This is a genomic window from Microcoleus sp. CAWBG27 (genome assembly GCF_020883145.1).
Lineage (GTDB): Bacteria > Cyanobacteriota > Cyanobacteriia > Cyanobacteriales > Microcoleaceae > Microcoleus.
Map to the genome: position 1 here is coordinate 49,109 of NZ_JAHREU010000012.1, position 57,671 is coordinate 106,779.

Below are 57,671 nucleotides of genomic sequence, written 5' to 3' on the forward strand. Positions count from 1 at the left end.
CTTCAGTCCTCTCCATCTGTGGTTCGTAGTAAGGACTTCAGTCCTCTCCATCTGTGGTTCGTAGTAAGGACTTCAGTCCTCTCCATCTGTGGTTCGTAGTAAGGACTTCAGTCCTCTCCATCTGTGGTTCGTAGTAAGGACTTCAGTCCTCTCCATCTGTGGAGAATTTAATTCAAGAAGGACTAAAGTCCTCACTACAAACCTGATTTATAATGAGTCATTAACCGGGAATTAATATCAGCCATTAAACAAACCAAATATCTCGCGGCAAAAGTGTTTGAGCTTTTCGGCTGATTCCGCAGCGGGCTCAGTTTCACCCACAAAACCCCAATTTTCCACGGTAGAAAAGCGCCACTGTTGACCAGTATGATCGTAACCTGCCGCCTCAACCCCGATCGCCCGCCGAGATCCTTCGACCGGATCTTGGTAAAATCGGATTTGGATCAAGATACTGCGGCTTTGCAACAAGCGACTTCTACCGGGAAAATGGAAGCCAATATCGATCGACTCAGGATCGACAAGTTCTCTGGTATCATGGTCATTCATCCAAGGTTTCAAATCGACTTTCACATCCGGAAATTCCGACTTAAATAAATTAACAACCGCAGCAATTTTGCTAGCTAATTCTATATTTCTGGCTTGTTCGGCAGCGTTCACTCGAAATACTCCTATCAAATACAGTTATTACACATTTAGTTAACAATGTAACTGCATATTACCTGCTTTAAACGGTAAACTGTGGACTATTTGATAGATTACAGTTCGCGATTGCACGGCTGGCCAGAAACCGGGTTTTTTTACGAAAAGACGTATTACAGCCGACAATTCAGGTAAAAACCCGGTTTCTTTGGTATTCATGCGTCCAATCTGCTAAATTTTCCCAGGTTGAATGAATTTTAGTCGATCGGCACTGCGATCGCAAATTCCGTACCTGCGGCCAACACAGATATGCCCTATGTAGTGGCGATGCGTCACAATCCTTTGTTGAAAGCGACTCACTGTGCGATTATTGGGTCGTGGCTGGCGTGAAAATGCAGGTGATTGGTGCGAGTCATGCGGAAATTGGTACATTTGCCTTTTGGGATTTTAAAATCCCAAAAACCTTTCGATCCAACTTATTTGCTCGCTACCCCTTGACTTTTCAAGACAGGAACTACAGTATTTTGGGATGTTTATTGAACACCAATAAACTTGTGAGTTTGCAAAGACAACCTGTAACTCGGATGCTGTTTCAATAACTCCAAAATCATCGGAATTGCCCGCTCGCGCTTTTCCCACTCCGGCTGCAAATATACAGGAATATTCACATTATCAGCCAAATATTTTGTGTAAAAATCAACTTCTTCGCCAGTGCTAACCACCAACTTAATTTCATTAGCTCTCGTCCAGAAACGCTCTTGCACCGGATAGTGAGGATTGACGTGTTCTTTAGGAGAAAGAGTAATCCAAGCCAGTGGCGAAATATCCTGCCAGTAAGCGCCCGAAGTTTCAATATTCACCTGTTTGTCAGTTGCTAACAAAGCTCGCACTAACTCCGGCAAATTCTGGTGAATAAAAGGTTCGCCACCACTAATGACAACCCTCGGAGACTGCAATTGATCTAGCAATTGTGCGATCGACTGTGGCACCGATGGCAAACCTTTGCCACCATTTCCGTAGCCTGTATCGCACCAAGGACACCGCACAGGACAACCAGCTAATCTGATAAAATCAACTAAAGTCCCCGTCCAGTAACCTTCACCTTGAACCGTACACTGAAAAGTTTCATGAATCGGTAATTTTATTTGTAAATTCGATCCCTGCATTTTACCTCAAACTAATTAATAATACTTGTTATAGCCTTTCTTAGATAGGTGAGGTACGTTGTTGGGCTTCAGCCCTCTTATCTTTATTATGTATTAAGCAACGTCGCATCAAAAAATCCATTTACAGTCATACCTCATCTTTCTGGTAAATCCTATACTACTTTTAGTAAGTGTAATTTGTCATCAGTAATTGATATAGTCCTGGATGCACGGTAGGCAGAAACCGGGTTTTTTATGCAAATACTGTATCGCAGCCTTTAATACAGATAACCACCCGGTTTCGAGGAGTCTTAATGCAGTTCCCAGCCGCTTGAACTATTTAATTCTGTTCTTCAGGTGCCATCATCGTAGCCCAGCGGCGTTTCAGGGCCAAACTCAACCCGTCACCAATGGGAACAACACTGAGTGTTATTCTCGGATCGTTACGCAACTTGTCGTTGAAAGTACGAAGGGCGAGGGTACTTGTGTCTTGTACTTCAGGATCCGCAACTCGTCCAGACCACAGAACGTTGTCAATTACAATTAAACCGCCATTCCGCACCAGTTGGAGCGATCGCTCAAAATAAGCCTCATAATTTTCTTTATCGGCGTCGATGAAGGCAAAATCAAAGGTTCCGGCTTGTCCCTCGGCTATGAGTTTGTCGAGAGTATTTAGTGCTGGGCCCAAATGCAAAGAAATTTTGTTAGCCACACCCGCAGCTTCCCAATACCGTCGCGCGATCGAAGTATATTCCTCGCTGACATCGCAAGCAATAATTTTACCATTAGAAGGCAATGCTAAAGCTACACATAGCGAGCTATAACCAGTAAAAACTCCAATTTCTAAGGTTTTTGTCGCTCCCATAAGCTGCACGAGCATCTCCATAAACTGCCCTTGTTCGGGAGCTATTTGCATCATACCCATAGGATGCTTAGCAGTTTCTTTCCGCAATGAAGCAAGAATATCTGGTTCCCGCAAAGAAATAGATAACAGATAATCGTAAAGTTGATTTTCTAGGCCAAGAGTTGAGTTCGCCATCGGTTTGTCCTTGCTGCTGACTTTTGATTTTACGTGGTATACGTGCAGTTATTGGAAATTGCAGACGGTAGAGTGAATTTTGGCACCTATTTTGCTGTCATTTCTCTCAGGGTAAGAGTATCGCCGTCTCGCTTGCAAGAATCTGGTAACTTGCTCTCACGGGCGATCGACCTCCCAATCAGTTTATCTCAGCTATAGGTGATTTAGTCGCCCAGGAAAAGAAAAGAGAACAAAAGGATGGTTTTGAGATTGCTGCATTCCTTGCGCTGCGTAACACTGTGAGTAATGCCAGCTTAACAAAATAATCTAACAGTCGGCAAGTTGCCAACCGATATACAATTAGTCATTCCTCATCTTAACTCTCCAACTTGTAGGAGCGGGACTTGTTCTGAGCGTAGCCTTTCATGAAGTCGAATAATCTCCAATGTCAAATGGTACAATCTGGGGAGGACATGACTTCATCTTGACAACTAATAGCCAATCAATAATCATTTATAATTTGCGCGAGACTCACACAAATAAAGTTTAATTTAACTCTTGTTGATGGCTTCTTGTCTGTCTATTTTTCAAAAATTAAACAAGCGCGTGGCAATCCTTCTGTCCGGGAGTATTACTAATAGCTAATAATCCGAATAGACAGGGACATTTTTCTAAGTGTCACAGTATATTTATCCACACCTCAACGGCAGCATCTCATTTTTGTAAAAAGCCTTTTTTCTTTGAGTGCTGTCCCCGCTCGCGTGCTTTGTATAGCACGCGAGCGGGGACAGCACTACTACAAAGGCAAAACAGAGATACACCCCACCTCAACCACCTACCCACAATCAAAACAACATTCTCCTCTTGAAGCAGAGCAAGTATTTTGGTGACCAAACCAGGTTTTTGGCAGCCTTTGCCCTGGAATGTTACTAATCACTAACGAACCAGGAGCGCTCTGACAATTTCTTAACTGTCACAGTTGATTGCTCGACACCTAAACAAGTTATCCACAATCAAAATAACATTTCACAAAGGCAATTGGTATGTATTATAATTTTGCAGGTTTCGGTACTGGTACTGGCCTGTTGTTACTGTTAATTTTTGCTATTTTACAATGGCTGCACGTCCCCGCCGGCAGTTTTATAGATTGGGTAATTGCCATTGCTATTTTTGAATGGCTGTTGTTGATAGTTACAGTTCCTTGGAATATCCATTTTGAAGCTAAGGAAGTTTTAGCACAAGGCGCAGAATCTACTAAAAAAAATATTGCTGTCGATTCCGAACAACTAAAATACGTTACTGTATTAGCTAGCCGATCGCTCTGGGTGGCGATCGCCCTTCACCTGGTTAGCGCGATCGCACTTTATGCCCTATCCGCCACCGGCATTAGTGCTGTTGGCTATCTCAGTTCCGGTGCAGCACTGCTTTTAACTATACTGCGTCCGGCTATCCGAGGTTATCAGTATTTAGCCCAGCGGCTGACAACCATCCGCAGCGAATTTTTCCACCCCCGCGAAGATATTCTCGAACTCCGCAACCGCTTTGCAGAATTAGAATCTACAGTCAAAAATTTGACCGATCAATTAAATTCAGACGATGAAACTTCTTGGGCTGCTATCCAAGAGCGGCAGCAACGGGCTACCAGGATAGAATTAACTAATTTAGCCGCATCTCTAGAAAATTTGCGATCGACAAATCAGGCAGAACACACTAAACTGGCAAGAGATGCCGAAAGTGCGATCGCCCAACTCACCGATGACGGACAATTTCTCAACCACGTCCGCGAAATCATCCGCTTCTTCAAAGAATCGTAAGACAGTTGACAGTTGACAGTTGACAGTTGACAGTTGTCAGTTGTCAGTTGTCAGTTGACAGTTGACAGTTGACAGTTGACAGTTGACAGTTGACAGTTGACAGTTGACAGTTGACAGTTGTCATTAGTTATTGGTTATTGGTTATTGGTTATTGGTTATTGGTTATTGGTTATTGGTTATTGGTTATTGGTTATTGGTTATTGGTTATTGGTTATTGGTTATTGGTTATTGGTTAACAGTTAACAGTTAACAGTTAACAGTTAACAGTCAACAGCTAACAATGCCCAATGCCCAATTCCCAATTCCCAATGCCCAATGCCCAATGCCCAATGACCAATTCCCTACCTTTAGATAGATGTCAGAGGCTCGCAAACTGTGAAAGTTTTAATTAAAAGAGAAGTTTATCAGTCTTGAGGAAGACTCAATAAATGTATTTTACATTACAGCAAGTTTCAGGAAACTATAACCAAAGATAGTTAGTGAATGAGTTAGCTTAGGCTTAATATTTAAACATAAGCCAAAGACATTTTTGAAAAAATAACTCAGGAATAAATCATGACTACTAGCAAATCAACACCGACCGACGAACAAATCGAAGCTAATATGGAAGCCCCCCATTATGACAGGGGCATTACTCCTGCTGAGACAGCAGCGCGGCAAGAACGCGAAGGCTCTAACTTCATGCACACAACCACTGAAGCGAAGCAGCAAAGCGCCAAAACCGACGACCAAACCGATGACGAAAGCATTCACACTACTGATGGTTATACAGTAGACAAGGAAGGTCTCGTTAACAATTACGCGATCGAACCCGAAATGTACATCAACGAACCGGGCGATTTGAGAGCAAAAGAGGAAGCCGAAGCCGCAGAACGCGCTCAAATTCTCGCAGAAATCAAAGATAAAAAAGGTGAGGAAGGAAAACTGACCATGGATGAAGACACCCGCGGCAAAGGCCCAGGAATGATCTAGGTTGTCTGGTTGGTAGTTGCGCTTCTGCGGGCGAGGTTTTCAACAGTTGACAGTTGTAGGGGCGGTGCCCCGTGCCCGCCCTCTTCATTTTGATAGTAACCTCTACCTAGAAGGAAAAGGATTGGAATAATGAATAGTCTGATTTTAATTTCTCCCTCAAACGGAGAGGCTTTCAAGCAATTCTTTCTGGTAACTGCAAAGCCAAGAGGCAGGTTTTTCTAGATACGGGAATTGTCGAGCTTTCCGGTAAAACCCGCCTCTATTTTGTTTTCGACTTCTGTTGAGACGATCGCTAATAACTTATGTACGGTCATGCTTCGCCGTCTTCAAAAGTGATATGCACCCAATTAATCAAGCCCTCACATTCTCCCTCAACCAATTAAACTTTGCTTGAGCTAGCGCCAAATTTTCCAGGACGTTCGGATTAATATCCTCCCGATCCAATTCCTCCTGCTCCAATTCTATATTGCGACCGTATTCTATATGTCGGATCGTACCGCGCATCCTGTCTGCCAGACACAGCGAAATTCCATAATAAAATCGGGAAGCAAAACCCATATCGTGTTGAAGTTTTACGACTAGCTGCCTTCGGGGAATTACCAACAAGTGAGTTTCTTCTATTGCCATCACCGTGGCCAAAGGAGGGCGTGCGTCAATGAAAGAAACTTCTCCCACAAGTTCTCCGCTACCTATTTTAGCGAGTTCTTTGCTCTGCTCAGCCTCGATCCAAACGCTCATACTCCCCTTCAAAACAATGTAGAGAGCATCGTGCTGTCTCCCTTCATGGATCAAAATCTCGCCCGGTTCGAGAATTTCTTTTTTCCCTTTTTGAACTATCCAGTCGATATCGTCATTATTTAACTGGCTCAAAATAAAAAGTGCTTTTTTTCTACTGCTGTCGGCCATAACTTTAGCTCCCGATCGCTTATTTATATTAAATTTAGAGGGCGCGCGGTCGCAACTTCTTCCTAAGCAGTCACTCCTCGCTGAATACAGTTTTTTTATCCTGCCTAACTGCTTGGCAAAATCCTATTAGGGCAGACATTCCCAATAACAGATGAACGAGACTGAATGATAATCTCTCAATACTAGCATTCGTTGAACAATCTTTTTTAAATCGAATCGATCGGCATTCCCAAAAATCCTGCTTCATCTCCGTCTTAAAACCAACCCGGTTCTCCCCCACAGCATGGTTGCGGCAGGGGGCGCGGGAGACTAACGCTCCGCGCCCTATCTGGTATATCGCTAAATCGATCGCAAATCAGGATAACCAGCCAACATATCATCAGCAGTCAGAGTGTCCCCGTTAGCTTGAGGAGTCCACAGCACCTCAACCGCCAGCAACTGCTCGCTCGAAACTCCCCCAATTTGGCGCAAAGCTTGGCGCAAATCTTCAGAGTTTTTCACTGTCGGCAATTGCAATTTGCCCTGAGTACCGACAATCACCGTCACTACAATAAACTCACCCGGTTCAGAATTCAAATCAGAACCAACTAGGGCGCCGTTTTCCTGCAAAGCTGGCAGGTTATTGCTGCTCCCTGCTTGCCGGAGCTGGTTGTTATAATTCGAGAGCGTTTCTTCAGTAAACTTACTGCGTTCTGCCAAAGAAAACTGGTTAAATTTAGCTTCGGCTGCTTCCAAGCGAGTTTGCACAGAGTCAGCGCCCGCGTAAACCCAGTATTCAGGATGTCGCAACATCGCCAGAGTAGATTCTTGCAGCACTTGAGCGCGGCCGGCCGCTGTATCGGTATTCGCTTTGCGCGCTAGCGCGTCGAGTTCAGCTTGCAAACCGCGGGCTTCTGCTAGCAAACCAACTTGCAAGCGGGCCACAGATACCGTGGTAGTAGGCGCGCTGTTGCCGAGTTCGTCAGTTGCAGTCCCGGCGCGGCGGAAGCTTTGCACCAGGAAATTCGCGATCGAAATAAAAATCAAAATCGAAAACAGGCCGCCAAATCCGCCTCCAAAGCCAAAAAACGGCAGCAAGAAGGGGAATCCGAAACCGCCACCAAAGCCACCTCCGTAGCCGCCGGGGTAGTAACCCCCTCCAGACGGTGCGTAAGTGCGACTAGGAGACGAGTAACTGCGCGCCGGAGCTCTAAAAGATCCGCCCCCCATCCGTCCTCCGCTGCGAGCAGCCAGAGCTCCGTCAGCGTTACCGAGGGCTAGCGTCAGTACCAGACCGATCGCAAATAGTGATTTCAAAAGCGGTTTGATCTTTGAAATTAGTTGCTTGTACATAAGACCGTTACTATTCGATAACACTTATAATTTACAGTCTATCCTCGCTTATGGGCAGCCCGGTTGCAGGTGTGCAGCGTGCGAGATATCCGTACCAACCCATCCCAGCACCAGTCAGAGAAGGAGAAAGACCAAATAGTAGAGTCGAAAGTCACAATTTTATCTACTGTCCAAAATTCCCTTATTCTCATCCGGCACAAATTCCGTCACCACTTGGCCGCCGGCACCGTCACCTTTGACAACCACAGTTTGATTTTTTAACTCTCCCGCCGCCCTCGGCCCAGTCAAATTAAACACCGGATTTAATTGCTTGTAAACCACATTTCCTTCGGCGTCGAACGTCTGGTTACTTAAATACCACGTTACGCGATCGGTATTTAATTGAGATTCACGTTTCTCCCCGATTCCTACCACATTTCCCGTCAAATAAAAAATCTTTTTATCTAAATCTCCCCGCCCCGTATCCCCCGTCATCGTCACCTTTTCCACGCGGTGAAAAAGCTTGACAGGCCCGGGCGATATCACATATTGAGCCGGAAAATTCCAACTCATCAAACTGCTTTCTATTTGCAGGGGCGGGTCTGATGGCATCAATTGAGCGTTTTGGGTTAGCGTGGCAATTTTGGTTTTTAAGTCTACATCTACCTTGTCGGCAAAACCGCTGTCTGTTACTTTTTTATCTTTATATCTGTCAAGTTGAGTCGGTTGGTCGCTGTGTACCTTTTGTTGCTCCACAAACCAAACTAAATGTTCGGTTCGCAATTGCAAAACTGGATCTTTAACATTCGCCACCACAGATCCGAATAACTCCATCCTCTTAGCCCTGCTGAAAACCCGCGCTTCCTTCGCTGAAGCACTCACCTGTTTGTTCTGTCCAGTCAAATTATTGCGAATAACTAAAACATCTTCCTTCGGGCGCCACTCCAACTCATTTCCTCTCAATACCACGCCGTTTTTCAGATCGGTAGCGACTATGTTACCTTTGAGAAAAACCTGATTTCCTTCCTGAAATACCTGCCCGGTTTCTCCCTGAATATCATAAATTTCTTTGCCGTCCTGAAACAATTTGCCCACAGGTTTCTGAACGTTAACTATTTTTTGGTCTTTGCTGTAAACGGCGTTTTTCGAGTTTACTTTCCAGAACGTCTCACCCTTTTCGTTTGCTTGTTCTAGGGTTACTTTGTTCAAAGTTAAAGTGCTATTTGACTGCTGAGCTGTTTTGATATCCTCAGCTAATTTGTTCTTTTGAGTCTCTTGGGGAGCCGCACAAGCATTAATCCCCAAAATCAGTGCTGCTAACAATAGCGACATTAATTTTGGGGATTGGAAATTGGTAATTTGGGATTTGAGATTAATCATTGGTAATCGATAATTGGGCATTGGGCATTGGGAAGAAGGCCAAACAGGGCATTGGGCATTGATAATTGGTAATTGGGCAAACAGGGCATTGATAATTGGTAATTGGTAATTGGCTAATTAAAAACACTAATCAAAAATCTGTCATACTTGAGCTAAATTTTTAACTTCTAATTTTCAATTATTCAACCCATTCCCTATTCCCCATTCCCAATTCCCCATTCCCCATTCCCTATTCCCCATTCCCCATTCCCCATTCCCCATTCCCCATTCCCCATTCCCCATTCCCCATTCCCTATCTGTCGTCGTGTTCGTCCATCAAGCTCAAACCCGACAACGGGCGGTAGGCATAATTAGGACGCGAAGTTTTTTGGATGTCGTCCTTAATCATTTCCAAATCGATATAGCGATCGGCTACATTGATTAAACTGTCACTGGTCATCGATCGCAAACTCACCACCTCCACCCGCACGCCGCGATAGCTCACAGCATCCACAGCATAGGCCAAATCACCGTCGCCGCTCACCAAAACAGCCGTGTCGTAGGAACCCACCAACGCCATCATATCTACAGCGATTTCTACATCCAAATTCGCCTTCTTAGAACCGTCGGGTAACTGTACCAAATCCTTAGAAATCACCCGATAGCCGTTGCGGCGCATCCACAGCAAAAACCCCTGCTGTTTCTCGTTAGTGCGATCGACACCCGTGTAGAAAAAAGAGCGCAACAGCCGCGATCCCGCAGTTAAACGACACAATAGCTTAGTGTAATCAATCTCAATTCCCAATTGTAAAGCCGCGTAAAAAAGATTAGATCCGTCAATAAAAATTGCCACTCGACCGCGATTTTCCAGAACCTGTTCCGGCGTAAAAAGGTCGTTGCTTTCTATTCTATTCAACATGATTGTTATGCCTCAAATTTTATGAAAGATTGGTAAGGAAATTAAGTGCTAATTCATAATCTGTCATAGCACCCCGATCGCTAGCTGCCGACTATGACGCTACTGTTTCCAGTAGTTCCAGCCGCTTAAACACTGGTTGGGGTTCCCCCAGAGTTTGGTTTGCAGGCAAAGCGCCCCAGGTAGCATGAGCTACAAAAGTCGCTAAACTGTTAACTGCAACACGATCGTTAAAGTCAATTGAAAAACCTAGCTGCTGATAGATAGCGTTGCTGATATTTGGAATAATCGGCGATAAAAGGTAAGATGCTAGTCTAACAGATTCCAGAACAGAATATAGCACTTCTTGGAGACTTTCGAGCTGTCCTTGCTTGTACAAAGTCCAAGGTGCTTGTACGTCAATAAACTTGTTACCGGCTCGAACTAATGCAAGCACAGCTTCGCAAGCCTTGCTAAAAGCTAACTCTTCGTAAAAACCCGCCACTCGATCGCCCAAATCCAGGCTCATACCCTTGAGAAGGTTGTCGCCGGAAATACTTTCCCCAGACACATTTGGCACGCAGCCACCGCAATATTTGCGAGCCATGTTTAAAGTCCGGTTAAGCAAATTTCCCAGATCGTTTGCTAGCTCAGCATTCAATATATTGATAAACCGAGTTTCGTTAAAATCGCCGTCTTCTCCGAACTCAATTTCTTTGAGGAAATAGTAACGAACTGCATCAGCGCCGTATTTATTGACCAATTCGACCGGGTTTAAAGTATTTCCCTCCGTTTTTCCCATTTTTTTGCCGTCTTTGGTCAAAAAACCGTGAGCGAAGACGCGGCCAGGTACGGACATACCGGCGGACATCAGCATTGCCGGCCAATAAACTGCGTGGAAGCGGAGAATATCTTTGCCGATCAAGTGCAGGTCAATCGGCCACCATTTAGATAAAGCATTCTCTAACAATGGGTCGCTGTCCGGATCGAGCAGAGCCGTGATGTATCCCAGCAAAGCGTCAAACCAGACGTAAATGGTGTGGCCCGGATCAACTGGTATTGGCAGGCCCCATTCCAGATTCACCCGAGAAATCGAAAAGTCTTGGAGTCCAGAGTTGACGAAGCTGAGCACTTCGTTACGCCGACTTTCCGGCGCGATAAAGTCGGGACGTTCTGCGTACAATGCCAGCAGTTGGTCTTGATAGCGCGACAGGCGAAAAAAGTAATTTTCTTCGTCGCGCCACTCCACTTCTTTGCTGGTGTGGACGGAACAGCGATTTCCGGGGAGCAAATCGCGTTCATCTTTGAATTCTTCGCAGGAGACGCAGTACCAGCCTTGTTGCTGGTTCAAGTAGATATCGCCGGAGTTCCAGACGCGCTGGAAAAATTCTTTGACAATGTACTCGTGGCGTCGCGAAGTTGTGCGGATAAAGCGATCGTACTGGATAGAGAGTTGCTCCCACAGCGCCTCAAACCCGGGAACTACTAAATCGCAGTGAGCTTGGGGCGATCGTCCCAAACTGCTTGCCGTGCGCTGAATTTTCTGCCCGTGTTCGTCGGTTCCGGTAACCAGCAACACTGATTTGCCCCGCAGCCGCTCAAATCGGGCTAGGGCATCGGCTGCCATAGTCGTGTAAGCGCTGCCAACGTGAGGCAAATCATTGACATAATACAGAGGCGTTGTTATGGCAAAGGTATTTTTAGTTATATCGGTCGATTTCATTGAATGGTAAAAGAAAATTCCCTAAATTTAATTTCGATCTTAACTCAGCGCTTCAATCTTTTCTGGAGTGGCAATCAAGCCAAAATTGCTGCAACTTGTGGGCAATTGTTTAACCCGGGCTATTCCCCAAAGAAATATAGCTTTCCTCTCAAGACTAATCTTTTTTAGATCTTTTTGACGAAGTCTCTAAAATGTCTTAAGATTTTGATATTTTGCTGCCTTGGGGCCCCATAAAAGTGCAGATCCCGGGTCTTCAATTCATTTCTCGCAGGCACTATCCCGGAGTGCGGGGGATCGCCGACTGGATTTGCAGCAAAACTCCTCGAAACGCCTGCTGAAAGCAACCGAGCGACTGGCACTCCCCCAGCGCTGCCTGTAAATGGGCGATCGGGGCTCACTCGCTATGTCAAATCCGATCGCCCGCAACTCCTGCCAGTTTCCGAGCCACTCCTAGACGCAGCAATCGGGTTGTTTGCGAAAATCTCTAGTGAAGCGCGATGCTTTGGTTGCTTGACCCAGCAAGAGCCGGAAACCAAATGTTTATTGACAAAAAAAATGTTTTTTTTAATGTTGCCACTACATCCGGCAAACAAAATTAAACCCCAAGCTAGTTAGGCTTGGGGCTATCTAAATTATGGTCTATATAACAATATATTATCCTTCCGGAAAATTCACTCGATTTCCGCCAATAGCTTCGGACAAATAATCCGCCGCAGCTTCCACCACCGCGATCGCATTTTCGTAAACCATCCGCGTCGGCCCCAAAACCCCAACACTACCCACCGGCATCGATCCCCGGCGGTAAGTCGAAGAAATCAGAGTACAGCCGCGAATTGGTTCTAACGAATTTTCTGAACCAATACGCACCGTTACCCGTTTCCCAGGCGAGTCCAAATCAGGCGATTCAAAAATCAAAGGCCAAAGCAGTTCCTGTTCTTGTTCGAGCAGTTGCACCAGGGTTTGAACTTGCTGCAACTGCGAAAACTCTGGCAAGCGCAGCGCTTCTGCCAAACCGCCGATCAGAATCCGCGTGTAGGCTGGATTGCTTTGACGGCTGCTCAATGCAGCCAGCATGGTTTCCATCCACTCCGCGTACAGTTCAAAGTCCCGGTCTAACTCGCTCCAGTCTACAGCGGAGAGTTCCGAGAGCGATCGTCCCCGTAACTTGCTGTTCAAAAAATTGGACAAAATCTGCAATTCGCGATCGACAATTTCAACATCCGGCCAATTACCTTCTGCGCCCTTCGGCAACTGTACTAACACCGAGTGAGTTTCGTAGGCATCCGTCACCACGATCAGCATCACCTTACCCGCCTCTAGCTGCACCAGTTGCAAGTGTCGCAAGCAAGCCATATTGGTTTGCGGTATGGTAATCATGGCAATATAGCCGCTGATCGTTGCCAGAATTTTAGCAGCGCCGCGGAGTGCCCCATCCATGCGACCATCCGACCAATTGAGTTGATCCAGTACCTGTTCCACCTTACGGGCAAGCGTATCAGACGGCTGAATCAACTGGTCTACATAAATTCTGTAGCCGGAGTCAGAGGGGACTCGTCCGGCAGAAGTGTGGGGCTGATAGAGCAGTCCAGCTTTTTCAAGAGTCCCCATCGCATTGCGAATGGTAGCTGGGCTGACGCTGAGGTTGTATTCGTCAACCAAAGCTTTTGAGCCAACGGGTTCCGCTGTTGCTATGTAGTGGCGAACCGTTGCCCAAAGGATGTGTTGTTGCCGATCGGTGAGGTTAACGCGCACAAATAATATTTAAGCAGAGTAAGAATTTAGAGTTGAAAGCCATTGAAAACCTTTGTCCGAAAAGGGCGATCGGGCAGAGTTCTTTACTTAAGATAACAGATTTAGGCGAAGGAAGAAGTCAGTGGTTATTGGTTATTGGTTATTGGTTATTCGTTATTCGTTATTCGTTATTGGTTATTGGTTATTCGTTATTCGTTATTCGTTATTCGTTATTGGTTGCCAATAACCTCCCATGCCCGATGCCCGATGCTTTTAGGCCCGATGCCCGATGCCCGATGCCCTCTTTGCCCCATGCCCCATGCCCCATGCCCCCATGCCCCCATGCCCTGTTTGGCCGATGCCCCATGCCCCCATGCCCGATGCCCTGTTTGGCCGATGCCCTCTAATCATGTTCTTTCAGAATATTTTGCAGGTAACTAGCCACTGCATCTGGCTGTTCCACCATTGCCAAATGGCCGCAATCGGGAAGCTGAAGTACATTTTCGCCACAACCTTGGAACATCCAGTGAAAGCTAGCCAAATGCAGCACGTATTTTGGTTCCATAATTTTGTCTTTAGTGCCGGCAATAAAATACACAGGCTGCTTGAGTCGGGACACTATTTGTGGCAACAGGTGAATCTCGGCTTCTGTGGTGGATTCCAACAAAGCCCCCAAAGCTGCATCTGGATGGGCTGCCACGAAATCTCTCAAGCGCTGCCGTCCCCACGAGCGCCCGATCGAGCGATCGACAGAATCGCGGGCAAACACCAAATCTGCTAGTGGCAAATGAGGCAGCCAGCGGGGACGCATTTTTACTAGCTGTGTGCCGACGGCTCGAAATCGCTCGAATTCTTCCTTTAGATAGATGCCGCCGCCTGCATTAATACAGATAACACCTTTAATACGATCGCACAATTGGCTGGCTCCCCAAAGAGCGATCGTACCGCCGAGAGAGTGTCCCACCAGCCAAGCACTAGAAATATCCAGTTTTTTGAGTAAAATTTCCAAATCGCGAGCGTAGGCTGCGGGAGTGTAGGAACTTAGCGATTCTCCTCGCTCGCGACTATCATCGCCGTCGGATTGAGAATCGCCAAACCCTCGCAAATCGTAAGTCAGGCACTGATAGCTGGGTGCCAAGCGATCTGTCAGAGGTTGCCAGTAGCGGCGGCTTAACAGCCAGCCGTGGACAAATACCAGAACCGGGGAAGTTGGAGTGGGAGCCGTCAAATCGCAAGCGTGCCGAACCCCTAGGATGTCGATGGTTGCCATAATTTTATCCTATCGCGAAATCAACACAGAGGGATCGGCTGTTACTGGAGGGCGATCGGCTCAGTTTAACTTTCTCTGGATGAATATCAGGTTTTGAGCAAAAACCCAGTTTCTGAACGCAAGAGAAATGCAAGTCGGAAGCAGAAATCACAAAGAAGTAATAAAATCAAGGGTTTCAGGAATTAAGAACGTCCTTAAGCTCGATCTGATAGCTCCAAACGTTGTTGTGAGAAACCGGCTTTCACCAGCGTCAGGCGCTATTCCTAAAACCGCTCGCCCAACAATCTTTGTCGCACCCCCTCAGCGATTTTCTGCCCCAGATACTCAGGAATCAAACTTTCATTGGGGCCCAACAAATAGAGAATCAAGCGAGTTCGCCCCCGCCAAACCAATAAATTTGCATTTACCACCAACAAATCCTCTTGCCAGATAGCATACATAACTTTGTAAAAAAGTCCAGGCTGGTTGTCTGCTTCAATCAGCAAAGCCGGCAAGTGGAAAACCGGATCGACGTAAAATTCAGTAGCCACATCCTCTAAACCCGCGTCTAAATTAAATTCCACAGCCAACATCTCTTCCACCTCAAAATGCCCCGCCAAGGCCTCTCGAACCGCCCTACAGACGTTTTCTGCGGTTTTATCTGCCAGTACCTTGCCACCGCGAGATACCACCAATTTGATAAATACCAGCATCGGCGGGTAAATTTGACCGTAGAGACTGAGACTGTGAATCGTGAGCCCGTAGGCAGCCAGCACACCGAAAATGTCGCTCAGTAGAAAAGACTGATTCCGGTAAGCAAAATGCAGGGCACTTTTGTTACCTTCGGCTCTAATTTCGATGACTGCTTGCCGAGTTTTGTAAAGTTGGTAAGCTAATTTGAGGTTTTGCAGTTGGATTTCGCTGCTGACAAATTGCTCGTAAAACTGTGGAAACGCTCGGTTAAAGCGCTTGAGAAGTTCTAGTGTAGATGGTTTTAAACCCGAAGCCATAATTGAGGGGAAGGTGCGGGAGATATACTAGGTATTGACTGATACATTTACTCGACACTTGCCCGGCTATTAGCGGACAAAGTAACGAGAGCACTATCACCCTCATAGGAGATAGAGGCGGTATCCCGCAAAGCTTTCAGTAATATACCAAAAGCGCCATTGTAATCTCGTGGGATTGAACAGCCACATTCAGGACAAGTAAACACTTTAGAACCACCTAGCTTTTGATGTACGTGACCGCAATGGGTACAAGTTTTAGACGTGTATTCTTCAGTGACATCAATCACATTGACATTTCTAACATTTGCCTGATGTTTGATGGTTTGTTTGAATCTGTAATGCGCCCATGTCAACATGGCTCGCTTCAGTTTTTGAACGAATCTTTCTTCGTGCTTTGGCGACCATTTGGGAAGACTCAAAAGTCGGAAGAAATATGACTCTATAGTTGCTAGTTAAATAGCAAGCGGTTTGTTTTTGGCATTCGTCTACTAAATTACGAATGCGTATTCTCATACGGTGAGCCGCTTGTCTCATCCGTTTTCGGCGCTGTTTCGTAGCTTGAGACATTCGGCTCATTAGGTTATCTAGGTGTTGACAGAGACGAGCTATTCGACCCATGTCACCACCTCCAAACTCAAGGAATTTATTGCCATCAAACCCGGTTGTCCCGTAATGTCCGGCAAATTTGTTATTTAGTTAGTCCTCCCATGCCTTATGGCAATGGGATTTTCGATTTGACGATTCGACTTAAATTTCGCCCGCCTCCTCACTAACAACAAAAATCAAATCTGTCTGGGAATATCTAACTAGAATGTCACGGTTGTGCCATTCCATTAGCATTTTCCACCAAGTATATGAGTTCCGACGCGATCGGCGGTACTCAAAAGAAGCAATTCCTAAAATGCCTCTGTCCTGGTTGGGCAACAAATTTTACCTTAACACTGGGTTGTCCTGGCACAGGCTAGGAGAACAGTTCTACCAAACTTGACGAGAAGCAAAAAAGCACAGAGTCAATATTGGACGACAAATCCCTGTTTTCGGCGTAAGATGAGTGTACCGTAAACTGTTCCTCAAGAGGCTACCCGCAGTTCATCCCACGCCGATCGGAGTGGGTTTATCTATCGGGTTCTCTTTCACATCGTCCAACTTCTACTACCTTAACCGCGCCTGCATGGGTTTTTGGAAAAACTTATTTAGTAGTTCTGAGTCTGCCTCTGTACCCCAAACAGCGGAATTTGAGGAAGATGTGGCTCTTGGGTTAGGCGATCCGCTTTCCCCAATGTTTCGCAAACCCGCCAGCGGCAACGCTCGCATCTTTTTTAGTTGCGATCGGGACATTGACCTCTACGAACTCGAAGAACTTTGTAATGCAGTGGGTTGGTCCCGCCGTCCCCTGCGTAAAGTCAAAAAAGCTATTGTGCACAGCTTCCTAGTCGTCTCTATGTGGGAGATACGGGGCAGCCAGCGACGGCTGGTCGGTTTCGCCAGAGCGACTTCAGACCATGCTTTTAATGCCACCCTTTGGGATGTGGTAGTTCATCCTGATTACCAGGGTAAAGGCATGGGCAAGGCACTGATGAAATACATCATTAAAAAACTCCGCAGTGAAGACATCAGCAACATTACCTTATTTGCTGACCCTCAGGTGGTGGATTTTTACCGAAATTTGGGCTTTATGTCCGATCCAGAGGGCATTAAAGGTATGTTTTGGTATCCAGATTAGCTCGCCCGGTGGAGGTCAGCGTTGATTTGTTGAATAAATGCAATATTCAAGCTGCCAAACACCTCACAAGCCTGTGGGCTGCGGTCAGTTACGCTTTTATGTATCCCCGCAGCTTGTCAAGCCCCACAACCTTAAAAAAACTTCGACGTAGCTGCATCGAAAGCTAAAATAAAAAAAAAGCTTGACAAGCAGGTGGTTTTCTGCGTTAATGGTTAAGAGATAGCCAATACACCGGGATGTAGCGCAGCTTGGTAGCGCGCCTGCTTTGGGAGCAGGATGTCGCAGGTTCAAATCCTGTCATCCCGATCGCACAATTTTAAATAATAGATTCAAGCACAAGCTGCGGCTGAGGTTTGCACTTGTTCAAAATGCCAACCGATTGAGGTAGTTTTTGCCGATCGTGTCAAGGAGCCAGTCTTTGCGTTAATGTGTTTCAGAATCGCTCGGGAGTGGAAAAACATGAAATCATTAGTTCGTTTAGGCGCAATATTGGGGATTGTGGGCTGCACTCTGCTCGGCCCCTCGCCCATTGCCAACAAGATGTCTGCACTCGCATTGCCAGTGCCACAAGTTGTAGAAAAGCTACGCCCGGTGCCGGTATTTACGATTACAGACGGTCAGGGTGCGTTCTTCATCGCTTCTGTTCCCAAGCAAGGTCAGGGTCAAACTGGTAATGCTTCGGTAGCCAGAATTTTCATCAGCCAGAAAGATGCTCAAGCTTTTGTCGATCAACTGAAAACGGCAAATTCTCAATTGGCGGCGTCGGCGCGCGTGACACCCGTGTCACTGGGAGAAATTTATCGGTTGGCTCAAGAAAATAAAGGCAAGCCGGATCAGGTGCTGTTTGCTTTTATTCCGGCAGCGCAGCAGGTACAGTCGGCGAAAACTGTACTTCAGCAGACTGGGCAACAAGTTAACGAGTTAAACGGTGTACCTCTGTTTGTGGCGAGAGGTGGCCCGGAAAATGGTTATTTGACGATTCAGCGGGGCGGTAAAGAAGAGCTTCCTCTGTTTTTTAATAAGGAGGACTTGCAGGAAATGGTCGAGCGTTTTAAGCAGCAGCAGCCGAACGTGACTGCCACAATCAAGATTGAGGTAGTGAACTTGGAGAGGATTTTGGAAGCTTTGGGTACTGAAAATGACCCGTCTTTGAGCCAAATGATTTTAATTCCGTCGCGGGAATCGGTAGAATATGTGCGATCGCGCCAACCGGCTGGTACTGGAAACCAAAATCCACAGGCGACTCCATCTCCAGCTCCAGCTCGACCGGCGGCATCTCCAGCTCCAGCTCGACCGGCTCCAGCCCCAGCTCGACCGGCTCGCTAATAGTCATTAGTTATTGGTCATTGGTCATTGGTTAGTAGTTACAGACAGGATTTACCCAAAAATTGGTTTCACGTGCTAGTTATAGCGGTAAGGTGCGCTGTAGATGGAACAGTACATAATTAGGTTTTGCGTTCGGGACTAAGTTGGTAGGTTGGATTTTTGGATGTATAGACTCAACCTACTATTTATCAATTCTCAATGACCATTTCTCAATTCTCAATAACCAATTCTCAATGACCAATTCTCAATGACCAATGCCCTGTTTGGCCAATGACCAATGACCAATTCCCAAAAAGTTTTATGTTTGTTTCCGGTTTAGAGCTTTGGCGGTGGGTGAATCAAGCTAAGATTGATGCGATCGCCTCTGAGATTCCCCAAGTAGAACTCGACTGGCTGCTGCAAGAGCTGGCAGGTTTGGATAAGTTGGCTCTGCGTTTGGAGTCGTTTAAAGATTTGCCAAAAATTCAATTAAAGTTGTCTGTATCAGAACTCGATCGACTTTGGCAGCGACGGTTGCAGGAACGGGTGCCGGTGCAGTATTTAACGGGAGTTGCACATTGGCGGGATTTTTCGCTGAAAGTAACGCCGGCGGTGCTAATTCCTCGTCCTGAAACGGAATTGCTGATCGATTTGGCTGTGGATGCTCTCAAAAGCCATTCAGTGAATCCAACATCGGATTGGGTGGATTTGGGAACCGGCAGCGGGGCGATCGCGATCGGCTTGGCTTGTGCGTTGAAAAATACTACGATTCATGCAGTAGATTGCAGTTCGGAAGCTTTGGCAGTGGCTCGACTGAATGCTGAAAATTTAGGCTTTGGATCGCGAATTAATTTTTATCAAGGTTTGTGGTGGGAACCGCTAGAATTTCTCAAGGGTAAAGTTAGCGGCATGGTCTCTAACCCGCCTTACATTCCCAGCAGCACGGTGCTGACTCTGCAACCGGAAGTTTTGAAGCACGAACCTCACCTGGCCTTAGATGGCGGTTTTGATGGCTTAGATTGCATCCGGCATTTGGTAGAAACGGCTCCGGATTATTTAGAATCTGGGGGAGTTTGGTTGGTTGAGATGATGGCGGGACAAGAAACGGCGGTGGCTGATATGCTGCAAAGTCACGGGAGTTATTGCGATGTTCAAATATTTGCGGATTTAGCAGGAATCGATCGCTTTGCTTTAGCCTATCGTCTTTAGATTCCCAAAATATACTGAAAATCTAAAACCTAAAATCTACAATCTACAATCGGATGACTCAAGTTTCGATAAATACTCTAGTTCAAGGAGCAATTTCAGGAGAGCGTATTGTCAGCTTTCCCACTGATACTGTACCCGCTTTGGCGACCCGACCCGATCGCGCGGAGTTGATTTTTGCAGCTAAAGGGCGCCGTCAAGACAAACCGCTGATTTTGATGGCTGCATCGGCGGAGGCTTTGTGGCCTTACGTGCAGGGGAGTCCAGGAGAGTTCAATTTGTGGCAGCAAGTGGCTGCATCCTATTGGCCTGGGGCGTTAACTTTGGTGCTGCCGGCTTCGCCACTGGTGCCGGCTGCTATGAATGCGATCGATCGCACTACGATCGGAATACGAGTGCCTAATTTTCCCCTTGCACTCCAGATTTTAGGGCAGACAGGCCCTTTGGCTACTACCAGCGCTAATTTATCGGGCCAAGCGCCTCGGTTGTCGGTGGCAGAAATTGAGGCGCAGTTTCCCGAAGTCTTGACATTAGTTGCTACTGAATTAGCAACAGCGCCAACCGCGCCGACGGCTTCGAGTTTGCCTTCGACTGTGGCTAAATGGACTGGTGGCGGTTGGGAAATATTGCGACAAGGCGCGATCGAGCTAGAATGCTAAAAGCTAAACTCCTAGGCAAAGTAATATGGCGCCGATCGGCTGGAGCGACTTGATATATTTAGGTATGGGACTCGGACTGGGTTTCGGAAGCAGTTTGATTTGGCGCAGGCAGCAAAAAAGCTCGCAACAGCCAGAACCTGCTCCCTATGTGCCTCCTACTCCTCAAGAAAATGATTTAGAGAAGTTTGATGCCCTTTCCGATCAACTGAAGCAAACTCAATTGGCTTATCAGATGGCATCGGAGATGAGTCTATTTAAGGCGGGCTTTTTGGCTCGAACTTCTCACGAGTTGCGATCGCCCCTCAGCACTATGATTGGTACGCTGCAATTAATTCTGTCGGATTTGTGCGACGATCCTGCTGAGGAACGAGAGTTTGTCGAACAAGCTCACGGTGCAGCACTCAAGCTGGTGAAATTGATAGATGAAATTATCTCTGTTGCTAAAACTGAACACGGCACTGACAAGATGGATGTTGAGCCGATTCAGTTAGCTAAGGTTTTTGATGAAATTGATGATTTAACTTACTTACAAGCTGCTAATCGCAGCATTCGTTTGGAGATATTACCGCCCGATCCGGGGATTTATGTATTGGCAGATTTGCCGAGATTTAGGCAAGTTTTAGTCAATTTGATAGATACTGCTATTGCTCAGATGGAGGAGGGAAGTATTTCTGTTTCTGCACATTCTTCGCCGGAATCTGGATGCGTTCATATTTGGGTGGACGATCAGCGCTCGGTTAGTGCTTGGAGCGAATCTTGGGATTTGCTGAAGCACGATTTGGAGTCGGATGCTACTAAGAGCAGCGATAATTCTCACGTCTCTTCTGGCATGAGGTTGTTGATGAATCAGACACTTTTAACTTTGATGAAGGGAAAGTTGGAAGTTTTGGCTGTGCCTTCTGAGTCGGAAGAGTCCAATTTTAACCGCACTCAGTGTTCTATTCCTTTGGCAAGTTTGTGAAGAAGGAAGTGCGGCAACGGATTTGGTAGCGGATGTAACGGATTAAATAAAGGGATTTAATGGAGGTCGGGAAGAGGGAAGAGTTAAACAGTTGACAGTTGACAGTTGACCTGTGACAGCGAAGTGATAAGAACGGAGATTTAAACTCCGTTCTTATCACAATCTGCCGACCTGAGTAAGGGCTTCAAACCCCGGCTATTCGGTGAATTATTTGTAAATAGTATGGTGTGAATAGCACGCCATACTATTTATAGATTTTGGTGCGACTTTTGTGCTGGTTTAGCAAATAGCAGTTAGCAATTCGCCTTTGCTAATTTCTAATTCGATATTCTCTTCTAGGAGCTGATTTTCAAGTACCATTGTGGTGCTGGCGTTATGCTGAAAACCGATGCGCTCGTAGAAGCTTTGTTTGTAAGTTGTCATCAGGTAAACTCGCTCTACTCGGCACATCCGAGGGTGACTCAAGACAGTTTGCACTAATTTGCGGCCGAGTCCTGCACCTTGGTAATCTGGATGAATGGCGACATCCCAGATGGTGGCTCGATAGATGCCGTCTGAGGTGGCCCTGGCAAAGCCGATCGCCTGCGGGCCATCCCAAACTGTCACAACTGGTTCGCTGTTGGCGATCGCAATTTCCCAATCTTCTATCTTGCGCGCCCTCGCCCAAAAGGCCGCGGCTTTAAATAGTTCTTGGATTTGCGCGATGTCTGCGCGATCGCGACTTGTGCAAAATTGAATGTGACTCGAATCTCTAGTCGTTGATGTCATGCTCAATGTGCCTTGAAGTTTTATCTAAACTGTGTTACTTTTACTGTCTTGCTGGACTGAAAGTTGATTTTGCTTGGGAACGCTCGATAATTGAATTCCCGACTTACAAAACTATTTTTATTTATACACAAAACGCAACTAATTTCCGTAATTATTAATACTTTTTTGTATAAAGTTTGTGAAAAGTTTTTGACTCAAAGTTTTCCAGTCATAAGTGGTACTATTTGAGATTTAAGATTGGGTCATCTTTTTTGTTGACAGTGGCTTGTATGGTGTGTCATATCGTTTCCGGTTCTATCGGAATGATTTAACCACAGAGAGCGCAGAGAACACAGAGAGAGAAGATGGAGATGAAGACAGGATGATGCAATCGGATTTGATATGATGGCTCAAAATTTTATCAAAAAAAGTATTGACAACCGTAGTACCAAAAAAATTGGACTGTGGAGTCAATACTCTCGTCTCAAATCTCAAATCGAGTGAATTAGTTTTGCAGCCAGCGGGCGGCATCTTTGGCGTGATAAGTCAAAATCAAATCGGTACCAGCACGCTTGAATCCTGTCAAGGTTTCCATCACCACTCTTTCTTCATCAATCCAACCGTTGAGGGCGGCGGCTTTCACCATCGCGTATTCTCCAGAAACGTTGTAAGCTGCAACTGGCAAATTAGTGGCTTCCTTGACGCGCCAGATAATGTCCATGTACGCTAAAGCGGGTTTAACCATTAGCATATCCGCACCTTCAGCAATGTCGAGAGCAATTTCTTTGAGAGCTTCGCGGCCATTTCCTGGATCCATTTGATAGGTGCGCCGATCGCCAAATTGCGGAGCCGAATCCGCTGCATCCCGGAACGGGCCATAATAAGCTGAGGCATATTTTGCCGCGTAGGACATGATGGGAATATCTTCAAATCCAGCCGAGTCCAATCCTTCGCGAATTGCTCCCACAAAACCGTCCATCATTCCCGAAGGTGCAATAATATCTGCACCAGCTCTAGCTTGAGCAACGGCAGTTTTTTTCAGCAATTCTAGCGTCGGATCGTTCAAAACTCGGCCGCTTAAATCTCCGACTTCTAAATAGCCACAGTGACCGTGACTCGTATATTCGCACAGACAAGTATCGACCATGACAATTAAATCTGGTACGGCTGCTTTAACTGCTGCCGTCGCTTTTTGGACGATGCCGCAGTCGTGCCAAGCACCTGTCGCGTCTGTATCTTTGTCTGCGGGAATGCCGAATAAAATAATCGCGGGAATACCGAGATCGTAAACTTCTTTTGCTTCTTCTACGATTTTGTCTACCGATAGCTGGTAAACTCCGGGCATCGAGGTAACTTCTTTAGCAAAAGCTTCCCCCGGTACGGCAAATAGGGGGTAAATTAAATCGCTGGTTGTCAAGATATTTTCGCGTACCATCCGGCGGAGTTGGGGATGGTTGCGGAGGCGGCGGGGGCGGTGAGTTGGAAACATAATGTTTTTTTACGGTAGATTAAAGTCCGGATTTCTGGGATTCGCGACGTTTGTTTAAAAGTCTAAAGCTTATTGTTGGTCGATCGCCGTCAACCCAAGTAAAGTTCTGTAAAACCCATGATGTCCCTTGTTCGCAGTCAGAACTTGATGGCACTGAAAAAGCATCGCACAAAAAGCTGTAAGGCAACAGGTACATATATCGTGGCCTTACAAAGCCAAATATCTCTCTGGGCCGGACTCGGGCGCCATCTTCTGGTATGGGGCGTACAGGAAATTTAACGCCAAACTCGCCTTAAATTCAACACAAATCCCGGCAATACGTCTTCACCCGATAACTCGGCTGGATCGATCGATATTTCTACTTCTGCTTGCTGTCGATAAATCTCTACCCGCCGGTTTTGGGGGTCAATTAACCAGCCCAATCTCGCACCGTTGTCGATGTATTCCCGCATCTTCGCTTGCAGGGTGGACAGACTATCAGATGCCGAGCGCAACTCTACTACAAAATCGGGGCACAGCGGAACAAAGCCTTTTCGTTCTTTTGGTGTTAGTGCTTCCCAGCGAGCTCGACTCACCCAGGAAGCATCGGGAGAACGGCGAGCACCGTTAGGAAGGATGAATCCAGTAGAAGAGTCAAATCCTTTTCCTAAATCCTCATTTAATTCGCACCAGCGATCGAGTTGTCCGCTGATGCTGAGGTTGCTATTGCCTGATTCGCCTCCGGTGGGTGGATTCACTATTAATTCTCCTTGTGCGGTTCTTTCTAATCTCAAGTCTGGATTTGCCAGTGTTAGGGCCTCAAATTGCTCGCCGGTGACTAAAAGGGCGATCGAATTCGGCACTTCTAGAGATATAGTTTGTGGTTCAGTAAATGTTTGTACCATATTCAATTCCAGACTTTTTTAGGTAGAAACTGGCAAGTCGATTAAGACAAATTGTAAGAGCAGGTTCGCAAAAAAAATAAATGCACCCAACCCAGATATATATAAACCGCCCCCGACAACTATATTCAAAAATGTTGCTTTAGGTTTGTAGTGAGGACTTCAGTCCGCATCAAAGAGAGGACTGAAGTCCTCACTACAAACTATATTTTTACAACTGACCAAAACCTTATTCAAAAATGTTGCTTTAGGTTTGTAGTGAGGACTTCAGTCCGCATCAAAGAGAGGACTGAAGTCCTCACTACAAACTATTTTTTACAACTGACCAAAACCTTATTCAAAAATGTTGCTTTAGGTTTGTAGTGAGGACTTCAGTCCGCATCAAAGAGAGGACTGAAGTCCTCACTACAAAATATTTTTTACAACTGACCAAAACCTTTTTTAGGCTTGTTTTTTTTCTTTTTCTTCTGGCCGCCCATTCCCTGCATTCCCTGCATTCCTGGCATTCCCGGCATTCCCGGCAATCCTCCCATTCCTGTAAAGTTACCTTGACTCATTTGCTGCATCATGGTACGCATTTTTTGGAAGTCGCTGACGAGTTTTGTTACGTCGTTTTCTGCGTAGCCTGCGCCTTTGCCGATGCGGCGGCGGCGGGATGGAGAACTTGCTAAAAGTTCGGGATTGCGGCGTTCTTCAGTTGTCATGGAATTAATCATGGCTTCCGTGCGTTTTAACTGCACTTCGCCTTGCCGCATTTGTTCGTCGGTGAGTTTGTTCATCCCCGGAATCATTTTCATGATGCCGCCGAGGGAACCCATGTTTTTGAGCAATCTGGTTTGCTTGAGAAAGTCGGTAAAGTCAAACTTTGCCGTGAGCATTTTCTCTTGCATTTTTTCGGCATCGGCGATGTCGAATTCTTCTTGCGCTCTTTCGACTAGCGTCAAGACATCGCCCATACCGAGGATTCTCGATGCCATGCGATCGGGATAAAATGGCTGCAAGGCTTCTACTTTTTCGCCGACACCGACAAATTTAATCGGCGCGCCGGATATTTGCCGCACTGACAAAGCTGCACCGCCGCGGCTGTCGCCGTCTAATTTGGTTAAGATTGCGCCCGTAATACCGATTTGTTCGTGAAAGGTGCGGGTTAAATTTGCTGCTTCTTGGCCGGTCATGGCATCAACAACTAACAGCGTTTCGTGGGGTTGTACTGTTTGTTTGATGCGGGCCAATTCGGCCATCATGTCTTGGTCGATTTGCAGGCGGCCTGCTGTATCGACGATGATTGTATCGACGCCTAGTTGTTTGCCGTGTTCGATGCCTTGGCGGGCAATTTCTACGGGATCGGTATCAGTACCTAGTTCAAATACGGGTACATCGATTTGTTTGCCGAGGGTGAGCAATTGGTCGATCGCGGCTGGTCGATAAATGTCCGTGGCGACTAGCAGTGCGGTAAGATTTTGCTTGCGGAGGTGCAGGGCTAGTTTGGCGGTAGCTGTGGTTTTCCCGGTTCCTTGCAAACCAGCCATCAGGATGACGGTGGGCCCGGATTCGGCGGTGGCGAGGGGTACGTTGGTTTCCCCCATGACGCGGACGAGTTCGTCGTGGACGATTTTGATGAATTGTTGGTCGGGACGGACGCCTGAAACGACTTCTGCGCCTTGTGCTTTGGCCGTTACCTCTGCGACGAAGTTTTTGACGACTTGGAGGTTGACATCGGCTTCCAGGAGGGCGCGGCGGACTTCTTTGATGGCGTCTTGGATGTTGGATTCGGAGATTTTATTCTGTCCGCGCAGTTTTTTCCAGGTGGATTCGAGTCGATCGGCAAGGGCTTCAAACATAGGGCTTTGTTGGCTAGTCAGTCTTTTTTATTTTAGGACTAAACGGGGCTGTTTGGATTAATGTTTTGCTAAAAGTTGTATTTTTAATTTTTTAATAGCTGATGAACGCGAATTAACGCTGATGAATTTGGATGTTTTTGAAGTTATAAAATGTGACTTTTCAACGAATAGCACGGGTTTGAAGCCCTTACTCAGGTCGGCAGATTGTGATAAGAACGGAGTTTAAATCTCCGTTCTTATCACTTCGCTGTCAACTGTCAACTGTCAACTGTCAACTGTTTAAGTATTCTGCGATCGCCCGTTGGACTGCAAACAGGGTGCGATCGCCCTTTTGGACTTTTTCGATTAACAACCTCCGTCTCAAGGATTCGACGGCTTTTAGGAATTCTGAAGGAGATAATTCGAGGAGGGCTGGCTTTTTTGAGATTTCGACTGCTTTGTTTTGATTTGCCAACCAGGACATTACTTGTTTTTCGGAGTCTGACAACCGCTGAAAATGTTTGTCTAATAAATATTCTAAGTCTCCTAAAACTAAGCTATCATAGGATAGAAAATCCGAAATCTTGCCGTTAAATAAGTCTTGAATTGCAGCGGCGGCTGTATTTAACCACAAGGGATTTCCTCGGTAAATCTCGATTAATTCTGACCATTTTTCTGATTCTGCTAAGCCTTTTTCTGTGAATATTTCTCGCGCTGATTCTCCTAAACCATTGAGTTGCAATGTTTGACAACTTTTCTGCTGGCTTTCTAATGCTGCAATTTCTCTGGGTTTTTCCCAACTAAGCAAAATTAAGCAACTGTTGTGAGATGATTCTGCTATTTGTTTGAAGAATGTGCCGTAGTTTTCATAGCCGGGTTGGTAGTTTCCTGCTAGTTGTTGGCTGCTGAAGATTGTTTGCACGTCATCGAGGATGATGAGACAGCGATGCGATCGTAAATGGTGGATTACCCCCCCCAGCCCCCCCTTGCTAAGGGGGGGAGAAAGAGAGGGAGGTTGAATCTCTTCGCCGCGCCTTGGAGAAGGAGGGTGAATCTCTTCGCCCCCCCTTGATAAGGGGGGGTTGGGGGGGTTAGTTTCTTGCTGTTGGGAGAGGAATTTAATTAAGTCGGTTTGGAGTGTTTGGAGGGGTGGCGCGTTGTGGAGGCTGCGCCAGATGATGCAGTCGAATTCGTGTTGAATTTGCGGGATTAGTTGGAGTGTCAGGGCGGTTTTGCCAATACCGGATAAGCCGAGGATGGTGATGAGGCGGGTGCGGCTTGAAATCCAGTTTTCGAGGGTGGATAGTTCGGATGTGCGATCGAAAAATGTGGAGATTTCTGGTGCGTCGCCTATGTCGATGCGGGGCTGTTTTGCTGTTGGTTCGGGGTTTTTGGGTGTTTTGGGCGATCGGGCTTTTTCAGGACAAATGTTAAGGTTATGATTAACTGTTACATTCTCACCAACTGTTACATTTTCGCCAACGATTGCTGATTGATAATTATAAATTTTACTATTTTCTAATACAGCCCTAAAATTGTTTTTAGTAATATCTTTTTTCAATCCTTTAGAAAGTGTTTTCCAAAGGTTCGATCCGACATTTCTGACATGACTTGGACTTGAGTAAAGTTCTTGAGCAATTTGCGTGTAAGTTGCCTCTTCTAATGTCCCCCGCAGAATAGCATCTTGCACGTAATCTAAATGCTTTCCCGTCTTAGCAAAAATTAGCTGATCTGCCAGTGTTAAGACTTCTGCAATATCCATAGATTCGGGAAAAGCTGGAGTTTACGTTATTCATTATACCTGACAATTCGTACAAGTGTGACATTTTTGATTTTGTCATCTATCTAAAGTCAGGATTTTTCCTACACAGCTCATCCTTTATATTAGTTCATTAAGGTATTAGCAGGATATTTTTATGAAGCGCGATCGGTGGCTCAGCGGTTTGTTGTCGGCTGGGGTGTTGTCTTTTACTTTAGCGACAGTTGGGGCACAAGTGGCCCAGGCCCAGCGTCCCATTCCTTTGGAAGACCTTCAATGTGTTAAGCGATCAGGTAGCTGGAGTTCTGATAAGCGAGATATTTCTGTAGGCAGACAAATTTACACCACTGTTTTATATATTAGCCCTGATACCGCTATAACTTGTAGGCTTCCTGGCGGCCCCGCTTCTCTCCGATTGGAGTTTGCGATTCCTGACACCGACAACTCCCCACCAGCACGAATAGATGTTTATGTAGACGGAAATCAAGTAGCTTCTCGCACTGGCGATCGAGGTAAAGTACATACAATGCTAGTAAATATTAGTAATGGCAAAAGTCTAGCAATAGAAGTATTTTGTGCTCGGGCAACAAATTGTCGCTATGCGTACTTCTTTATGAAAGCTCAAGTTGAGCCGGGGGCCAGCTCTCCAGGTAGTAAATAAATTATGAGTATTAGCCGCCGTCAATTTAATCGGATCGTCATCTGGGGTGGCGCTTCTTTTGCTGCTTCCGCCACATCGGGCATCTTTTTTCCCAAACCTGCTGAGGCTTATTCCCTAGAATTTCCCATTAGTGCTTTATCAGCCGATCGCGTTTTCAACGGCATTCAAAAATATTGTGGAGCACAGCCTATCCCCGGTCTTCTATCACCCATATTGCAAGGAAATACTAATGTTCGCTCTGACATAAACCCAAATGCCGTTAAGAGAATTCGTACTGCTGACCAAGAATTTATCAATCGTAATTTTACCAAAAATAGAACCGAGTTAGCTCAAATTGGTAAGAGTTCGGAGGATGGTACTCTATTTGTAAGTCGGCTGTGGGGCCGGCAAAGACAGGATAAAGTCGGCCCGAATGTTGGCTTTGGCTTCGTACAAAAGTGGGAAGATCAATACAGCGATTCCAAAATTTCCGGACCGACAATGTGCGCGATTCATAACGCTCAAAGAGTCTTAGCCGATCAAAGACTAACACCTCCTGAAATCGCGGCTTCTGTATTGCCAACTCGATCGCGAATAGATGATAATATCTCTTGGGGAGGGGATGCGGATGCGTCTGCTGGGAGGAATCCCGGTGCTGTTTTTGCTCAATACGATACAGCGGCGGGTACGGTGATATCTCGCTACGATCTAGTTGAACCGGGGCCGAAAGGTTTTGGGCGGGTTGAGTATACTATTGAAGCGGAAAATCAGCCTCGGCGGGTGATTTTGGTGACGGTGAGGTTTTAGGGGAAAGGGTGTAATAATCGGGTCTGATTTCGATTGGACTCGGCGGTTGAAACCGCGTCTACACAAACGAATTCCGCCTCCGCGGAATGAAGAATTAAGGAGATTTTCTGAATCAAATGCGGCGGTTTAAACCGCATCTACACACACGAAGGGATTCGGCGGTTGAAACCGCGTCTACACAAACGAATTCCGCCTTCGCGGAATGAAGAATCAAGGAGATTTTTGGAATAAAATTCGGCGGTTGAAACCGCGTCTACACAAACCAATTCCGCCTGCGCGGAATGAATAATTAAAGAGATTTTCAGTCCGCGTAGGCTTTATTTTGTTTGTGTAGCCCCGAATTCCATTCGGCGGGGCTTTATTTTGTTTGTGTAGCCCCGAATTCCATTCGGTGGGCTATTTTTGCAATTGACCAATTAAATCTAATGCTTTTTGAGCATCTGCATTCATTCCTTGAGCCTTAAATAAACGAGCCGCTTGCTGCAAATCTGCGATCGCCCCTTGTCTGTCTCCCATTCTCACCAACGTAATTCCTCGGTTAGCAAAAGCCTTGGCATAACTGGGATTGAGTTGAATTGCTTGAGTGTAATCAGCTAAGGCAGAGCGATCGTTATTGATGCGAAACAGCGCCAATCCTCTGTTAAAATAAGTGTTAGCGCGACCGGGATTAATTTGCAGCGCTTGATTGAAATCGTCGATCGCCCCTTTTTGATCGCCCAAGTCTGAAAGCGCCAATCCTCGGTTGTTGTAAGCTGGTGCAAAGTTTCGATCCAAGCGGATGACTTGAGTATAATCGGCGATCGCCCCCGGTTTATCTCCGATTGCTGACAAAACCAGCCCCCGATTGTAGTAAGCATCGACATAACTGGCATTAAGGGCGATCGCTTTGCTATAATCAGCGATACTATTGGGCAAATTTCTCAAATCAAAATAAGCAAGTCCCCGATAGAAATAAGCATCCACATAATCCGATTGAGTTTGAATTGCTTGGTTAAAATCTGCTACAGCCCCTGACAAATCTCCCTTGTCAAACCGAGTTAAACCCCGAACGTAATAAGTTTTAGCATCGTTGGGATTGTTCAGTTTCAGAGGTGCATTCGCGGTTGGAGACGTATTGATGGAAAGAGTCGATCGATTTAATCCCGCATCCGACAATTTAGCCAAAAAAGTATTGATTGGAATCGCTGAATTAAAACCAGTCTTGGTAGTCAGTTGATCTATAGACGATCCAGCATTATTGGTGGCAAAATCTAGTTCCCCCTCTCCATGAACCCCAACAACGCGCCCTTCCCCATCAAATACAGGGCCTCCACTCATTCCACCTTTAGTTACAGCATTATAGCGCAATGTATAACCGCGTTTATGAATCGGAATACGACTGGTAACATAGCCCGGTGAAAACTCATAATTGCGCTGAGTTCCGTACCTATTTCCCAGACTATTCGCCGGATAGCCAAACACAAAAATTTGCGTACCAACAGTCGTTTGTTCCGAATCGCCTAAAGTTGCGACTGGATAAGATTCTGTGCTGTTAAATGTGACGACGGCTAAATCTGCATCATTGTCACTTTTTTGCAAGCGAACTACACGGATTACTTGATGATCTTTTCCCGTAGAACTGCGAATTGTATAGGTAAACTTAGCATTAGAAACAACGTGGTTAGCTGTAAGTACAGTATAAGTTGTACCTTGTTTAGCAATAATAAATCCAGTCCCACTACTCACTCCATTTGAAGATTGACCGTTAATTTGAACGGTGACAGAAATCGCTACTTGGGCAATTTCTTGGGGAGTTTTTGCGAAAACTGGTGCTGCTGCAAAGACGACTATTCCGGCTACCGTTACTGTTCCTGCTAGGATGCTGGTGAGGGAATCAAAGCGCGAATAACCGCTATTCATAGATGATTGCTGAAGACTAAGATTTTTTATACTCCGAATAGTATATATGAAAATAAAACGTCTGAAAACCAGAAACGCTGGAGGAGGTTTTCAGTCGATCGCGATTTTTCGTACATTTCGTACATTTCGTACATTCGCCATATTTTAGTTGTAGATATTCTAGGTTAGGAAGCTCGAACTGCGTCCCGAAACACTTTCAAAGCTTCTTTACATTCCTGCCATCAGATATTTAATAGTTTCGTGTTCCGGCGAAAGTGTCATAATTTCTACATATCCGTCGAGGTAAGACAAGCGAACACTGCGAGTGTACTCTAGCAAGGAATCCAGAGCTTTGAACTGCTCCCAAGTCATTGATAGCGGCAAAATCAACCGCTGTTCTGGGAGTGCAGTCAATTGGGGGTGAGTTGTAGCGGTCATTTGTATTTTCCCCGAGTGTGAGTTGCTACTTCTAAATTAGCATGAACAATCTCTCAATGAAATCTCAATAATATCGCTCGGGCCCGAAATACCGGCAGGGGTTTAAACCCCTGCCGGATTGTCGGACTGCGGGAAAGATTTGTTAACACCAGCGAGCGCTCCGATGTTCCCACTCAAAAAAAGCCCGTGAAGTGCAGCCATCCCGTAGGAAATCGCCCCTCAAATCCGCCTACAAATAACTAAGCTAAAAACTGGAACTGAGAACCGTTTACGGCCAAAGCAAACGGAGTAGCTTGTTCAAAAGCACCAGTAAGTTCAAAGTTATTCGTGTTTAAAACTATCCCCACAATCTGTCCATTTATGGCGTTTTCAATCACCATGTCGTTGATAATTCCGTCATTGTCGTAAGCAATCAAGTTGTCGTCAGTGAAGATGAGGTCTAATTCTGTTAAACCATCTGTCAAACCAATACGATCGCCCTCGTCAAAGTTAAAATCGGTAATGATATCGGCTCCATTGACTCCAGACTGTTCGTTGCTTCTGAGGACGAATACGTCCGCACCAAGGCTTCCTGTGAGCACGTCCACTCCCCGATCGCCCGCCAAGAAATCGTTGCCGTCATTGCCGTCTAAATCGTCGTCTCCTTGCCCTCCCCGCAGGATATCGTTCCCGGCCCCCCCAAAGATCAGGTCGTTGCCGCTGTCGCCCCTAACTACGTCGTTGCCATCATTTCCATCCACACCATCGTTACCTTTACCGCCGTAAATGATGTCATTTCCGCCACCACCACCGATAATATCGTCCCCATTATTCCCTAACAGGCGCTCGTTGGAATCCGACGAACCTGCGATCGTATCGTTGCCGTCTAGTCCCCAAACTCCCCAGGGAAAAGACGACAAATTTCCATCGTTTACGTCAATGTCATCTGATGTAGCGAATCCCAAAAGACGCGGCCCGCCGCCAGCAAATACAGGAAATCCATTGAAATCGCTGATGAGATTGTTAAGCGTTAAAGCCATAGATATGTCCTTTCAAAAGTGCTCCTACCTGTATTATATATTTTAATTATTTTATTGCCAAATAGCAACTTTAGTGGCTTTTTGCAAAGTTTGATTGGCTAAATTAGTGCCTCGCAACCTGCTTGCCACTTGCCAATTACCAATTACCAATTCAATTCTCAATGCCCAATTACCGGGCCTGTTCTTCATTCAACGGAAAGTTGCCATATATCTCGCCTCTAAGTCAAATATAGCCTTTCTCAAAAAGATGAAGTATGACTGACAGCTTCTATAACCACATAAACTAAGAGGGCTGAAGCCCAACAACGTACCCGATCTTTCTGAGAACCGCTATAGCATTAGTCGCTGACACTATCCACTACGGCACACCACTTATAATGGGTGTTACCAGCCAGGTCGCAAACACGTTAATATCACTTATAACGTCAAGACTCAGAGCTTGTTTGTGAAGAAAAGTAAAAATTTAGGGACAGATCGTCCGAGAAAATACTTAGTTTCGGATACATACACACAAACTTTACAAACAGGCTCTAATTTTTTGACAAATCCATAAATCGCCGATCGCTCACATTGTTTAACAAAATCTACCGCTTTCAGGTGTTTTACTCATGCCTACTCCCAAATCATCTTCCTCTCAAAACAATAACAACTCCGTAAAATCACTGCCAACGGCAGATCCAGATATCATTGCGACAGAGCAAGACAGTGAGCATCTGCCCAACGAACCAGACGTGGAACAGCTACTCGAAGCTTTGACGGCTCAAGTACCGAGTCAATCTGCTGAAATTGAACGCTTGAAAACTTGGAAACAAGATTTAGAGCGATTGTTTCAATTTCTGGGCGATCGCCGCGTTTTAATCGCAGTGATGGAACCGGGAACTTTTGCTCTGCGTTACGCTAACGCGGCATTTTGTCGCTTGGCGGGCTGGGAGGGAACGCCTTTGGTAACTCAATCTCATAACGGTTGGTTTACAGAAACTGGGATCTCTTTGCTAGAACTGTTCGAGGATTGTGATGCAAAAATAGTAGAACAATTGTACCGCCGCCACCTTTTACACTGGGTATTTAAGCAATTTTATGAAATAAGCCTCGATGGTTTGCGGGTGCTAGATGAACCTGTCACGGTGAGCATTAAAAATCCGCAACAGGATGAATCTAGATTTATTGAATTTTGGCTGGGTTCGGAACAGTTGAAAATTACTCAGATTAATTCAAAAAAAGATGAATTTGCAGATCTTCCCTTAAATTTAATGCCTGTTGCAGAACGGGAAGCTTGGCTGATGCAGCCCAATCAATTGGGAAGTTTAGCCGATCGACTAAATTTAGATAATTACCGCATCGAAGGTTTGCTGCTGCTAGAAGGTTTTGATGTCACGGTACAGGAGCAAATTCGCCGCCTGACTCAGTTATTGATCGATCGCGATTCCATGCTGCGCCCTGACAAATTTGAGAGAATCGATCGCTATTTGCGATCGCTCTTTAATGCTGACGGCACTTTGCTGTTGCGCCCCGACGGCGAACAGGTACAGCTATTAGTTGCTAAAGACGGCCATCATTTGCAGCCGGTTGCTTATTCAATGGAGTCCCTAGAAACTTCTCACTTTTTCAAGGCTACCGCAGCAAATCAAGTTTGGAACGTCCCAGACTTGCGTCGCGAGTGCCGCACCGAGTGCGAGCGAACTTTGCGGAAAATGGGCGCTCAATCGATGCTGCTGGTACCCCTGGTAGTCAAATCAGTCACCCGCGAGGGCTGCGGGCTGCGGATTTTGGGCGTTGTGGGGCTGTTGTGCGATCGGGCAAACCACTTCAACAACATTGACGCCCAACACGCCCAAGAACTCATTCCCGCCTTCATTGCAGCCCTGCGGCAAGCCATCCAGCAGCGGTTTACCCACATTCACAACATTCATCCCGCAGTCGAGTGGCGCTTCGCCCAAGAAGCAGAAAGGCGAAGTTGGGGACTCCCCCAAGAGACGATCGTATTTGCAGACGTTCATCCCCTCTACGGAATTTCTGACATTCGCGGTTCCAGCGACGAAAGAAACCGAGCCATTCAAACAGATTTGCTCGAACAATTCCGCTTAGGTTTAGCCATAGCCGATGCCGTTTGTCAAGCACAAACTACCCACCTCGGCGAGCAACTGCGGCTCGACTTGCTCGACTACATCGAGCATTTAAAAGAAAAAGTCACAGTCGATATGGAGGTGCGAGCAGCCGAATATTTAAACGAGCGTTTAGAAGTGTATTTTGACTACTTTGTGCAGTGTAGCCCCACGGTTCAGGCCGCAGTTGAAGCTTACCAAGCCGCCTGCGATAACGAACACAACTGCGTTTATGGCGATCGTAACCGCTACGATCAAATGTTAAACCTAATCAGCACCAAACTCCAAGAAACCTGGGCCCGCTGGCAAGAAAAAATGCAGCAAATCCTCCCCCACTACTGCGACATCGAATGCACCGACGGCATGGATCACATGATATATGTCGGAAAGGCGATCGATCCCAAATTCAGCCAATTTCATTTGCACAGTTTGCGTTACGAACAACTGCGAGCAATTTGCGACTGCGGTCGCACAGTTTTTCGCCTGCAAGCCGAGTCTCAAATTAACATGGAACTAGCCCATTTAGTCTTAGTACAAAATACCACCATCGACATTTTTCATAATGAAAATACCGAAAAAATGTTTGATGTCAAAGGCACGCGCGACATCCGCTACGAACTCGTCAAAAAGCGCATCGAAAAAGCCGTTGACAAAGACGCACAAGAGCGAATCACCCAATCAGGAATGCTAACCGTAGTTTATTCAACCGAAGACGAATGGGAAGAGTACCAACAATACTTGCGCTACTTGTCTCGCGAAGGTTGGGTAGAAGCAAAAGTGCAGACGGGGATGGTAGAATCACTGCAAGGAGTCAGCGGTTTAAAATTCGCCCGCGTCCGTATTTTACCGGAACCCGAAGCAATTGTTCATATCAGTGAAGTTACGGTCGTACAAGATTGAAAATCGCTAACTCAAACAGCAATTACTACGAGTAAGGTGCGCTGCGGCGCACCCTACAAAATGTCTATTGATGAGTGCAAGCCTGACCCAGCAAGGTTTTCAGCAAACTTTTGTACGTTGCTTGTGATTTGTAGCGTCAAAAATTGCGATCGGCATCACATAAATTTTCCCTAAATTAGCGCTAGCCTAGGCTAAATTAGATGCCATATATTTTTAAAATAAACCTATGCAAATTCTTTCAGAATACCAAATACATTCTACCCTGCACGAAGGTGCCGAAACAATTATTTATCGCGGACAGAGAGCGAGCGACAAGTCCGCAACAATTCTTAAAGTTCTCAAAGCCGAATATCCCACACTCGAAGCCATTACCCGCCTCAAACACGAATATCAAATCCGCCAAAATTTAGATAGCAAACAAATCGTCAAAGCCATCAGTCTCAAAACCTTTAACCACCGATTAGGCATAGTTTTAGAGGACTTTGGCGGCGAGTCTCTCGGACAACTACTCGAAAAAGCAAGGCTGAGTTTGCTAGCAACTTTAAACATCGCCATCCAAATCGTCAAAGCCTTAGAATACCTGCACCAAAATCAGATTATTCACAAAGACATCAAACCCAGCAACATCATTATCAACTCCCAAACAAAACAAGTTAAACTCACCGACTTCGGGATTGCGACAAAACTAAACAAAGAAAACCCACAATTTAACAATCCCAACTCCGTCGAAGGCACATTAGCTTATATGTCTCCCGAACAAACCGGGAGAATGAACCGCACCCTCGACTACCGCACCGACTTTTATTCCCTCGGAATTACCCTGTATGAAATGCTGACAGGTGAACTGCCATTTCCGAGTAAAGACGCTTTAGAAATAGTTTACAGCCACATCGCAACTCAAGCAATTTCGACCGCTCAAATCAATTCGGAAATTCCCACATCAATCTCAGGAATAGTCATGAAATTGATGTCAAAAAATGCCGAAGATAGATATCAAAGTGCAGCCGGATTATTGGCAGACTTAGAAAATTGTTTGCATCAGTTAGAAGCAACAGGAGAAATAATCGATTTTATCCCCGGACGCTTAGACATTCTCAGCCAATTGTTAATACCCCAAAAATTATACGGTAGAGAAAACCAAGTCAACGAACTATTAGCAGCCTTTGAACGTGTAGGGGCGGGTTCGCCCGAATCTTTGCCACCCAACCAAAATACAGAAAAACCCGCCCCCCCCAACGCCGAAACCCTTTCGCCCGAATCTTTGCCACCCAACCAAAATACAGAAAAACCCGCCCGTTCCCAAAGCGAACTAATGCTAGTATCCGGTTATTCGGGCATCGGCAAATCAGTAGTCGTCAACGAAGTTAGCAAACCAATAACTCGCTCAAAAGGTTACTTCATCAGCGGCAAATTCGACCAATTCAAACGGAACATTCCCTACGCATCATTAATTCAAGCATTTAACTCGCTGCTGCGCCAATTGCTCACAGAAAGCACTGCTGCTATAGAAACATGGCGCACTAAAATTTTAACAGCTTTGGAAACTAACGGCAAAGTAATTTCCGATGTAATTCCGGAAGTTGAATTGATTATCGGTAAACAGCCAGAAGTAGCAGAACTCTCCCCTGTAGAATCGCAAAATCGCTTCAATCGCGTATTCAAAGAATTTATTCGCGTCTTCGCCCAAAAAGAACACCCGCTAGTTATCTTTTTAGACGATTTGCAGTGGTCAGATTCAGCTACATTAAAGTTGATGCAAACACTGATAACTGACCCCGACCAGCAATATTTGTTGCTGATCGGCGCCTATCGAGACAATGAAGTCAGCCCGACTCATCCGTTAATTCAGACAGTAGAAGAGATTGAAAAAACAGGTACGGTTGTCAACAATATTGTATTGCAACCCCTGGAGTTAGAAAATGTAACGGAATTAGTCTTTGAAACTCTTAGCAATTTCACAGAAAAAGCCAACGATTTAGCCGAATTAATCTGCAATAAAACGGGAGGAAATCCTTTTTTTCTGACGCAACTTTTACAAGCACTTTATCAAGAAAACCTTTTAAGATTCAACTTCGCTCATCTAGGAGGCAAAGGAGGCTGGGATTGGAGTATTGATGAAATTCAAGCGATTGGAATCACCGATAAAAGTGTAGTCGAACTCGTAGCTTCTCGCATTGAAAAGTTGCCAGCAACCACGCAAGAAGTGTTAAAATTAGCAGCTTGCGTGGGCGATAAATTTGCTCTAGACGTGCTGTCACTTGTCAGCGAAAAGTCAGCGAATGTTACAGCTACTGAACTTGATTCAGCTTTGCAAGCAGGATTAATTTTGCCTTTGAGCGATGCTTATCGCATTCCTTTAGTTTTTGATAAGTCGGAATCAATAAACCTCAAATTAGACACTTCGCGGGTTAGTTACAAATTTTTGCACGATCGCGTCCAGCAAGCAGCATATTCGTTGATTCCCGAAGAGCAAAAGCAATCCACCCATTTAAAAATTGGTCAATTACTGTTACACAATACTCCACCCGAAAAGCTAGAAGAAAACATCTTTGATATTGTCAATCAGTTGAATGTGGGAATTGACACAATTATCCAGCCAGCAGAAAAGACGCAGTTAGCCGAATTAAATTTAACTGCGGGACGCAAAGCAAAATCAGCGAATGCTTATGAAGCTGCTGTGAGGTATTTGCGGGTGGCGATGGGATTATTGCCAGAGGATAGTTGGGACAGTCAGTATCAATTAACGTTAGCAATTTATGAATCAACAGCGGGAGCTGAATACTTAAATACGAACTATTCAATCTCAAAAGAATTAGTTGATGTTATTCTAAGTCGGGCTAAAACTTTACTGGACAAACTCAATGTTTATGAGCTGCAAATTCAGTCTTATACTGTTCAAAATAGAGTTAGTGAAGCAGTAAATACAGGGCTGGAAGTCCTAAAATTGTTAGGGATTTATCTTCCTCAAAATCCCAACTTATTGAATATATTGGTGGAATTGATTAATACAAAACTGAGATTGGGGTTGAAAGGAATTGAGGATTTAGCTAATTTGCCAGAAATGACAGATTCTAAAAAACAAGCAACCATGCGAATTTTATCAGGGATTCTGGGTACCGCGATGGCGGTCAAGCCCAGACTATTACCATTGTTAGTATTTATGATGGTTAAGCTGTCCATTAAATATGGAAATTCGCCTTATGCTAGTGTCGCTTACGTTTTTTATGGTGCAATTTTGTGTGGAATAGGAGACATTAGTTTAGGATACCAATTTGGTCAATTGGCAATTAGGCTTTTAGATAGATTTCCATCTGATTCTATCAAAAGTAGAGTTTATCTAATACTTACTTGTTCAATTCAGCACCGTAAAGTAGATATCAAGTTAGCCTTGAGTTATATGATGGAAGGGTTTAAAGCTGCAATCGAAACTGGAGATTTACCGTATGTTGGTTATTCTGTCAATGGATATTGTACTTATAAACTGTGGATGGGAGAGCCTCTCGAACTGGTTGAAGAAGAAATAAGTAAGTATCTAAAATTAATGCAGAAACTTAAACAAGAAGGCTCTTCACAATGTATTAGTATATTGAGATATACAGCCATAATTTTGCGTGGTGAATCTGTAGAATCATGTAACTTGGTAGATAAGAAGTTTAATGAAGACCAAATTGTTACGGCTGCAATTGAAACTAAAAACTTTTTTTTAGTTTGTTTTATTTGTAATGCCAAATCTATGATTAATTTCTTCTTCGGCAATTATGCACAAGCTTCAGAAAATTCAAGGTTATTTGAGAAATATGAAGAATCAGTTTCTGGATTTTATCTAGTTTCCTTGAATAATTTTTACTACTCTCTCAGTCTCCTAGCTTTGTATTCCCAATCTGACAAAGAGGGGCAAAAGCAATATTTAAATAAAGTGGTACAGAACCAAAATAAAATGAAAAAATGGGCTGTTGATGCTCCAATGAATTATCAACACAAATATGACTTGGTAGCAGCGGAAAAAGCGCGGGTATTGGGGTATGATACCCAAGCAATGGATTTGTACGATCGCGCAATTGCCGGTGCAGCTAAAAACGGTTATATTCAAGAGGAAGCATTGGCCTATGAATTAGCCGGAGAATTCTATCAATTTCTGGGAAAACAGATAATTTCTCAAGCATATTTGACTAAGGCTTATTACGGCTATATCCGCTGGGGAGCTCTAGCGAAAGTTAAACACTTGGAATCAAGACATCCTTTCTTAGTAGCACAAACGCGCGCAACAGAAACTCGACCCCTCGATGTCACGCGCACTAATACTGGAAGCACTACCAGCAACAGTTTAGGCGATTTTTTAGATGTGGCTACTTTTATTAAGTCTTCGCAAGCCATTAACAGTGAAATTGTCCTGGACAACTTGCTGACAAAATTAATCACAATCATTTTAGAAAATGCGGCGGCTCAAAAAGTTGCGCTGCTGCTGCTAAAAGATAATAAACTCTACATCGAAGCTGTAGGAAATTCTACTGATACCCAGGCTACAGTTTTACGATCTATACCATTTGAAAATAGTCAAGATTTGCCTGTTTCTGCTATAAACTATGTTTTTCGCACTCAAAAGCCTCTGGTATTGGATGATGCGACTGTTACTGCACCTTTTAATGCGGATGCGTACATTCGAGAATTTGAAATTAAATCAATCCTGTGTTTGCCAGTTATTTATCAATCCCAGTTGCAAGGGATTATTTATCTGGAAAATAAGTTAGCGGCAGCAGCTTTTACCGCAGACAGGGTGGAAGTTTTAAAGGTTTTAGTTAGTCAAGTCGCTATTGCGATCGAGAATGCTCGTTTGTACGCGCGCGAGCAAGAAAAATCCCAACAGTTAGAAAAGTCTTTTGCGGAACTGCAACAAGCGCAATTGCAATTAATTCAAGGTGAAAAAATGTCTTCTTTGGGCAATTTGGTTGCTGGTGTCGCTCACGAAATTAACAATCCCGTCGGTTTTATTTCTGGGAATATTACCGAAGCTACTGCGGCTGTGGGCGATTTAATTAGCCACTTGCGACTGTATCAGGAAGAAGTTCTCGATCCTAGCTCAAAAATTGCACAGGATGCTGAGAATATCGATTTAGAGTATCTTATAGAAGATTTGCCGAAAATGTTGGGGTCGATGAAAGTTGGGTGCGATCGCATTCGCAATATTAGCACATCTCTCCGCACGTTCTCCCGTGGGGACACCCGCCAAAAAGTGTCGGCGGATATCCACGAAGGAATTGACAGCACTTTAATGATTTTACAGCATCGCTTGAAAGCTAATCCAGACCGCCCGCTGATTCAAGTGGTTAAGGAGTATGGAAATATTCCGAAAGTTAAGTGTTATTTGGGACAGTTGAATCAGGTGTTTATGAATTTGTTGGCAAATGCGATCGACTGTTTTGACGATTTCGATCGCGATCGCAGTTATGCTGATGTTGAGGCTGTACCTAATACGATCGCCATTATCACCCATCTCTCGCCGGATAACAACAGCGTGGTGATTCGCATCAAAGATAACGGCGCAGGGATGTCGCCGGATGTGAGGGCGAAAATATTTGACCATTTGTTTACTACGAAGGGAGTCGGGAAGGGTACCGGTTTGGGGCTGTCTATCAGCCGCCAAATTGTGGAGGAAACCCACGGCGGTAAGCTGACTTGCGAATCTGTGTTGGGCTCCGGTACGGAATTTGCGATCGAAGTGCCGATCGACTGATTGTCGGTGCGATCGCCCTCACTCTTTTAAGATACAAGGTCAAGACCGTATCTACAAGCCCTGAATTATGTGATAATTTATGGCATTTTTTGAACAGCACAAATCTGCGATCGTCCTTTCTTCAGGATAATTGGCAATATAACGCTCTTTCGTCACTTTCATGAGAGTAAATTCTCGAAGACACGACAGCAAAGGATCTCTTCCCAAATGCTCCTAACGCCAGCAAGGTGTTAGAAAATCGTTCCACAAAGCCATACCACATTAGCATTATCAAATTATGGTCAGATTTTTCCTTTCTTAGAGTGATGAAAGAGCGATAACCACTAAGCTAAGAAGGGCTCAAGCCCAACAACGTCCGCGAATCTTTGTCAACACGGTTATATCTAGGAAGCGATGCACCTGATAGATGGGAATTGTGTTAGGTGCGTCGCTTTCAGATTGTCGCTTTGATGCAAGGATTGTCGAGGGCGACGCACCCTACAAATACCAGGGCTGTTTCATTCTCAGGAAAACGATGATTTTGTAGGGGTAGTGGATGGTGCGTGCCTACCCTCTTCGTCCACGATTTTGTATGTGTTTCAGAGATTGGGGCGGGCACTCTTGGCACCGCCCCTACAAGAGAATGAAACAGCCCTGCTACAAATACTTAATTTAAATATGAGTTTTTGAACAAGCCCATGAATTTCCGCTTCCGACTGTGTACTTCCATCAGTTGAGCGCGATAAGCACACCACTCAACATTTCGCCCAGCTTGTATATAGGCAGCACGGGCTTTTTCTAGCCACTCGATCGCACTATCGTACTCGGCTGATTTCATTTGATTTAGAATCGATTCAGCGCGGCGACTAGCATTGACGATTACCCAATCGGGGCGATGGGGAATTGCCGCCACCATCACTCGATGAACCAATTCTGAACCGTAGGATGTGTCAACAAGGGCGATCGCCTCTTCAATTAGTTTCTCGTGCAGAAAAATATCAACCTTCGCTTCGGTAGAATTGTAGTTGTGAGTTGCTCTTAAAATTGCCAATAAATCTGCTTTCAAAGTTGACAAATTATCCCCTGATAACTCCTGCAATGAAAGATAATCATTCAAAGAAGGTTGAATTTCAAAAACTTTCTTTTTAGCATTAAAAGCAGATTCTTTTTGACCCAATTCATCTGCTAAGTCACTCATGCAAACTGCCAGTTTGTAGGTAGATTTGCCGGGTAGATTCAACCCAGTTTGACAAATCTTGAGAGCTTCTTCTGAGTATCCGTCTTCTTGTAAAATTTGAACTAGAGCAAAAGCTTCTTCGACTGATGTCATCTCGGTTGTGGCAGCTTCCACAGCTTCTTCTATTCTCCCCAAACGAGCTAACATCGTCAGATATTGTTGAATGCAGCCTTCTGCTTTGGCTAGGTATAAGTATTCTTGGTTGCGATTCTGCCGATCGAGAATTTGCAATCTAGTCAAGGTTAAGTCACGAGCGCAATCTGGTGGATCGACAGCCCAAAGTCCTTGTCCGGTAAGGTTTCCTTCTAGTATCTGCTGGAGTGGCGGGTAGTCCCAACCTTGGCGTAAAGCTTCCAAGCTCATACTGAAATCACAATCCCATTCATCTTTCCAACCTTCTAACATCACCTCGAAATCTATTTCTTCTTCAGCAGTTAGATCTGCCGTCAAAATGGCTTCTGTCCAAGCTTCATCTAAAACATTAGTAATTTCATCACTGTCAAAACAATATTCTGCTACGTCGTCCCAATCATCAACACAACCTGAGGTAATGGCTTCTAAAATTACTAAAGCGTTTTTGCCGTCTCCATGTTCGCTGAATTCCTGGGCTTGCTGAATCAGTTCTAAAATTTCTTCTGTAATCGGGTCTTCTTCATCATAACCATATTCATCCTCCCAATAATCCCGAGCTTGTCGGAAAATTTCTCGCACTTGTCGCCGAAAAGGAGCAGGATCGATCGCACTTTGCCGATGTGTTTTCGTGGGTTGCTTTGTGGGCCCCGACACAGCGTTTGAGTTGACGTATAGTTCGATCGCACTTATCAGTGACGGTTCGTTGTCCACTAAATGCTCTATTAACTCATAGATTTGGGCGTCGTTGAGTCGAGAGAGCAAGTCTTCCAGCGTTTCGCCCCGTTCAATTTTTTCTGGTTCTCGCAGGCACAAAAACAGCGTAGCGATAATGTGTTTGCACCATCCATCGCCATCGTAAGGACAAGTGCAGAATACTGTAGGTGCTAATCCGGCATCAGTAAAGGGCAAGGTAACATCGTAAGGTTCAACTTGAGAACCGTATACTTTTGCTTGCACCATATTGCCGCGGAGGACTGCGCTAGCAACATTGCCACCGAGATAATAATCTTCGGCTCGGTTGAGCGATCGCTCAGAACTGTTATTTTTGACGATCGTTTCACTAAGTTTGGGAATTGGCATCGCACCAGACCTCAGCAATTAAAGGATTAGACTCGATTTTACTTCATAAGTGCACTTGGTTTGCGATATGCAGTCTATTCTGCAAACAGCAGCGGGCATTAAAACTGAACTGTCAACTGCCAAGTATCAACTGTTAACTAATAGGGCGGGCACGGGGGCACCGCCCCTACACACTGTCAACTTTTTAATATTCTTTGATGTTAATCTCAAGGTCGGGGAAGTAAACATTATGCAGCCTGTGCAAACAGCAGTGGGAAATAAAACGGGAGCATCTTAGTTTTGCATTTCATAGTGCGAGCGTCCCCGCTCGCGTGCTTTATAAAGCACGCGAGCGGGGACGCTCGCACTCAAAGAAAAAATGCTTTTTTCAAACAAGAGATGCTCCCAATTGAACCCTCAACTGTCAACTGTCAACTATCAACTGTCAACTGTCAACAGTCAACAGTCAACCCTCAACAGTCAACTATCAACTGTCTAAAATTCTTTGATATTCTTGAGTTTGGATGCCAGCTAGTTCAAAGGCAGCGCTAAGATGGTTAAGCACTGTTTTGCACTACTCTCATGTCCCAACGCGCCAAAACCTCACACAGCCAGCCAAGTGCATCCCACAACGGGCATCAGGTGACGACTTCTAACTCCAACAGCCAAAATACGATTCGGATTCGCGGTGCGAGACAGCACAATCTTAAGAATATCGATCTGGAACTGCCGCGCGATCGACTGATAGTTTTTACCGGTGTCTCTGGTTCCGGTAAGTCTTCCCTGGCTTTCGATACAATTTTTGCTGAGGGACAGCGCCGCTATGTTGAGTCTCTCAGCGCCTACGCCCGCCAGTTTTTGGGACAGTTGGACAAGCCGGATGTGGATGCGATCGAAGGCTTGAGTCCGGCTATTTCGATCGACCAAAAGTCAACTTCTCACAACCCGCGATCGACTGTCGGCACTGTTACAGAAATTTACGATTATCTCAGATTACTGTACGGCAGAGCTGGCGAACCGCACTGTCCGATTTGCGATCGCTGCATTGCGCCGCAGACAATTGATGAAATGTGCGATCGAGTTATGGCACTTCCAGACGGTACTCGCTTTCACCTTCTGGCGCCTGTTGTGCGCGGAAAAAAAGGCACTCACCGCAAATTATTGTCGAGTTTAGCTTCCGAAGGATTTATTCGGGTGAAAGTTAACGGAGAAATTTTAGAACTGTCGGAAAATATCGAATTAGATAAAAATCATATCCACAATATCGAGATAGTTGTCGATCGGTTAGTTAAAAAACCCGGTTTAGAAGAGCGTTTAGTCGATTCTCTGGCAACTTGTTTGCGACATTCTGAGGGAATTGCGATCGTAGAAGAGTTACCGCCTGACGAAAATTCTGAACCAGCCAATCCACCGATCGTATTTTCCGAAAACTTTGCTTGTCCCGAGCACGGGGCGGTGATGGAAGAACTTTCGCCCCGGTTGTTTTCGTTTAATTCGCCCTACGGCGCCTGTCCCAACTGTCACGGTTTGGGGAGTTTGCGGACTTTTGCGCCGGAGTTGGTCATTCCTGACGAGAAAGCACCTCTTTATTGTGCGATCGCCCCTTGGTCAGACAAAGACAACTCCTATTATCTCTCCTTACTGTGCAGCGTTGCCGATAGTTGCGGGTTTGATATCGACACTCCTTGGTTCCGCTTGAGGCCCGAACACCAGCGAGTGATTTTGTACGGCAACGAGTCAAAACAAACCGCAGAAAGCAAGAAGCGAGACAGCAACGCCAGCGATTTGAGGAGAGATTTTAAGGGCGTAATTTCCATGTTGCAGCGCCAGTACGACGATACTGGTTCTGATTTGATCAAACAGAAGCTGGAACAGTATCGGGTCGATCGCTCTTGCGATGCTTGTCACGGCAAACGCTTGAAACCAGAGGCGCTGTCGGTGCGCTTAGGAAACTATGGAATTGTGGATTTGACGGGGATTTCGATTCGCGAATGTCGGGAACGAGTCAATAATTTAGGATTGAGCGATCGGCAATTTCAAATATCCGATTTAGCCCTCAGAGAAATCAAAGCAAGACTGCAATTTTTGCTCGATGTCGGATTAGATTACCTGACATTAGACCGTGCAGCAATGACGCTTTCCGGCGGAGAAGCCCAGCGAATTCGCCTCGCAACTCAAATCGGTTCCGGTTTGACCGGCGTCCTCTATGTTTTAGATGAACCCAGCATCGGACTGCACCAAAGAGACAACTTTCGCCTGCTGCAAACCTTAACAAAATTGCGCGATTTAGGCAATACTTTGATTGTCGTAGAACACGATGAAGAAACCATGCGCGCCGCCGATCATATTGTCGATATCGGCCCCGGCGCAGGCGTTCACGGCGGCAAAATCATCTCCGAAGGAAGTTTAGAAAACCTGCTAGCGGCAGAAGAATCTTTGACAGGTGCTTATCTGTCTGGAAAACGAGTAATTGAAACCCCGAATGAAAGGAGAAAAGGCAACGGCAAAGCTCTCTCGCTCAAAAATGCGAGTCGCAACAATTTAAAAAACGTTGATGTGGAAATTCCGCTCGGAAAACTCGTCTGCGTGACAGGTGTTTCCGGTTCCGGAAAATCAACTTTAATCAATGAATTGCTCTATCCGTCACTGCAACACTATCTGACAAAAAAAGTTCCTTTGCCACCAGATATGGACGCCCTCAAAACCAGGGGCGAACGCTCTCTAGATGATGTAGTTGATAAGGTAATTGTCATCGATCAATCTCCCATCGGCCGCACTCCGCGTTCCAATCCCGCTACCTACACGGGAGTCTTTGATGTGATTCGGGATTTGTTCTCCGAAAGCATTGAAGCGAAGGCAAGAGGTTACAAAGCAGGGCAGTTTTCTTTTAACGTGAAAGGGGGAAGGTGCGAAGCTTGCGGCGGCCAAGGCGTGAACGTGATTTCGATGAATTTTCTACCGGATGTTTACGTACAGTGCGAGGTTTGTAAAGGTGCGCGGTACAACCGGGAAACGCTGCAAGTGAAGTATAAAGGCAAGTCAATTTCTGATGTTTTGAACATGACTGTGGAGGAAGCTTCGGAAATGTTTAAAAATATTCCCAGGGCGGGCGCCAGACTGGAAACTTTGGTGGATGTTGGCTTGGGTTACATTCAGTTGGGACAGCCTGCGCCGACACTATCTGGCGGGGAAGCGCAGCGGGTGAAGTTGGCTACGGAACTGTCGCGTCGCGCTACTGGGAAAACGCTTTATTTGATTGATGAACCCACGACTGGTTTGTCGTTTTATGACGTTCACCACTTACTAAATGTGCTGCAAAGATTGGTGGATAAGGGTAATTCAATTTTGGTCATCGAACACAATTTGGACGTGATTCGGTGCTGCGATTGGGCGATCGATTTGGGCCCGGAAGGGGGAGATAAGGGCGGTGAGATTATTGTGGCGGGAACGCCGGAGGAGGTAGCGGCAAATCCTCGTTCTTATACTGGGAAGTATTTGAAAGCTGTTTTAGAGCAGCATCCTTTAGGGAGTGCTGTAGCTGTTAGTTAATAGTAACAGTAGTTACAAAGTGTCATAATTAGTAAGGTGCGTCAGATATTTAAACCCTGAATAATCGTTTAAGAAACTTACCTGACGCACACTACACTTAAAATAAAATAAGTCGTATAATAAGTAGAGGCGGTAGCAACTTGAACAAATTATTTGGTTAGATGCAATTATAGAGAAGCTAGCTGTAAAGCATCGCGTTGAAGCTAATGAAGTATAAGAGGTTCTCGGCAACAAACCCAAATTTAGATTTGTGGAAAAGGGCGATCGCGAGGGAGAAGATGTATATCTTGCTTTAGGACAAACCGATGCTGGACGTTATTTAGCAGTGCTGTTTATTTATAAGCCCTCCGATCGCTCTCTAATTTTAAGTGCAAGAGATATGGCAGAAAATTGATATTTAAGCTGAGATATGTGGTTGGATGATAATTTTAGTAAAATAATTCTACGCGATCGCAATATATTTTTACAAATATGATTTTTATGACTTTAATTTATGAACTTTATGAATTGACTTAGTAAAGAGTTTATGTGATAATTTTAATTACAACTTTTAATTATGAGTTATTGACAGTAATGGAAATTCCCAAAAGGGTAATGTTGCAGTTACTTCTCAGATTAACCTTGGTGTAGGAACCAAGAACTGTTCAATGAGTGGTGGAGACAGTCAGACTGCTCCAGAACTCGATCGGCTAGCTCGGAATTTGAGCAAATGGCTAAATTTGCCTATTACCAAGGATAATGTTTAAGATGCTGGAGAGAAGTTTTATGAGAATTCTAATTAGCCCGTATTTTGAAGATCGCCAGCCTTGGAAAATACTTCACAGAGGTCGTTTGGTGAAGCATTGCAGTTATCGGAACTTAAAACAATTAGTCACGGTTATGTCGATAACTTTACTCGTTCTCCTAACGTGCCTAACCGGTTGTACTGAAATTGAGGATATTGCCGTCACACCGGATGGTCGTGTTTTGTTAGTGACGGAATCAGCTAACGATCGAACAGGTGTTATGGAATGTACTGAGATAAAAAGCAATCCACCAGAGCTAAACTGTCGCTCCTATAAGATAAATATAAATACAGCGCAGTAAACTGAAGAAATTTTTCTCGATTTAGGCGAGTAGGAAAGTAGGAAGGGAGCATCCCATTTTTGCTTTCAGATCGCGGACGGTTGCATCAGAATAATATATTTCGATCGGAGCAGTGCGAGCGTCTCGCTCGCGAACCCTGCCGTTCGCTATGGACGCTCGCACTGCGTAAAAAACGCTTTTTACCAAATTGGGATGCTCCCATTGTCTAGGGCGACTTTTGCTCTCATGGTACAAGTTAGCCTAATTCAAATACTGAATATTTTCCGGTTCCGAACTAAAAAATTTCCATTCTCCATTTGATTTGCGTAACGTATGTAATATTATCATCTTATTATCTCTGAAAGGTGAAGGTGGGCCGTCAATCTTTGTGGTTGTTTGTTCGATTCTTACTTTGGCTTCGTTTCCTGAAATTCCCACAATTTCAATTTTTGTTGGTTCGTACTTTAAATTTCTTTTGAAGACTTCTGCAATTGTAATTATTGTTGGTTGAAAACCAGGAGAGTTTGGATCTACTGTCGCCATATAGGCTTCAGTATTTCTTTCATTCAAAGCTTTGAACTGCCGATCGATTAATAATTTGATTGCTGCTTGCTCGCTGGTGTTATCAGCTATAATCTCTGTTGAGGTTATGACTCTAGGTGCGGTTAATTGATTGTTGCTTAATTTCGAGTCAATGTTGCTGGTATAACTGCTAAGGAATAACCCTAAGATTACGGTAGGCAATGCTTTGTTTAAAGCTTGAATATTCAAAAGTGACATGGTAAATATAACCGATAAATTTATAATTCTACGCTAGCATCTACAGCATCTGATGTCAATTTTAATTAGTTAACTATCTTGAACAGTAGGAGACATGGCTATATTGTCTGCTTGTTGCTGCATGAATTCAATGTCCGATCGCAACCAAGTACGGGGCCCGCTGCACTGATGGGCGATTAACAGCCCCCAAAGTCCCTTTGCTGTTAAAATTGGTACTACTAAATTAGCGCGTATTTTCAGGCTCCGCAGAAACAGTCGGTGACATTGGTGGATTGGCTCTGTTTCAATATCTGTAATTGCTCTGACTCGGCCCGCTTCGTACAAAGCAGCGTATTCGTCGTTAAAACACTCGTCTGGGCCAGTAGAACCCAAGATTGACAGTTCGATCGCACTTAGCATCTCACAAGTCACTCGACCTTGCCACTGCCTGTAAAAATAATACAGTACCGCGCGATCGCTCTGCACCACTTCTCGAATGTCGTATAGGGATTTTTCAATTAATACGTCGCGCTTGAGACGATCTGTCAAGCGGTTGACAATTGTTTGCAGGCGATCGCCAGACATGGTAATGACTCCTTAACTTCCTAGTTTTGGCTGAGCTCTGTCTTCAGTTTACCTCTATTAAAGGTAGCAACTGCTAGTATAAGTTTACATCTAGAGTGAAAATTTATGTCTGTGCTAGAAGCTGCTTGGAAACACGAATTTATCGCTACAAACGGCATCAAACTGCACTGTGTCACTCAAGGTTCTGGGCCGCTGATGCTGATGCTGCACGGATTTCCTGAGTTTTGGTATTCTTGGCGCCATCAAATCCCGGAATTTGCATCAGATTATCAAGTTGTTGCTGTGGATCTCAGGGGTTACAATGACAGCGACAAACCTAAGCATAAATCTGCTTATGTGATGGCAGAATTTGTAGAAGATATCAAGGGAATTATTCAAGGCCTTGGATACAAAAGCTGCGTCTTAGTTGCCCACGACTGGGGAGGTGCGATCGCCTGGAGTTTTGCTTATGCTTATCCTGAGATGGTGGATAAATTAATTGTGATGAATATACCGCATCCGGCAAAGTTTGCTGAAGGGTTGCGAACTCGCCAACAATTGCTGAAAAGTTGGTACATCTTTTTGTTTCAGTTGCCATTTTTGCCGGAATTTTTAATTAAGTTGGGCGACTATCGGGCGATCGATCGCGCTTTGCAAGGCATGGCAGTTGACAAAAGCAGCTTTACCCCCTCCGATATCCAAGCTTACAAAGATGCGGCAGCTAAACCGGGGGCTCTGACTGCTACTATCAATTATTACCGCAATATTGCTCGCGGATTTGTCGATCGCCCGCATAGAGAGCTCCTCGAAGTTCCGACGTTGATGATTTGGGGCGAAAACGATCGTGCCCTCGGCAAAGAGTTAACCTACGCAACCGCAGATTACGTGCGGGATTTTCAGATTCATTACGTTCCCAATTGCAGCCACTGGGTGCATCAGGAAAAGCCGCAGTTAGTCAATCGGTACATCAGAGATTTTTTGGTAAGCAAAGCTGTTTGAGTAAAGATGCAGTTTGATTCTCCATCCGTGGCGATAGTCAACATCTTTTAAATAAAAAAATGGTTTGCAAGCAGTGTCGAACAACTGACAATAGCTGCAAAAGCTGCAAAAGCTTGTAGCGCGAGCATCCCGCCCGATCGCCAAATTAAATTTAAATGTATAAGAGCTGACAGCGCTTGATAACGATTATCATTATATTCATGAGTCAACCTACAATCACCGCCGTAGCAGGGCCGCCCGGAAGCGGCAAAACTACCTGGATCCGACAGCAGCTAGCAGCCGAGACAGCACCCGTGCTGTATTTCTGCCCCGGAAGTGGCAATGTGCCGATCGACCAAACCTGCATCGCCGCAGGATTCCCCCAAATCAAAACCATCGCAGAAGGCGAAGAGTCCCTACTCGCGAAACACCTAGAAAACGGCGTTTCAGCCTACATCGAACTCGGATTTCACCTGCAACTGACAACACTAGAAAACCTGCTCCAAATCTTCCCCAGCCGCCGATTTGCTGTAGTCCCGCCAGACATCAAAGACACCGAATGGCATCAATGGGCGGATGTAATTGTCGAGGGAATAGCCGTTAGCGGGGAAGTGGACAAACTATCAATGTGGCGCAGCCCCGCCAGCGGCCAAGTGCTAGATCCCGCCAGCCTAGATATGTTTTGGTACCAAGAAATGACCCAAGGAGCCTACGGCAAAGTTCACAGAGCAAAAGGCATCTTTGACATAGCCGACGGGCGATCGTTCTACTTCGACTTCGCCGCAGCATTTCAAGAAACCGCCCATGAAGAATTGCCACTTCCCCGCTGGCTCGAAGGCCGTCCCCAAAGATTTAGCGGCATAGAAATAGTCGGCGAAAACCTCGATACAACAGCATTAGGACAAACCCTAGAAGATTGCTGTCTGTCGGAAACAATCATGTTGAATTACCAACAACAAGTCAAACAATCACTATCATTAGGAGAATAAACAGCATGAAAATAGCAGTAATGTCCTGCATTCACGGCAACTACGAAGCCTTAAATGCAGTTTTATCAGATATAGACGAACAACAAGCCGAAAAAATCTTTTGTCTCGGAGATTTAGTCGGTTACGGGCCAAATCCCCACGCCGTCGTGGAAATGATTCGATCGCTCGAAATTCCCACCTGCGTCGGCTGTTGGGACGAAGATATTGTCGAAGGTTTGAACTCCTGCGAATGCAGCTATCCCTCAGCTTTAGCCGAAAAAAGAGGCAAATTGGCCCACGAATGGACTAACGCACAAATTCCCTTAGAAACGCGAGAATATTTAGCAACTTTGCCACACAGTTTGCGAGAAGACAATATGTGTTTTGTCCACGGCAGCCCTCACAGCAACCACGAATATTTATTGCCAACAATGGATGCTTTTGCTGCTTTAGAACGGGTATTTTATACAGGTGCTGACGTGCTGTTTTGCGGTCACACCCACATCCCCTACGTCCGCACTTTAGACGCGGAAAAAATGCAGGTAAAGGTTAGCGGGCCGAGCGTTAAAGGAGAGGAAGCTTTAAATTTCACGGCTCCTTTAAAGCGGATTGTGAATGTCGGTTCCGTAGGAGAACCGCGTCACGGTAGACCGAATGCTACTTACGTTATTTACGATACTGATGCCGAACAGGTGACTTTGCGAGAAGTGGAATATGACTATCAAGCAACTTGTGCTGCAATTATTGAAAAAGGTTTACCGCCGATTTTTGCTTGGCGTTTGGCTAGGGGTTTGGAATATGCCGAAAGAGCAGACGATCCGACTCATGTTTGTGAAAGATAGTTAGCAATTGTTTGTAGTAAGGACTTTAGTCCTTATTAACAGTTGTTTGTAGTAAGGACTTTAGTCCTTATTGACTAAGAATCAGAGAGAGGACTAAAGTCCTCACTACGAACAAAAAAGAGGACTAAAGTCCTCACTACGAACCTAAATCTTCGGAAATAAATAAATAATGACAAACTGGGCAATACTAACAGGAATCGAAGGAAATCTGGCTGCTTACGAAGCTGTAGTCGCTGACATCAAGCGTCTGAAAATTCGCGTTGATGAATTGTATATTTTAGGCGATTTAGTCGGCCCTAATCCCGATTGTGAAAAATTAGTTGAGCGAGTTCGATCGCCCAAACGAGGAGAAATCCAACCCCAAGTATGTATCGGGTGGTGGGAAGAGCAGTGTTTTAACTTACACGGAATAGGTTCTAGCCCTGATGCGACAGAATTGCGAGCAAAATACAGTGCAGATACGATTAAGTTGCTCTGGGATTCTGTCAGTCGGAAAACTGTAGAGTGGTTGCGCTCTTTGACTTTTGGCTTCCACGAGTTTGACTGTTTGTTGATTCACGGGAGTACAGTTAGCGCGTCTGACGATCTTACCCCGGAAACTCCGCCACCTGTCATGCTCGATCGCGCAATCCGCGCTGATGCCAATACTTTGTTTTGCGGGCGATCGGGCTTAGCCTTTGAGTATCAATTAGAGAGAAGTATTATCAATAACTCGCTCCAGACTCTTGACTCTCTAGAGCCGCAATCAACGATCTCTGCAACCCCGCGGCGGGTGGTTGGAGTGGGGAATGTCGGTAGGTTGCCCGATCGAGCAACCTATACTCTTTACGACCCGGACACCGATATTGTGAAGTTCAGAAACCTCTCCTACAACACCCGCAAAGGCTTTGGGGCTTAGCCTTTCCCTGTCCCGATGCTTGCAACAATTCCTATGGCTGACGCACTCGCAAGGGTGATAAACCCGGTTTATTGTCACCGGATGACGGAAAGCCTAACTTTTTGTCAAGAAACCCGGTTTCTTTAATTTTGGGTAATTACTCAAGTTTTAGTTGACATAATTTATCAATTAACTTAGACTCCAGATTGTATTGAAAGTAGCGGTGAATCCCATGACTTTTTCGACCTACACTCCAGCCTTGTACCCCAGTCTCAGACAGCAGACTTTCACCTGCCGCCAGTTAGTGCCCGTGCCGTCTAAAGGCTTGCTGCGAATAGAACGGGGTGCTGTCCGAACCGTGACTTGGAGCGAGCAGGGGACACCAATTACGCTGGGATATTGGGGAGTAGGAGATGCGATCGGTCAGCCGCTGTCAGGCGTGCAACATTACCAAATTGAGTGCAAAACTCATGTAGAAATTAGCTACATTCCTGCAAATTTGTGCGATCGATCGTTAGATGAAATTTTCAAACACATCCAGCAAGCTCAAGCATTATTCTACATAGTTCGCACCGAATCCCTGCGCGACAGACTGCTGCAACTATTGATTTGGTTGGGACAAAAATTTGGTCGCGAAGTCGCACAAGGAGTGTTAATTGATTTGAGATTGACTCACCAGGAGCTTTCCGAAGCTATTGGAATTACGCGGATCACAGTAACGCGGCTGATGGGGAGGCTGGAAGAAGAGGGATTTATCGATCGCACTCGCCCTCAATACATTGTCTTAACTTCCCGTTTGTAACATGAGATTTATCTGGAAAAGGGATGACAGTCAAGTGTTTATGAGTCATCAGCTAGCTGAGCAATAATTCTAGGGCTTGCGCTTAAAGCACATCTAAGATACTATGATAATGATTATCATACTCGATCGAGTGCGATACAGGCGATCGTACCTAAATTTTGGCTAGGAAGTGCTATCCACAAGAGCTTTGGGATAATTAGCAGCTTTCTGAACTAACAGCAGGGCCTCTACAATTAATCAACGAGGGACAATGACTAATCTCACTGTACAAACCCCAGATTTAATTTCCGATTTTCCCAAGAGAGGGATGCCAGTAACTATAATTACCGGCTTTCTAGGCAGCGGCAAAACCACTTTACTCAATCAAATCCTCAAAAATCGTCAAAATTTAAAAGTAGCAGTTTTAGTTAACGAATTTGGCGATATCAACATCGATTCGCAGCTTTTAATTTCTACCGAAGATGACATGGTAGAACTGAGCAACGGCTGTATTTGTTGTACCATCAACGAAGGCTTGGTTGATGCAGTATACCGAGTGTTAGAGCGGGAAGACCGTATCGACTGCATGGTGATTGAAACCACCGGAATTGCCGACCCATTGCCGATTATATTGACATTTCTTGGCACGGAATTGCGGGATTTGACCACTCTAGATTCTGTACTCACTGTAGTGGATAGCGAAACCTTCACCACCGATCATTTTGAGAGCGAAGCAGCTTTAAAACAAGTCGCATTTGCAGATATCGTGCTGATGAACAAAACCGATTTAGCTCCTTCAGAAAAAGTAGAAGAATTAGAAGCTTACATTCGCACAATCAAGGAAGGAGCGAGAATTTTACACTCTGAATATGGTGAAGTTCCTTTACCATTGATTTTGGGTGTAGGTTTAACCCAAGCAGATCTTTTCGATAATTTGGAAACCGAGGAAAAACACGAGCATCACGAACACGAACATCATCACGAACATCATCACGAACATCATCACGAACATCACCATCACGGACATCACTCCAATCACTTAGATAATGACGGATTTGTTTCGCTATCATTTCAGAGCAATCGACCTTTTAATATCCACAAATTCCAAGAATTTCTCACCGAAGAAATGCCCTTAGATGTATTTCGGGCAAAAGGGATTCTTTGGTTTGAAGACAGCCCGATGAGACACATTTTTCAACTTAGTGGCGCGCGCTATGAACTAAATGCTTACGAATGGTTGACTCCACCTAAGACTCAACTCGTAGTCATCGGCCGCAACTTAGATACCGCTCAAATTCGAGAACAGCTTAACAATTGCTTAGTTTAAGATTTTGTCAATCTCAGTGTCACGTCCATAGCTAAGAGATTTTAGATTTAATTGCGCCGTTAGTAGTTGCACTTTTTGACAGCAAAAACCGTGTAACTACCAACGGTTGATTTTATATTTTGAGTTATTATTGACTTATAAAAAAACAAACCATTTAATGTTTCATTTTGTGAATCTTGTTATAATCAGATAGCAAATAAAAGTCCACAGCCACTGTTAAACATTTTCACAAACTGCAAGCATGACTTTATCTACTCGTCCAGAATTGACTTCTCCCAATGGTGTAGTGTCATCAATTCCTACCCAATCTCAACCTCCAGTCTCAGATGAAGAAATGAGGCAAGCAGTGCGTACATTGCTGCTAGGATTGGGAGAAGACCCAGACCGCGAAGGGTTGCGAGATACACCGAAACGAGTTGTCAAAGCCTTGCAGTTTCTAACTGGAGGTTATCGTCAATCTCTCGACGAACTGCTCAACGGAGCAGTATTCACAGAAAATGCTAACGAAATGGTGTTAGTGCGGGACATTGATATTTTCAGTTCCTGCGAACACCACATCCTGCCAATAATTGGCAAAGCACACGTTGCGTACATTCCCAACGGGAAAGTAATTGGACTGTCAAAAATTGCTCGAATTTGTGAAATGTACGGCCGCAGATTGCAAGTACAAGAACGCTTAACTGCACAAATTGCGGATGCACTGCAAGGATTGCTAAAACCTCAAGGTGTAGCAGTTGTAATTGAAGCAACCCATATGTGTATGGTAATGCGCGGCGTGCAAAAACCAGGTTCTTGGACTGCGACTTCAGCGATGCGGGGAGTGTTTGCTGAAGATTCCAGAACTCGTCAAGAATTCATGAGTTTAATCGCTCACAAATCAAGCTTTCACTAGCTAGAATTGTCTACAAAAAATTGCCTCTTTGCAGGATAAATCAAAGAAAAGAGAGTCATATTGCATTACCATATTTCTCTCTTTCCCTTTCCTCCCTCTGCGCTCTCTGCGCTCTCTGCGGTTAAAAAAAATCTTACTTGAGGAAATACAACTGTAAATTGAATATGGATCAAAAATATTTGTGGATTGAAGCTTTAAAATTTAACGATCGAGGTTTGATTCCGGCGATCGCCCAGGACGATCGAGACGGTACTATTTTAATGATGGCGTGGATGAACAAACAGTCAATTAAGCAGACTCTAGCTACAGGAGAAGCATACTATTGGAGCCGATCGCGATCGGAATTTTGGCACAAAGGCGCGACATCCGGGCACATCCAAAAAGTCAAACAAATATTTTACGACTGCGACGCCGATACTATTCTGCTCAAAATAGAACAGATTGGTGAAATAGCTTGTCACACAGGCGTGAGGAGTTGTTTTTTCAATTCCGTGGCGCTACCGCTTCGCGCAACAATGCAATAATAATGATAATCATTATTATTGCAGCCAGTTCCTATGTCATCCGCAAATAACGTCGAGTCCGCCGTACCCACTTTAAACGATCGCAATCCCTCCCTCACAACCATCCGTCCCCGCCGCCTCCGCCGCACACCCGGTTTGCGACGCATGGTACGAGAAAATCACCTGACTGTTGACGACCTCATCTATCCGATGTTTGTGATGGAAGGAGAAGGGCAAAAAGTTGAGATTGCTTCGATGCCCGGTTGTTATCGCTATTCGCTGGATTTATTGCTAACAGAAATCGCTGAATGTTGGAATTTGG

49 protein-coding genes and 1 tRNA gene (1 of these 50 cut by a window edge) are annotated in these 57,671 nt (G+C 45.2%); 25 read left to right on the forward strand and 25 right to left on the reverse strand.

Going from position 1 to position 57,671, the window contains the following annotated elements; translation table 11 throughout:
- Positions 1 to 237: 237 nt before the first annotated feature.
- The 3 genes from QZ938_RS09470 to QZ938_RS09480 form a co-directional block, all read right to left on the reverse strand.
- Entirely contained in the window at positions 238 to 657 is a 420-nt protein-coding gene (locus QZ938_RS09470) for a hypothetical protein (RefSeq protein WP_293152002.1), read from the reverse strand.
- A gap of 515 nt (positions 658 to 1,172) precedes the next feature.
- On the reverse strand, positions 1,173 to 1,805 hold the full coding sequence (locus QZ938_RS09475) for a 7-carboxy-7-deazaguanine synthase QueE (protein WP_293152005.1): 633 nt from the start codon (positions 1,803 to 1,805) through the stop codon (positions 1,173 to 1,175).
- Between the two features lie 319 nt (positions 1,806 to 2,124).
- On the reverse strand, positions 2,125 to 2,823 hold the full coding sequence (locus tag QZ938_RS09480; protein ID WP_293152008.1) for a class I SAM-dependent methyltransferase: 699 nt from the start codon (positions 2,821 to 2,823) through the stop codon (positions 2,125 to 2,127).
- Positions 2,824 to 2,865: 42 nt separating this feature from the next.
- On the opposite strand from QZ938_RS09480, the gene QZ938_RS09485 reads away from it, so the two are divergent.
- The 3 genes from QZ938_RS09485 to QZ938_RS09495 all read left to right on the forward strand — a co-directional run bounded on the left by QZ938_RS09485 (position 2,866) and on the right by QZ938_RS09495 (position 5,588).
- On the forward strand, positions 2,866 to 3,021 hold the full coding sequence (locus QZ938_RS09485) for a hypothetical protein (protein WP_293152011.1): 156 nt from the start codon (positions 2,866 to 2,868) through the stop codon (positions 3,019 to 3,021).
- Positions 3,022 to 3,845: 824 nt separating this feature from the next.
- On the forward strand, positions 3,846 to 4,616 hold the full coding sequence (locus QZ938_RS09490; protein WP_293350958.1) for a hypothetical protein: 771 nt from the start codon (positions 3,846 to 3,848) through the stop codon (positions 4,614 to 4,616).
- Between the two features lie 555 nt (positions 4,617 to 5,171).
- On the forward strand, positions 5,172 to 5,588 hold the full coding sequence (locus QZ938_RS09495; RefSeq protein WP_293152017.1) for a hypothetical protein: 417 nt from the start codon (positions 5,172 to 5,174) through the stop codon (positions 5,586 to 5,588).
- A 351-nt stretch (positions 5,589 to 5,939) separates the two neighbouring features.
- Here QZ938_RS09495 and QZ938_RS09500 read toward each other — a convergent pair whose 3' ends face one another.
- The 10 genes from QZ938_RS09500 to QZ938_RS09550 form a co-directional block, all read right to left on the reverse strand.
- The gene (locus QZ938_RS09500; RefSeq protein ID WP_293152020.1) at positions 5,940 to 6,494 is read right to left on the reverse strand and encodes a cyclic nucleotide-binding domain-containing protein; all 555 of its coding nucleotides are present in this window, start codon (positions 6,492 to 6,494) and stop codon (positions 5,940 to 5,942) included.
- Positions 6,495 to 6,833: 339 nt separating this feature from the next.
- Positions 6,834 to 7,826 carry a DUF1517 domain-containing protein gene (locus QZ938_RS09505; RefSeq protein ID WP_293152022.1) on the reverse strand — a complete coding sequence of 331 codons (993 nt, stop codon included), beginning with the start codon at positions 7,824 to 7,826 and terminating at the stop codon, positions 6,834 to 6,836.
- Positions 7,827 to 7,985: 159 nt separating this feature from the next.
- Positions 7,986 to 9,206, reverse strand: a complete 1,221-nt coding sequence (gene lptC, locus QZ938_RS09510; protein ID WP_293350961.1) for an LPS export ABC transporter periplasmic protein LptC — start codon at positions 9,204 to 9,206, stop codon at positions 7,986 to 7,988.
- 271 nt (positions 9,207 to 9,477) lie between these two features.
- Positions 9,478 to 10,083, reverse strand: a complete 606-nt coding sequence (locus QZ938_RS09515) for an NYN domain-containing protein (protein WP_096831201.1) — start codon at positions 10,081 to 10,083, stop codon at positions 9,478 to 9,480.
- Between the two features lie 91 nt (positions 10,084 to 10,174).
- Positions 10,175 to 11,782, reverse strand: coding sequence for a methionine--tRNA ligase (gene metG, locus QZ938_RS09520; protein ID WP_293152027.1), 1,608 nt, complete (start codon positions 11,780 to 11,782; stop codon positions 10,175 to 10,177).
- Positions 11,783 to 12,436: 654 nt separating this feature from the next.
- Complete coding sequence (gene hrcA, locus QZ938_RS09525) at positions 12,437 to 13,534, reverse strand: heat-inducible transcriptional repressor HrcA (RefSeq protein WP_293152031.1); 1,098 nt, start codon at positions 13,532 to 13,534, stop codon at positions 12,437 to 12,439.
- Between the two features lie 382 nt (positions 13,535 to 13,916).
- A complete protein-coding gene (locus tag QZ938_RS09535; protein WP_293152035.1) occupies positions 13,917 to 14,783 on the reverse strand; it encodes an alpha/beta hydrolase in 867 nt (288 codons plus the stop codon).
- A gap of 263 nt (positions 14,784 to 15,046) precedes the next feature.
- The gene (locus QZ938_RS09540; RefSeq protein ID WP_006631881.1) at positions 15,047 to 15,772 is read right to left on the reverse strand and encodes a hypothetical protein; all 726 of its coding nucleotides are present in this window, start codon (positions 15,770 to 15,772) and stop codon (positions 15,047 to 15,049) included.
- 47 nt (positions 15,773 to 15,819) lie between these two features.
- On the reverse strand, positions 15,820 to 16,128 hold the full coding sequence (locus QZ938_RS09545; RefSeq protein WP_293350967.1) for a zinc ribbon domain-containing protein: 309 nt from the start codon (positions 16,126 to 16,128) through the stop codon (positions 15,820 to 15,822).
- A gap of 391 nt (positions 16,129 to 16,519) precedes the next feature.
- Positions 16,520 to 16,696: a hypothetical protein gene (locus QZ938_RS09550; RefSeq protein ID WP_293152041.1), complete on the reverse strand. Its 177-nt coding sequence runs from the start codon at positions 16,694 to 16,696 to the stop codon at positions 16,520 to 16,522.
- Between the two features lie 247 nt (positions 16,697 to 16,943).
- Between QZ938_RS09550 and QZ938_RS09555 the strand changes: the two genes are divergently transcribed.
- From QZ938_RS09555 to QZ938_RS09580, 6 genes are all read left to right on the forward strand, one after another.
- Positions 16,944 to 17,495, forward strand: coding sequence for a GNAT family N-acetyltransferase (locus QZ938_RS09555; protein ID WP_293152075.1), 552 nt, complete (start codon positions 16,944 to 16,946; stop codon positions 17,493 to 17,495).
- A 232-nt stretch (positions 17,496 to 17,727) separates the two neighbouring features.
- A tRNA-Pro gene (locus tag QZ938_RS09560) sits at positions 17,728 to 17,801 on the forward strand.
- Positions 17,802 to 17,954: 153 nt separating this feature from the next.
- Positions 17,955 to 18,821, forward strand: coding sequence for a Tic22 family protein (locus QZ938_RS09565; RefSeq protein WP_293350970.1), 867 nt, complete (start codon positions 17,955 to 17,957; stop codon positions 18,819 to 18,821).
- Positions 18,822 to 19,091: 270 nt separating this feature from the next.
- Positions 19,092 to 20,009, forward strand: a complete 918-nt coding sequence (prmC, locus tag QZ938_RS09570; RefSeq protein WP_293365469.1) for a peptide chain release factor N(5)-glutamine methyltransferase — start codon at positions 19,092 to 19,094, stop codon at positions 20,007 to 20,009.
- Between the two features lie 53 nt (positions 20,010 to 20,062).
- Positions 20,063 to 20,665, forward strand: a complete 603-nt coding sequence (locus QZ938_RS09575; protein ID WP_293350985.1) for an L-threonylcarbamoyladenylate synthase — start codon at positions 20,063 to 20,065, stop codon at positions 20,663 to 20,665.
- 25 nt (positions 20,666 to 20,690) lie between these two features.
- A complete protein-coding gene (locus QZ938_RS09580) occupies positions 20,691 to 21,626 on the forward strand; it encodes a HAMP domain-containing sensor histidine kinase (RefSeq protein WP_293152054.1) in 936 nt (311 codons plus the stop codon).
- Positions 21,627 to 21,905: 279 nt separating this feature from the next.
- Here the strand turns inward: QZ938_RS09580 and QZ938_RS09585 are convergent, their stop codons facing one another.
- The 5 genes from QZ938_RS09585 to QZ938_RS09605 form a co-directional block, all read right to left on the reverse strand.
- Entirely contained in the window at positions 21,906 to 22,394 is a 489-nt protein-coding gene (locus QZ938_RS09585; RefSeq protein WP_293350988.1) for a GNAT family N-acetyltransferase, read from the reverse strand.
- Positions 22,395 to 22,878: 484 nt separating this feature from the next.
- Positions 22,879 to 23,862: a porphobilinogen synthase gene (gene hemB, locus QZ938_RS09590; protein ID WP_293258279.1), complete on the reverse strand. Its 984-nt coding sequence runs from the start codon at positions 23,860 to 23,862 to the stop codon at positions 22,879 to 22,881.
- A gap of 275 nt (positions 23,863 to 24,137) precedes the next feature.
- On the reverse strand, positions 24,138 to 24,746 hold the full coding sequence (locus QZ938_RS09595; protein ID WP_293350991.1) for a Uma2 family endonuclease: 609 nt from the start codon (positions 24,744 to 24,746) through the stop codon (positions 24,138 to 24,140).
- Positions 24,747 to 25,162: 416 nt separating this feature from the next.
- Positions 25,163 to 26,584 (reverse strand): signal recognition particle protein, encoded by a 1,422-nt coding sequence (ffh, locus tag QZ938_RS09600; RefSeq protein WP_293350994.1) that lies wholly within the window; start codon positions 26,582 to 26,584, stop codon positions 25,163 to 25,165.
- A 271-nt stretch (positions 26,585 to 26,855) separates the two neighbouring features.
- Positions 26,856 to 28,325, reverse strand: coding sequence for an NB-ARC domain-containing protein (locus tag QZ938_RS09605; RefSeq protein WP_293350997.1), 1,470 nt, complete (start codon positions 28,323 to 28,325; stop codon positions 26,856 to 26,858).
- Between the two features lie 154 nt (positions 28,326 to 28,479).
- On the opposite strand from QZ938_RS09605, the gene QZ938_RS09610 reads away from it, so the two are divergent.
- On the forward strand, positions 28,480 to 28,983 hold the full coding sequence (locus QZ938_RS09610) for a hypothetical protein (protein ID WP_293351000.1): 504 nt from the start codon (positions 28,480 to 28,482) through the stop codon (positions 28,981 to 28,983).
- A gap of 3 nt (positions 28,984 to 28,986) precedes the next feature.
- Positions 28,987 to 29,769: a Tat pathway signal protein gene (locus QZ938_RS09615; protein ID WP_293351003.1), complete on the forward strand. Its 783-nt coding sequence runs from the start codon at positions 28,987 to 28,989 to the stop codon at positions 29,767 to 29,769.
- 396 nt (positions 29,770 to 30,165) lie between these two features.
- Here the strand turns inward: QZ938_RS09615 and QZ938_RS09620 are convergent, their stop codons facing one another.
- The 4 genes from QZ938_RS09620 to QZ938_RS09635 form a co-directional block, all read right to left on the reverse strand.
- Positions 30,166 to 31,668 (reverse strand): tetratricopeptide repeat-containing serine protease family protein, encoded by a 1,503-nt coding sequence (locus tag QZ938_RS09620; RefSeq protein WP_293351006.1) that lies wholly within the window; start codon positions 31,666 to 31,668, stop codon positions 30,166 to 30,168.
- A gap of 207 nt (positions 31,669 to 31,875) precedes the next feature.
- Positions 31,876 to 32,085: a hypothetical protein gene (locus tag QZ938_RS09625; RefSeq protein WP_293351009.1), complete on the reverse strand. Its 210-nt coding sequence runs from the start codon at positions 32,083 to 32,085 to the stop codon at positions 31,876 to 31,878.
- Positions 32,086 to 32,324: 239 nt separating this feature from the next.
- A complete protein-coding gene (locus QZ938_RS09630; RefSeq protein WP_293351012.1) occupies positions 32,325 to 33,104 on the reverse strand; it encodes a calcium-binding protein in 780 nt (259 codons plus the stop codon).
- A 51-nt stretch (positions 33,105 to 33,155) separates the two neighbouring features.
- Positions 33,156 to 33,293: a hypothetical protein gene (locus tag QZ938_RS09635; protein WP_293340653.1), complete on the reverse strand. Its 138-nt coding sequence runs from the start codon at positions 33,291 to 33,293 to the stop codon at positions 33,156 to 33,158.
- A gap of 419 nt (positions 33,294 to 33,712) precedes the next feature.
- Here QZ938_RS09635 and QZ938_RS09640 point away from each other — a divergent pair, with 419 nt between their 5' ends.
- Positions 33,713 to 36,106, forward strand: a complete 2,394-nt coding sequence (locus tag QZ938_RS09640; protein ID WP_293351015.1) for a GAF domain-containing protein — start codon at positions 33,713 to 33,715, stop codon at positions 36,104 to 36,106.
- Between the two features lie 226 nt (positions 36,107 to 36,332).
- On the forward strand, positions 36,333 to 41,837 hold the full coding sequence (locus QZ938_RS09645) for an ATP-binding sensor histidine kinase (protein ID WP_293351018.1): 5,505 nt from the start codon (positions 36,333 to 36,335) through the stop codon (positions 41,835 to 41,837).
- 646 nt (positions 41,838 to 42,483) lie between these two features.
- Here QZ938_RS09645 and QZ938_RS09650 read toward each other — a convergent pair.
- Positions 42,484 to 44,265, reverse strand: coding sequence for an SWIM zinc finger domain-containing protein (locus QZ938_RS09650; RefSeq protein ID WP_293351021.1), 1,782 nt, complete (start codon positions 44,263 to 44,265; stop codon positions 42,484 to 42,486).
- A 67-nt stretch (positions 44,266 to 44,332) separates the two neighbouring features.
- Here QZ938_RS09650 and QZ938_RS09655 point away from each other — a divergent pair, with 67 nt between their 5' ends.
- From QZ938_RS09655 to QZ938_RS09665, 3 genes are all read left to right on the forward strand, one after another.
- On the forward strand, positions 44,333 to 44,542 hold the full coding sequence (locus QZ938_RS09655; RefSeq protein WP_293153300.1) for a hypothetical protein: 210 nt from the start codon (positions 44,333 to 44,335) through the stop codon (positions 44,540 to 44,542).
- Positions 44,543 to 44,826: 284 nt separating this feature from the next.
- Positions 44,827 to 47,793 carry an excinuclease ABC subunit UvrA gene (gene uvrA, locus QZ938_RS09660; RefSeq protein WP_293351078.1) on the forward strand — a complete coding sequence of 989 codons (2,967 nt, stop codon included), beginning with the start codon at positions 44,827 to 44,829 and terminating at the stop codon, positions 47,791 to 47,793.
- A gap of 250 nt (positions 47,794 to 48,043) precedes the next feature.
- Complete coding sequence (locus QZ938_RS09665; RefSeq protein ID WP_293153294.1) at positions 48,044 to 48,187, forward strand: hypothetical protein; 144 nt, start codon at positions 48,044 to 48,046, stop codon at positions 48,185 to 48,187.
- Positions 48,188 to 49,119: 932 nt separating this feature from the next.
- Here the strand turns inward: QZ938_RS09665 and QZ938_RS09670 are convergent.
- Positions 49,120 to 49,638, reverse strand: a complete 519-nt coding sequence (locus tag QZ938_RS09670) for a hypothetical protein (protein WP_293351080.1) — start codon at positions 49,636 to 49,638, stop codon at positions 49,120 to 49,122.
- Positions 49,639 to 49,707: 69 nt separating this feature from the next.
- Positions 49,708 to 50,202, reverse strand: coding sequence for a GAF domain-containing protein (locus QZ938_RS09675; protein ID WP_293351082.1), 495 nt, complete (start codon positions 50,200 to 50,202; stop codon positions 49,708 to 49,710).
- Between the two features lie 105 nt (positions 50,203 to 50,307).
- On the opposite strand from QZ938_RS09675, the gene QZ938_RS09680 reads away from it, so the two are divergent.
- The 9 genes from QZ938_RS09680 to hemB (QZ938_RS09720) all read left to right on the forward strand — a co-directional run.
- Positions 50,308 to 51,180 (forward strand): alpha/beta hydrolase, encoded by an 873-nt coding sequence (locus QZ938_RS09680; RefSeq protein WP_293351084.1) that lies wholly within the window; start codon positions 50,308 to 50,310, stop codon positions 51,178 to 51,180.
- A gap of 200 nt (positions 51,181 to 51,380) precedes the next feature.
- Positions 51,381 to 52,148, forward strand: a complete 768-nt coding sequence (locus QZ938_RS09685) for a GTP-binding protein (protein ID WP_293351086.1) — start codon at positions 51,381 to 51,383, stop codon at positions 52,146 to 52,148.
- Positions 52,149 to 52,153: 5 nt separating this feature from the next.
- Positions 52,154 to 52,969 (forward strand): metallophosphoesterase family protein, encoded by an 816-nt coding sequence (locus tag QZ938_RS09690; protein WP_293351088.1) that lies wholly within the window; start codon positions 52,154 to 52,156, stop codon positions 52,967 to 52,969.
- A 169-nt stretch (positions 52,970 to 53,138) separates the two neighbouring features.
- The gene (locus tag QZ938_RS09695) at positions 53,139 to 53,867 is read left to right on the forward strand and encodes a metallophosphatase (RefSeq protein WP_293351091.1); all 729 of its coding nucleotides are present in this window, start codon (positions 53,139 to 53,141) and stop codon (positions 53,865 to 53,867) included.
- 211 nt (positions 53,868 to 54,078) lie between these two features.
- Positions 54,079 to 54,648, forward strand: a complete 570-nt coding sequence (locus QZ938_RS09700) for a Crp/Fnr family transcriptional regulator (protein ID WP_293153279.1) — start codon at positions 54,079 to 54,081, stop codon at positions 54,646 to 54,648.
- Positions 54,649 to 54,898: 250 nt separating this feature from the next.
- Positions 54,899 to 55,954, forward strand: coding sequence for a GTP-binding protein (locus QZ938_RS09705; protein ID WP_293351097.1), 1,056 nt, complete (start codon positions 54,899 to 54,901; stop codon positions 55,952 to 55,954).
- A gap of 241 nt (positions 55,955 to 56,195) precedes the next feature.
- On the forward strand, positions 56,196 to 56,846 hold the full coding sequence (folE, locus tag QZ938_RS09710; RefSeq protein WP_293153275.1) for a GTP cyclohydrolase I FolE: 651 nt from the start codon (positions 56,196 to 56,198) through the stop codon (positions 56,844 to 56,846).
- A gap of 164 nt (positions 56,847 to 57,010) precedes the next feature.
- Complete coding sequence (hisI, locus tag QZ938_RS09715) at positions 57,011 to 57,370, forward strand: phosphoribosyl-AMP cyclohydrolase (protein WP_293153272.1); 360 nt, start codon at positions 57,011 to 57,013, stop codon at positions 57,368 to 57,370.
- Between the two features lie 33 nt (positions 57,371 to 57,403).
- Positions 57,404 to 57,671: the 5' portion of a porphobilinogen synthase gene (gene hemB / locus QZ938_RS09720; protein WP_293351099.1), read on the forward strand. It continues 767 nt past the right edge of the window; 268 of the gene's 1,035 nt are visible here — the first part of the coding sequence; it begins with the start codon at positions 57,404 to 57,406; its stop codon lies beyond the right edge, outside the window.

Excerpts from the sequence above, each read along its gene's own strand:
- QZ938_RS09680 (WP_293351084.1), top strand. The coding sequence starts at position 50,308 with ATGTCTGTGCTAGAAGCTGCTTGGAAACACGAATTTATCGCTACAAAC.
- QZ938_RS09700 (WP_293153279.1), top strand. The coding sequence starts at position 54,079 with ATGACTTTTTCGACCTACACTCCAGCCTTGTACCCCAGTCTCAGACAG.
- QZ938_RS09565 (WP_293350970.1), top strand. The coding sequence starts at position 17,955 with ATGAAATCATTAGTTCGTTTAGGCGCAATATTGGGGATTGTGGGCTGC.
- QZ938_RS09490 (WP_293350958.1), top strand. The coding sequence starts at position 3,846 with ATGTATTATAATTTTGCAGGTTTCGGTACTGGTACTGGCCTGTTGTTA.
- QZ938_RS09575 (WP_293350985.1), top strand. The coding sequence starts at position 20,063 with ATGACTCAAGTTTCGATAAATACTCTAGTTCAAGGAGCAATTTCAGGA.
- QZ938_RS09545 (WP_293350967.1), bottom strand. The coding sequence starts at position 16,128 with ATGTTGACATGGGCGCATTACAGATTCAAACAAACCATCAAACATCAG.
- metG (WP_293152027.1), bottom strand. The coding sequence starts at position 11,782 with ATGAAATCGACCGATATAACTAAAAATACCTTTGCCATAACAACGCCT.
- uvrA (WP_293351078.1), top strand. The coding sequence starts at position 44,827 with ATGTCCCAACGCGCCAAAACCTCACACAGCCAGCCAAGTGCATCCCAC.
- QZ938_RS09595 (WP_293350991.1), bottom strand. The coding sequence starts at position 24,746 with ATGGTACAAACATTTACTGAACCACAAACTATATCTCTAGAAGTGCCG.
- ffh (WP_293350994.1), bottom strand. The coding sequence starts at position 26,584 with ATGTTTGAAGCCCTTGCCGATCGACTCGAATCCACCTGGAAAAAACTG.
- QZ938_RS09555 (WP_293152075.1), top strand. The coding sequence starts at position 16,944 with ATGGGTTTTTGGAAAAACTTATTTAGTAGTTCTGAGTCTGCCTCTGTA.
- QZ938_RS09540 (WP_006631881.1), bottom strand. The coding sequence starts at position 15,772 with ATGGCTTCGGGTTTAAAACCATCTACACTAGAACTTCTCAAGCGCTTT.
- QZ938_RS09515 (WP_096831201.1), bottom strand. The coding sequence starts at position 10,083 with ATGTTGAATAGAATAGAAAGCAACGACCTTTTTACGCCGGAACAGGTT.
- QZ938_RS09505 (WP_293152022.1), bottom strand. The coding sequence starts at position 7,826 with ATGTACAAGCAACTAATTTCAAAGATCAAACCGCTTTTGAAATCACTA.
- QZ938_RS09695 (WP_293351091.1), top strand. The coding sequence starts at position 53,139 with ATGACAAACTGGGCAATACTAACAGGAATCGAAGGAAATCTGGCTGCT.
- hisI (WP_293153272.1), top strand. The coding sequence starts at position 57,011 with ATGGATCAAAAATATTTGTGGATTGAAGCTTTAAAATTTAACGATCGA.
- QZ938_RS09645 (WP_293351018.1), top strand. The coding sequence starts at position 36,333 with ATGCAAATTCTTTCAGAATACCAAATACATTCTACCCTGCACGAAGGT.
- QZ938_RS09475 (WP_293152005.1), bottom strand. The coding sequence starts at position 1,805 with ATGCAGGGATCGAATTTACAAATAAAATTACCGATTCATGAAACTTTT.
- QZ938_RS09605 (WP_293350997.1), bottom strand. The coding sequence starts at position 28,325 with ATGGATATTGCAGAAGTCTTAACACTGGCAGATCAGCTAATTTTTGCT.
- QZ938_RS09610 (WP_293351000.1), top strand. The coding sequence starts at position 28,480 with ATGAAGCGCGATCGGTGGCTCAGCGGTTTGTTGTCGGCTGGGGTGTTG.
- QZ938_RS09650 (WP_293351021.1), bottom strand. The coding sequence starts at position 44,265 with ATGCCAATTCCCAAACTTAGTGAAACGATCGTCAAAAATAACAGTTCT.
- hemB (WP_293258279.1), bottom strand. The coding sequence starts at position 23,862 with ATGTTTCCAACTCACCGCCCCCGCCGCCTCCGCAACCATCCCCAACTC.
- QZ938_RS09615 (WP_293351003.1), top strand. The coding sequence starts at position 28,987 with ATGAGTATTAGCCGCCGTCAATTTAATCGGATCGTCATCTGGGGTGGC.
- QZ938_RS09655 (WP_293153300.1), top strand. The coding sequence starts at position 44,333 with ATGCAGTCTATTCTGCAAACAGCAGCGGGCATTAAAACTGAACTGTCA.
- folE (WP_293153275.1), top strand. The coding sequence starts at position 56,196 with ATGACTTTATCTACTCGTCCAGAATTGACTTCTCCCAATGGTGTAGTG.
- QZ938_RS09640 (WP_293351015.1), top strand. The coding sequence starts at position 33,713 with ATGCCTACTCCCAAATCATCTTCCTCTCAAAACAATAACAACTCCGTA.
- QZ938_RS09495 (WP_293152017.1), top strand. The coding sequence starts at position 5,172 with ATGACTACTAGCAAATCAACACCGACCGACGAACAAATCGAAGCTAAT.
- prmC (WP_293365469.1), top strand. The coding sequence starts at position 19,092 with ATGACCAATGACCAATTCCCAAAAAGTTTTATGTTTGTTTCCGGTTTA.
- QZ938_RS09585 (WP_293350988.1), bottom strand. The coding sequence starts at position 22,394 with ATGACATCAACGACTAGAGATTCGAGTCACATTCAATTTTGCACAAGT.
- QZ938_RS09480 (WP_293152008.1), bottom strand. The coding sequence starts at position 2,823 with ATGGCGAACTCAACTCTTGGCCTAGAAAATCAACTTTACGATTATCTG.
- QZ938_RS09690 (WP_293351088.1), top strand. The coding sequence starts at position 52,154 with ATGAAAATAGCAGTAATGTCCTGCATTCACGGCAACTACGAAGCCTTA.
- QZ938_RS09675 (WP_293351082.1), bottom strand. The coding sequence starts at position 50,202 with ATGTCTGGCGATCGCCTGCAAACAATTGTCAACCGCTTGACAGATCGT.
- QZ938_RS09500 (WP_293152020.1), bottom strand. The coding sequence starts at position 6,494 with ATGGCCGACAGCAGTAGAAAAAAAGCACTTTTTATTTTGAGCCAGTTA.
- QZ938_RS09630 (WP_293351012.1), bottom strand. The coding sequence starts at position 33,104 with ATGGCTTTAACGCTTAACAATCTCATCAGCGATTTCAATGGATTTCCT.
- QZ938_RS09705 (WP_293351097.1), top strand. The coding sequence starts at position 54,899 with ATGACTAATCTCACTGTACAAACCCCAGATTTAATTTCCGATTTTCCC.
- QZ938_RS09625 (WP_293351009.1), bottom strand. The coding sequence starts at position 32,085 with ATGACCGCTACAACTCACCCCCAATTGACTGCACTCCCAGAACAGCGG.
- QZ938_RS09685 (WP_293351086.1), top strand. The coding sequence starts at position 51,381 with ATGAGTCAACCTACAATCACCGCCGTAGCAGGGCCGCCCGGAAGCGGC.
- QZ938_RS09670 (WP_293351080.1), bottom strand. The coding sequence starts at position 49,638 with ATGTCACTTTTGAATATTCAAGCTTTAAACAAAGCATTGCCTACCGTA.
- QZ938_RS09635 (WP_293340653.1), bottom strand. The coding sequence starts at position 33,293 with ATGAAGAACAGGCCCGGTAATTGGGCATTGAGAATTGAATTGGTAATT.
- QZ938_RS09580 (WP_293152054.1), top strand. The coding sequence starts at position 20,691 with ATGGCGCCGATCGGCTGGAGCGACTTGATATATTTAGGTATGGGACTC.
- QZ938_RS09535 (WP_293152035.1), bottom strand. The coding sequence starts at position 14,783 with ATGGCAACCATCGACATCCTAGGGGTTCGGCACGCTTGCGATTTGACG.
- QZ938_RS09620 (WP_293351006.1), bottom strand. The coding sequence starts at position 31,668 with ATGAATAGCGGTTATTCGCGCTTTGATTCCCTCACCAGCATCCTAGCA.
- lptC (WP_293350961.1), bottom strand. The coding sequence starts at position 9,206 with ATGCCCAATTATCGATTACCAATGATTAATCTCAAATCCCAAATTACC.